54 protein-coding genes (2 of these 54 only partly in view) are annotated in these 56176 nt (G+C 63.2%); 29 read left to right on the forward strand and 25 right to left on the reverse strand.

The window, feature by feature from the left end; translation table 11 throughout:
* The 4 genes from EOHIBHHM_RS24165 to EOHIBHHM_RS24180 form a co-directional block, all read right to left on the reverse strand.
* On the reverse strand, positions 1 to 1297 hold the 5' portion of the coding sequence (locus tag EOHIBHHM_RS24165) for an acetate--CoA ligase (RefSeq protein ID WP_497259388.1). The gene continues 350 nt to the left of window position 1, outside the view; 1297 of the gene's 1647 nt are visible here — the first part of the coding sequence; the start codon lies at positions 1295 to 1297; its stop codon lies beyond the left edge, outside the window.
* Between the two features lie 99 nt (positions 1298 to 1396).
* Positions 1397 to 2476: a branched-chain amino acid ABC transporter permease gene (locus tag EOHIBHHM_RS24170; RefSeq protein ID WP_497259390.1), complete on the reverse strand. Its 1080-nt coding sequence runs from the start codon at positions 2474 to 2476 to the stop codon at positions 1397 to 1399.
* A complete protein-coding gene (locus tag EOHIBHHM_RS24175) occupies positions 2476 to 3351 on the reverse strand; it encodes a branched-chain amino acid ABC transporter permease (RefSeq protein ID WP_497259392.1) in 876 nt (291 codons plus the stop codon). Before EOHIBHHM_RS24175 ends, EOHIBHHM_RS24170 begins: the two co-directional genes overlap by 1 nt.
* 1 nt (position 3352) lies before the next feature.
* On the reverse strand, positions 3353 to 4606 hold the full coding sequence (locus tag EOHIBHHM_RS24180) for an ABC transporter substrate-binding protein (RefSeq protein ID WP_497259394.1): 1254 nt from the start codon (positions 4604 to 4606) through the stop codon (positions 3353 to 3355).
* Positions 4607 to 4730: 124 nt separating this feature from the next.
* Between EOHIBHHM_RS24180 and EOHIBHHM_RS24185 the strand changes: the two genes are divergently transcribed.
* From EOHIBHHM_RS24185 to EOHIBHHM_RS24200, 4 genes are all read left to right on the forward strand, one after another.
* Complete coding sequence (locus EOHIBHHM_RS24185; protein ID WP_497259396.1) at positions 4731 to 5489, forward strand: ABC transporter ATP-binding protein; 759 nt, start codon at positions 4731 to 4733, stop codon at positions 5487 to 5489.
* Positions 5486 to 6193 (forward strand): ABC transporter ATP-binding protein, encoded by a 708-nt coding sequence (locus EOHIBHHM_RS24190; protein ID WP_497259398.1) that lies wholly within the window; start codon positions 5486 to 5488, stop codon positions 6191 to 6193. Before EOHIBHHM_RS24185 ends, EOHIBHHM_RS24190 begins: the two co-directional genes overlap by 4 nt.
* Before the next feature lie 52 nt (positions 6194 to 6245).
* Complete coding sequence (locus EOHIBHHM_RS24195; RefSeq protein ID WP_497259400.1) at positions 6246 to 7061, forward strand: enoyl-CoA hydratase/isomerase family protein; 816 nt, start codon at positions 6246 to 6248, stop codon at positions 7059 to 7061.
* Between the two features lie 78 nt (positions 7062 to 7139).
* Positions 7140 to 7916, forward strand: coding sequence for an enoyl-CoA hydratase/isomerase family protein (locus EOHIBHHM_RS24200; protein ID WP_497259402.1), 777 nt, complete (start codon positions 7140 to 7142; stop codon positions 7914 to 7916).
* Positions 7917 to 8279: 363 nt separating this feature from the next.
* Here EOHIBHHM_RS24200 and EOHIBHHM_RS24205 read toward each other — a convergent pair whose 3' ends face one another.
* Positions 8280 to 8786, reverse strand: a complete 507-nt coding sequence (locus EOHIBHHM_RS24205) for a gamma carbonic anhydrase family protein (RefSeq protein ID WP_497259404.1) — start codon at positions 8784 to 8786, stop codon at positions 8280 to 8282.
* Positions 8787 to 8918: 132 nt separating this feature from the next.
* Between EOHIBHHM_RS24205 and EOHIBHHM_RS24210 the strand changes: the two genes are divergently transcribed.
* Together EOHIBHHM_RS24210 and EOHIBHHM_RS24215 are read left to right on the forward strand one after the other, a co-directional pair.
* The gene (locus EOHIBHHM_RS24210; RefSeq protein ID WP_497259406.1) at positions 8919 to 9803 is read left to right on the forward strand and encodes a 3-hydroxyacyl-CoA dehydrogenase family protein; all 885 of its coding nucleotides are present in this window, start codon (positions 8919 to 8921) and stop codon (positions 9801 to 9803) included.
* Positions 9800 to 10609: an enoyl-CoA hydratase/isomerase family protein gene (locus EOHIBHHM_RS24215; protein WP_497259408.1), complete on the forward strand. Its 810-nt coding sequence runs from the start codon at positions 9800 to 9802 to the stop codon at positions 10607 to 10609. The genes EOHIBHHM_RS24210 and EOHIBHHM_RS24215 overlap by 4 nt, the downstream gene beginning before the upstream one ends.
* Before the next feature lie 227 nt (positions 10610 to 10836).
* Here the strand turns inward: EOHIBHHM_RS24215 and EOHIBHHM_RS24220 are convergent, their stop codons facing one another.
* Positions 10837 to 11604, reverse strand: a complete 768-nt coding sequence (locus EOHIBHHM_RS24220) for an IclR family transcriptional regulator (protein WP_497259410.1) — start codon at positions 11602 to 11604, stop codon at positions 10837 to 10839.
* A gap of 678 nt (positions 11605 to 12282) precedes the next feature.
* On the opposite strand from EOHIBHHM_RS24220, the gene EOHIBHHM_RS24225 reads away from it, so the two are divergent.
* Positions 12283 to 13122 carry a VOC family protein gene (locus tag EOHIBHHM_RS24225; protein ID WP_497259412.1) on the forward strand — a complete coding sequence of 280 codons (840 nt, stop codon included), beginning with the start codon at positions 12283 to 12285 and terminating at the stop codon, positions 13120 to 13122.
* 453 nt (positions 13123 to 13575) lie between these two features.
* On the opposite strand, the gene EOHIBHHM_RS24230 is transcribed toward EOHIBHHM_RS24225, so the two are convergent.
* The 3 genes from EOHIBHHM_RS24230 to EOHIBHHM_RS24240 all read right to left on the reverse strand — a co-directional run bounded on the left by EOHIBHHM_RS24230 (position 13576) and on the right by EOHIBHHM_RS24240 (position 16607).
* Complete coding sequence (locus tag EOHIBHHM_RS24230; RefSeq protein ID WP_497259414.1) at positions 13576 to 14178, reverse strand: TetR/AcrR family transcriptional regulator; 603 nt, start codon at positions 14176 to 14178, stop codon at positions 13576 to 13578.
* Positions 14179 to 14393: 215 nt separating this feature from the next.
* Positions 14394 to 14555: a DUF7535 family protein gene (locus EOHIBHHM_RS24235; RefSeq protein ID WP_497259416.1), complete on the reverse strand. Its 162-nt coding sequence runs from the start codon at positions 14553 to 14555 to the stop codon at positions 14394 to 14396.
* Positions 14556 to 15131: 576 nt separating this feature from the next.
* Positions 15132 to 16607, reverse strand: coding sequence for a right-handed parallel beta-helix repeat-containing protein (locus EOHIBHHM_RS24240; RefSeq protein WP_497259418.1), 1476 nt, complete (start codon positions 16605 to 16607; stop codon positions 15132 to 15134).
* A 252-nt stretch (positions 16608 to 16859) separates the two neighbouring features.
* Between EOHIBHHM_RS24240 and EOHIBHHM_RS24245 the strand changes: the two genes are divergently transcribed.
* The 4 genes from EOHIBHHM_RS24245 to EOHIBHHM_RS24260 all read left to right on the forward strand — a co-directional run bounded on the left by EOHIBHHM_RS24245 (position 16860) and on the right by EOHIBHHM_RS24260 (position 25088).
* Complete coding sequence (locus EOHIBHHM_RS24245; RefSeq protein ID WP_497259420.1) at positions 16860 to 17633, forward strand: SDR family oxidoreductase; 774 nt, start codon at positions 16860 to 16862, stop codon at positions 17631 to 17633.
* 1153 nt (positions 17634 to 18786) lie between these two features.
* Positions 18787 to 20325 carry a Cdc6/Cdc18 family protein gene (locus EOHIBHHM_RS24250; RefSeq protein ID WP_497259422.1) on the forward strand — a complete coding sequence of 513 codons (1539 nt, stop codon included), beginning with the start codon at positions 18787 to 18789 and terminating at the stop codon, positions 20323 to 20325.
* An 895-nt stretch (positions 20326 to 21220) separates the two neighbouring features.
* Complete coding sequence (locus tag EOHIBHHM_RS24255; protein ID WP_497259424.1) at positions 21221 to 23929, forward strand: glucosidase family protein; 2709 nt, start codon at positions 21221 to 21223, stop codon at positions 23927 to 23929.
* A 130-nt stretch (positions 23930 to 24059) separates the two neighbouring features.
* Positions 24060 to 25088 (forward strand): LLM class flavin-dependent oxidoreductase, encoded by a 1029-nt coding sequence (locus tag EOHIBHHM_RS24260; RefSeq protein WP_497259426.1) that lies wholly within the window; start codon positions 24060 to 24062, stop codon positions 25086 to 25088.
* Between the two features lie 168 nt (positions 25089 to 25256).
* Here the strand turns inward: EOHIBHHM_RS24260 and EOHIBHHM_RS24265 are convergent, their stop codons facing one another.
* On the reverse strand, positions 25257 to 26933 hold the full coding sequence (locus EOHIBHHM_RS24265; RefSeq protein ID WP_497259428.1) for a hypothetical protein: 1677 nt from the start codon (positions 26931 to 26933) through the stop codon (positions 25257 to 25259).
* A 553-nt stretch (positions 26934 to 27486) separates the two neighbouring features.
* The gene (locus tag EOHIBHHM_RS24270; protein ID WP_497259430.1) at positions 27487 to 27651 is read right to left on the reverse strand and encodes a hypothetical protein; all 165 of its coding nucleotides are present in this window, start codon (positions 27649 to 27651) and stop codon (positions 27487 to 27489) included.
* Positions 27652 to 28695: 1044 nt separating this feature from the next.
* Between EOHIBHHM_RS24270 and EOHIBHHM_RS24275 the strand changes: the two genes are divergently transcribed.
* From EOHIBHHM_RS24275 to EOHIBHHM_RS24305, 7 genes are all read left to right on the forward strand, one after another.
* Complete coding sequence (locus tag EOHIBHHM_RS24275; RefSeq protein ID WP_497259432.1) at positions 28696 to 29484, forward strand: class I fructose-bisphosphate aldolase; 789 nt, start codon at positions 28696 to 28698, stop codon at positions 29482 to 29484.
* Between the two features lie 68 nt (positions 29485 to 29552).
* On the forward strand, positions 29553 to 30461 hold the full coding sequence (pfkB, locus tag EOHIBHHM_RS24280) for a 1-phosphofructokinase (protein WP_497259434.1): 909 nt from the start codon (positions 29553 to 29555) through the stop codon (positions 30459 to 30461).
* 154 nt (positions 30462 to 30615) lie between these two features.
* A complete protein-coding gene (locus tag EOHIBHHM_RS24285) occupies positions 30616 to 31791 on the forward strand; it encodes a PTS fructose transporter subunit IIC (protein ID WP_497259436.1) in 1176 nt (391 codons plus the stop codon).
* A 34-nt stretch (positions 31792 to 31825) separates the two neighbouring features.
* Positions 31826 to 32302, forward strand: a complete 477-nt coding sequence (locus EOHIBHHM_RS24290; RefSeq protein WP_497259438.1) for a PTS sugar transporter subunit IIA — start codon at positions 31826 to 31828, stop codon at positions 32300 to 32302.
* Positions 32299 to 32580, forward strand: coding sequence for an HPr family phosphocarrier protein (locus EOHIBHHM_RS24295; RefSeq protein ID WP_497259440.1), 282 nt, complete (start codon positions 32299 to 32301; stop codon positions 32578 to 32580). The genes EOHIBHHM_RS24290 and EOHIBHHM_RS24295 overlap by 4 nt, the downstream gene beginning before the upstream one ends.
* On the forward strand, positions 32577 to 34280 hold the full coding sequence (gene ptsP / locus EOHIBHHM_RS24300) for a phosphoenolpyruvate--protein phosphotransferase (RefSeq protein ID WP_497259442.1): 1704 nt from the start codon (positions 32577 to 32579) through the stop codon (positions 34278 to 34280). Before EOHIBHHM_RS24295 ends, ptsP begins: the two co-directional genes overlap by 4 nt.
* Positions 34277 to 34723, forward strand: coding sequence for a PTS fructose transporter subunit IIB (locus EOHIBHHM_RS24305; RefSeq protein WP_497259444.1), 447 nt, complete (start codon positions 34277 to 34279; stop codon positions 34721 to 34723). The genes ptsP and EOHIBHHM_RS24305 overlap by 4 nt, the downstream gene beginning before the upstream one ends.
* 70 nt (positions 34724 to 34793) lie before the next feature.
* Here EOHIBHHM_RS24305 and EOHIBHHM_RS24310 read toward each other — a convergent pair whose 3' ends face one another.
* From EOHIBHHM_RS24310 to EOHIBHHM_RS24320, 3 genes are all read right to left on the reverse strand, one after another.
* Entirely contained in the window at positions 34794 to 35627 is an 834-nt protein-coding gene (locus EOHIBHHM_RS24310) for a class 1 fructose-bisphosphatase (protein ID WP_497259446.1), read from the reverse strand.
* 318 nt (positions 35628 to 35945) lie between these two features.
* On the reverse strand, positions 35946 to 36713 hold the full coding sequence (gene glpR, locus EOHIBHHM_RS24315; RefSeq protein WP_497259448.1) for an HTH-type transcriptional regulator GlpR: 768 nt from the start codon (positions 36711 to 36713) through the stop codon (positions 35946 to 35948).
* An 826-nt stretch (positions 36714 to 37539) separates the two neighbouring features.
* A complete protein-coding gene (locus EOHIBHHM_RS24320) occupies positions 37540 to 37818 on the reverse strand; it encodes a DUF7127 family protein (protein WP_497259450.1) in 279 nt (92 codons plus the stop codon).
* A gap of 169 nt (positions 37819 to 37987) precedes the next feature.
* Between EOHIBHHM_RS24320 and EOHIBHHM_RS24325 the strand changes: the two genes are divergently transcribed.
* On the forward strand, positions 37988 to 38752 hold the full coding sequence (locus EOHIBHHM_RS24325) for a helix-turn-helix domain-containing protein (protein ID WP_497259452.1): 765 nt from the start codon (positions 37988 to 37990) through the stop codon (positions 38750 to 38752).
* A 129-nt stretch (positions 38753 to 38881) separates the two neighbouring features.
* A complete protein-coding gene (locus EOHIBHHM_RS24330) occupies positions 38882 to 39907 on the forward strand; it encodes a transcription initiation factor IIB (protein ID WP_497259454.1) in 1026 nt (341 codons plus the stop codon).
* Positions 39908 to 39980: 73 nt separating this feature from the next.
* Here the strand turns inward: EOHIBHHM_RS24330 and EOHIBHHM_RS24335 are convergent, their stop codons facing one another.
* Positions 39981 to 40250, reverse strand: coding sequence for a hypothetical protein (locus tag EOHIBHHM_RS24335; RefSeq protein WP_497259456.1), 270 nt, complete (start codon positions 40248 to 40250; stop codon positions 39981 to 39983).
* A 129-nt stretch (positions 40251 to 40379) separates the two neighbouring features.
* Here EOHIBHHM_RS24335 and EOHIBHHM_RS24340 point away from each other — a divergent pair, with 129 nt between their 5' ends.
* Complete coding sequence (locus EOHIBHHM_RS24340; protein ID WP_497259458.1) at positions 40380 to 40937, forward strand: type 1 glutamine amidotransferase domain-containing protein; 558 nt, start codon at positions 40380 to 40382, stop codon at positions 40935 to 40937.
* A gap of 55 nt (positions 40938 to 40992) precedes the next feature.
* On the opposite strand, the gene EOHIBHHM_RS24345 is transcribed toward EOHIBHHM_RS24340, so the two are convergent.
* Entirely contained in the window at positions 40993 to 41307 is a 315-nt protein-coding gene (locus tag EOHIBHHM_RS24345) for a DUF5789 family protein (RefSeq protein ID WP_497259459.1), read from the reverse strand.
* A 212-nt stretch (positions 41308 to 41519) separates the two neighbouring features.
* Positions 41520 to 42221 (reverse strand): DUF8593 domain-containing protein, encoded by a 702-nt coding sequence (locus EOHIBHHM_RS24350; protein ID WP_497259460.1) that lies wholly within the window; start codon positions 42219 to 42221, stop codon positions 41520 to 41522.
* 154 nt (positions 42222 to 42375) lie between these two features.
* Between EOHIBHHM_RS24350 and EOHIBHHM_RS24355 the strand changes: the two genes are divergently transcribed.
* Both EOHIBHHM_RS24355 and EOHIBHHM_RS24360 read left to right on the forward strand, forming a co-directional pair.
* Positions 42376 to 43116 carry a helix-turn-helix domain-containing protein gene (locus tag EOHIBHHM_RS24355; RefSeq protein ID WP_497259462.1) on the forward strand — a complete coding sequence of 247 codons (741 nt, stop codon included), beginning with the start codon at positions 42376 to 42378 and terminating at the stop codon, positions 43114 to 43116.
* Positions 43117 to 43221: 105 nt separating this feature from the next.
* Positions 43222 to 43719 (forward strand): hypothetical protein, encoded by a 498-nt coding sequence (locus EOHIBHHM_RS24360; RefSeq protein ID WP_497259464.1) that lies wholly within the window; start codon positions 43222 to 43224, stop codon positions 43717 to 43719.
* Between the two features lie 50 nt (positions 43720 to 43769).
* Here the strand turns inward: EOHIBHHM_RS24360 and EOHIBHHM_RS24365 are convergent, their stop codons facing one another.
* From EOHIBHHM_RS24365 to EOHIBHHM_RS24380, 4 genes are all read right to left on the reverse strand, one after another.
* Positions 43770 to 44579 carry a hypothetical protein gene (locus EOHIBHHM_RS24365; protein WP_497259466.1) on the reverse strand — a complete coding sequence of 270 codons (810 nt, stop codon included), beginning with the start codon at positions 44577 to 44579 and terminating at the stop codon, positions 43770 to 43772.
* Between the two features lie 120 nt (positions 44580 to 44699).
* Positions 44700 to 45392, reverse strand: a complete 693-nt coding sequence (locus tag EOHIBHHM_RS24370) for a hypothetical protein (protein WP_497259468.1) — start codon at positions 45390 to 45392, stop codon at positions 44700 to 44702.
* Between the two features lie 58 nt (positions 45393 to 45450).
* The gene (locus EOHIBHHM_RS24375) at positions 45451 to 45807 is read right to left on the reverse strand and encodes a hypothetical protein (protein WP_497259470.1); all 357 of its coding nucleotides are present in this window, start codon (positions 45805 to 45807) and stop codon (positions 45451 to 45453) included.
* Positions 45807 to 46520, reverse strand: coding sequence for a hypothetical protein (locus EOHIBHHM_RS24380; protein WP_497259472.1), 714 nt, complete (start codon positions 46518 to 46520; stop codon positions 45807 to 45809). The genes EOHIBHHM_RS24375 and EOHIBHHM_RS24380 overlap by 1 nt, the downstream gene beginning before the upstream one ends.
* A 198-nt stretch (positions 46521 to 46718) precedes the next feature.
* Between EOHIBHHM_RS24380 and EOHIBHHM_RS24385 the strand changes: the two genes are divergently transcribed.
* Positions 46719 to 46895, forward strand: coding sequence for a XapX domain-containing protein (locus EOHIBHHM_RS24385; RefSeq protein WP_497259474.1), 177 nt, complete (start codon positions 46719 to 46721; stop codon positions 46893 to 46895).
* A 109-nt stretch (positions 46896 to 47004) separates the two neighbouring features.
* Here the strand turns inward: EOHIBHHM_RS24385 and EOHIBHHM_RS24390 are convergent, their stop codons facing one another.
* Positions 47005 to 47844, reverse strand: a complete 840-nt coding sequence (locus EOHIBHHM_RS24390; protein WP_497259476.1) for a hypothetical protein — start codon at positions 47842 to 47844, stop codon at positions 47005 to 47007.
* A gap of 141 nt (positions 47845 to 47985) precedes the next feature.
* Between EOHIBHHM_RS24390 and EOHIBHHM_RS24395 the strand changes: the two genes are divergently transcribed.
* Entirely contained in the window at positions 47986 to 49554 is a 1569-nt protein-coding gene (locus EOHIBHHM_RS24395) for an FAD-dependent oxidoreductase (protein WP_497259478.1), read from the forward strand.
* A 105-nt stretch (positions 49555 to 49659) separates the two neighbouring features.
* Positions 49660 to 50820 (forward strand): glutathione-independent formaldehyde dehydrogenase, encoded by a 1161-nt coding sequence (locus tag EOHIBHHM_RS24400; RefSeq protein WP_497259480.1) that lies wholly within the window; start codon positions 49660 to 49662, stop codon positions 50818 to 50820.
* A gap of 655 nt (positions 50821 to 51475) precedes the next feature.
* Here EOHIBHHM_RS24400 and EOHIBHHM_RS24405 read toward each other — a convergent pair.
* Positions 51476 to 51883 carry a PPC domain-containing DNA-binding protein gene (locus EOHIBHHM_RS24405; RefSeq protein ID WP_497259482.1) on the reverse strand — a complete coding sequence of 136 codons (408 nt, stop codon included), beginning with the start codon at positions 51881 to 51883 and terminating at the stop codon, positions 51476 to 51478.
* 153 nt (positions 51884 to 52036) lie between these two features.
* Here EOHIBHHM_RS24405 and EOHIBHHM_RS24410 point away from each other — a divergent pair, with 153 nt between their 5' ends.
* On the forward strand, positions 52037 to 52174 hold the full coding sequence (locus EOHIBHHM_RS24410; protein ID WP_497259484.1) for a DUF8556 family small protein: 138 nt from the start codon (positions 52037 to 52039) through the stop codon (positions 52172 to 52174).
* 443 nt (positions 52175 to 52617) lie between these two features.
* The gene (gene dpsA / locus EOHIBHHM_RS24415; protein WP_497259486.1) at positions 52618 to 53811 is read left to right on the forward strand and encodes a DNA starvation/stationary phase protection protein DpsA; all 1194 of its coding nucleotides are present in this window, start codon (positions 52618 to 52620) and stop codon (positions 53809 to 53811) included.
* Positions 53812 to 53912: 101 nt separating this feature from the next.
* Here dpsA and EOHIBHHM_RS24420 read toward each other — a convergent pair whose 3' ends face one another.
* Entirely contained in the window at positions 53913 to 55466 is a 1554-nt protein-coding gene (locus EOHIBHHM_RS24420; protein ID WP_497259488.1) for a DUF7282 domain-containing protein, read from the reverse strand.
* A gap of 203 nt (positions 55467 to 55669) precedes the next feature.
* Here EOHIBHHM_RS24420 and EOHIBHHM_RS24425 point away from each other — a divergent pair, with 203 nt between their 5' ends.
* Entirely contained in the window at positions 55670 to 56071 is a 402-nt protein-coding gene (locus EOHIBHHM_RS24425) for a PPOX class F420-dependent oxidoreductase (RefSeq protein WP_497259490.1), read from the forward strand.
* A gap of 2 nt (positions 56072 to 56073) precedes the next feature.
* Here the strand turns inward: EOHIBHHM_RS24425 and EOHIBHHM_RS24430 are convergent, their stop codons facing one another.
* A protein-coding gene (locus EOHIBHHM_RS24430) for a hypothetical protein (RefSeq protein WP_497259492.1) crosses the window boundary here: on the reverse strand, positions 56074 to 56176 show its 3' end. The gene runs 113 nt beyond the window's last position; the window shows 103 of its 216 coding nt (coding positions 114-216); the start codon falls outside the window, past its right edge — the gene reads right to left on this strand; its stop codon occupies positions 56074 to 56076.

A 56176-nucleotide genomic window follows, 5' to 3' on the forward strand; every position in this document is an offset into this window, starting at 1 on the left:
CGTCCTCGCGCTGGACGAAGATGTCGCCCGGGAGCGACCAGCCGTCGAGGACGACCTCTTCCTGCTTGTCCGGGCGGTTCCAGTAGGTCATCCCGGTCGGTCCGCGGACGGCGAGGAGACCCGGCGTGCCGCGGGGAACCTCTTCCTGGGTGTCCGGGTCGACGATCTTCGCCTCGTAGCCGGGCACCGGGAACCCGGTCGCACTCGGGTCGATCTGACCGTCGTGTCGGTGGCTGACGAAGATGTGGAGCATCTCCGTCGTCCCGATACCGTCGAGTAGCGGGATACCGTACTCCTCTTCGAACTCGTCGAACGTCGTCGGCGTGAGCGGTTCACCCGCGCTCATCCCCACTCGGAGCGACGAGACGTCGTACTGGTCGGGACCGTCGGGATGCTTCGCGAGGATCTGATTGTACCCCGTGGGAATCGAACAGAAGACGGTGATGCCGTGGGAGTCGACGGCCTCGAGCAGCGACTCGGGCGTCGCATCCTCGACGAGAGCCGTGCTCGCTCCGAACCGGAGCGGGAACGTGACCAGACCGCCGTAACCGTACGCAAAGGGGAGCGGTGGGTTTCCGCCGAAGACGTCGTCCTCGGTCGGTTCGAGACAGTATCGCGCGTAGCTGTCGGCGGTCGCGAGCAGTTGGCGGTGCGTGTGGAACGTCCCCTTCGGACGGCCGGTCGTCCCGCTCGTGTACAGCATCAACGCGAGGTCGTCCCGCTCCGTCCCGTGTGGTTCGAGCTCCGGAGAGGCTGCTTCGAGGAGCTCGTCGAAGTCGCGGTGGTCGTGGTCGCGATCGGTCCCGTCCCGGTCGACGACGATCACCTCTTCGAGCGTCTCCAGATCGTCGAGCGCGGCGTCGAGTTCGTCGAACAGTTTGTCGTAGACGATGGCGGCCGTCGCCTCGGCGTCGTTGATGATGTACGTCAGCTCCTTCGCTCGGAGCAGTTTCATCGACGGGAGCGCGACGCCGCCGATCTTCTGTACCGCCAGACACGAGACGATGGCTTCGGGCCGGTTCGAGAACCGGACGAGTACGCGGTCGCCCGACTCGACACCCAGTTCGCGAAGCGCGTTGCCGAGCCGGTTCACCCGCTCCTCCAACTCGGCGTACGTCAGTTCCGTCTCTTCGAACTTGATGGCGACGTTCTCGCCACGACCTTCGGCGACGTGGCTGTCGACGAGCTCTGCGGCGACGTTGATCTGGTTTGGGTAGTGTAGCTCGGGGAGTGGATGAACGAAATCCGGAGTGGTATCCTGGTCGGGGAGGTACCCCTGTGGGATATTCTCTTGCATATCCGGCTAGACCATACCGGTTTACCATGAAATAACTTGCGGTGAAAACAGCGAGCGGACAGCGAAAGCGAGAACGACGAGAAGGGGGCCGCGACCAACCTACCCTCGAACCTTCTCGACGTAGTCGCGGAGGACCGACGGGACGTTCGTGATCGCCGCGTGCGGGTCCCGTTTGAGCGACTTGATCGCACCGGCGATACCGGTCGGCGCGAAGATGACCACGAGCGCGTAGATGGAGCCGAGGATGATCTCCCAGTTGCCGACGCTGGAGAGGACGTCCTCCAGAAAGATGACCGTGGCCGCACCGACCATCGGCCCCCAGAGCGTGCCCATCCCGCCGAGCAGCGTCATGACGATGAGCTCCCCGCTCGTCATCCAGTGGAGTATCTCGGGGTGAGCGGTGCTCTGGAAGGGGACGAACAGCCCGCCTGCGAGACCGGCGAATCCGCCGCTGATGGCGAACGCGGCGATTTTGTAGCGACGGACGTCGTAGCCGACGAACGCCATCCGTTCTTCGTTCTCACGGACGCCTTCGAGTGCCCGCCCGAACGGGGAGTTGGCGAGACGGAGGATCGCGACGAACGAGAGCGCGACGACGACGAGCGCTAGATAGTAATACGTCATCAGCGAGTCGACGGTGAACGCCGCGAGTTCGTACGACGGGATGCCGACGAGTCCGTCGTCGCCGGCGGTCACCTCGCTCACGCCGAACACGGTCGCGAGGATGTCGTTGAACGCCGTCGTGTAGAGTAGCTGGGCGAACGCGAGCGTCAGCATCGCGAAGTAGATACCCTTCGCACGGACGCTCAGCCACCCGATCAACGCCGCGACGACGACGCCGGTCACCACGGCGAGCGGGAGGACGATCAGCGCGTTCTGGGTCACGTGTTCGAGGAGGAGCGCGACTGTGTACCCGCCGGCTCCGAACATCGCCGCGTGCCCGAACGAGAGCAACCCGGCGTAACCGAAGACGAAATCGAGGCTGAGCGCGAAGAGCGCGAAGATGAGCGCCGTCGTCATGAGGTTCATCCAGAACGGCTGGATCATCTGTGCGACCGGTGCGAAGAGCGCGAGGACGACACCCACGACGACGAGCGCGACCCGGCCGGTGCGGCCGACGATCTTGACCTCCTCGCTTTCCACCGCGGAGTGCCGGTCGACGACGTCTTTCGTCGCCATCAGGCACCCTCCGGTTGGCCGTAGAGACCGGTCGGTTTGACCAGAAGCACCACCGCCATCAGGACGAAGACGAGCGTGTCCGTCAGCGACGGGGCGAACAACGGTCCGTACGCGTTGAGCAGTCCGACGACAAGGGCACCCGCGACCGCACCCCGGAAGCTCCCGAGACCGCCGATGACGACGATGGCGAATGCTTGGATGATGATCCCGACACCCATCGAGGGGTCTACCGCACGGGCGGCTCCGAGCAGGACGCCGGCGAGTCCCGCGAGCGCCGACCCGAGGACGAACACCGCGGTGAAGACCCTCGCGACGTCGATGCCGAGTGCGTCGACCATCTCGGAGTCGTGGGCGCTGGCCCGCATGAGCACGCCGAAGTTCGAACGAGTGATCGCGACCCACAATGCGAACACGACGAGCGTACTCGTGACGAGCAGGAACACGCGGTAGGTGGGGTAGGTGAGGAAGCCGAGGTCGAGTGCCCCGCTCAGGAGCTCCGGCGTCTGGATGTTTCGGACCTGCCCGCCCCACACCTCGGTCACCAACCCCTGGACGACGATGGCGAGTCCGAAGGTGAGGAGGATGTGGTACAGTGGGTTGCGCCCGTAGAGCGGGCGAATCGTGAAGACCTCGACGAGCGCGCCGACGAGAGCGACGGCGACGGGAGCGACGAGTAACGCGAGCCAGAAGCTCCCGAGTTCGGTCGCCACCGCGAACCCGAGGTACGCGCCGAGCATGTACAGCGATCCGTGTGCGAAGTTGATGACGTCCATCATCCCGAAGATGAGAGTCAGTCCGACGGTGATGAGCATGAGCGTCATCCCCATCTCGACCCCGAGGAGCGTCGCCTTCGCGAATGCGTCGAGTCCGATCATCTCAGAGGCTGCAACCCCACGTCGGTCCTTCGACGCCTTCGATCGTCTCGACGACCTCGTTCGTGACGCCGTCGTCGCCCTCGACCACCTGCCGTACGTCGAGGTCGTGGATGGGGTCGTGCGTCTGCTGGTTGAACGTGAAGCTCCCCCGCGGGCTGTCAATGCTGGCCCCCGAGAGCGAACCCACGAGCGAGTCGACGTCGGTGCCCTCGGCCTCCGTCACGGATTTCTCGGCGGCCAGCGCGGAGTCGTACCCCTGACAGGCGTACACGTTCGGTGCCGTGTCGTGAGTTCCGCGGTACGCTTTCACGAACGCCGTGTTCCGTTCGGTCTGCTTCGTCGGCGTGTAGTGCAGGAGCGAGTACATGCCCAGTGCGTCCGTACCCTGTGCGCTGAGGGTGTCCGCAGACAGGAGGAAGCCGCTGCCCGTCTGGGTCATCTTCTCTCGGAGCCCGAACTCGGAGAACTGTTTGACGTAGTTGACGGCGTCACCGCCGGCGAAGAACGAGTAGACGGCGTCGGCGCCGCTGTTGTCGATCTTCTGCAGGAACGACGAGTAATCGGACGTCCCGAGCGGTGCACCCACCTCGCCGACGACGGTGCCGCCGGCCTCCTCGAACGCCTCCTTGAAGAACGTCTTCGACTGCTGGCCGAACGCGTAGTCGGCGTACGCGAGGAACACGTTGTCCGCGACGTTGTCGTTCACGTACTGGGCGAGCGGTGCGCTCGTCTGCCAGGAGTTGAACCCGGTCCTGAAGTGGTACTTGCTGCACCCCTCCGAGACGAGTTTGTAGTTCCCCGAGTTGGCGTTCAGCCAGACCGCAGTCCCCTGTTTCTCGACCTCGGGGAGCATCGCCGCGGCGACGGCGCTGGAGACGGGGCCAACGAGGAAGTCGACCTGCTCTTTCTGCATGAACTCCCGCGTGATGGAGACGCCAGTCCCGGTGTCCGCGCTCGTGTCCTTCTGGACGTACTCGACCTCGGAGCCGCCAATCTCGCCGTCGAGTTGGTCGACTCGCAGTTTGAACCCGTTTCTGATGCTCTCTCCCAAGAGCGAGTATGTCCCCGAGAACGGGAGTACGAACCCCACCTTCACCGTCTCCAAACCGGACCCGGGACCACCACCGGTGCAACCGGCGAGAGAGACCGAGGCGGCCGAACCGACACCGGCGACGAACTGTCGCCGGGAGATCGGAGCGGTCCGTCGGTCGGCCGTTGCACTTGACTCACTGGCTGGTATACTTTCGCGAACCATAGTCTCTCATTCAGACAACCCTACTTATAAATTGTGATGTTTCAGCCCCCAGTTGGGTTAATTAAACAGCTCACGAAGAGGCTTCGGGAAAAGGATATATGTATGGGAACGTCAAACAAGGCCCATGGTTGAGCCGCTCCTCGAGCTCGATAGCGTCGACAAGGACTTCGGGTCCATCAGAGCGATCCACGATCTCTCACTCCGGATCCCGCCAGGGGAGGTGACAGCGGTCATCGGTCCGAACGGGGCCGGAAAGACGACGCTGTTCAATCTCCTCACCGGGAAGTTCGGTCCCTCGGCGGGACGGATCTCCTTCCGCGGAGAACGAATCGACGGTCGTCCACCCCACGAGATCGTCGAGATGGGGTTGGCCCGGTCGTACCAGATCACCAACTTCTTTCCCGAACTGACCGCGCTCGAGAACGTTCGGTTGGCCGCACAGGCGCGCTACTCGGGGTTCGCACCGCGGAACTTCGTCTCACACTACACCGACCTGGACGAACCGCTCGAGATCGCTTACGACGTGCTCCAGCGACTGGAACTCGAGAGCATCGCGAACGAGGTCGCCAGTACGCTGTCGCACGGTCAGCAACGACATCTCGAGATCGGCATCGCGCTCGCGGTCGCTCCCGACGTGCTGCTCATGGACGAACCGACTGCCGGGATGAGTCCCGAGGAGACGGGGGAGACGAAGGAGTTGATCCAGACGTTGGCCGACGACCTCACGCTCGTCGTCGTCGAACACGACATGGAGGTCGTCATGGAGGTCGCCGACAACGTCGCCGTCATAAACCGCGGGTCGCTCCTCGCGACCGGTCCTCCCCAGGAGATCCAGACGAACGAAGCGGTGCAGAAGGCCTACCTCGGTGGTGGAGCACGATGAGTAGGCCGATCCTCGAGGTCGACGGGGTCGACGCGCACTACGGACCGAGCCACGTGCTGTACGACGTCTCACTCGAGGTCGACGAGGGCGACGTCGTCGCACTCGTCGGTCGCAACGGCGCCGGGAAGACGACGACGATTCGGAGTGTGATGGGTCTCACGCCGCCAACATCGGGGTCGGTGCGGTTTCGCGACAGCGAGATACAGGAGCTCACTCCGCACGAAGTCAGACGCAAAGGGGTCTCGTGGGTTCCCGAGGACCGACGCGTCTTTCCGAACCTCACCGTCGAGGAGAACGTCGCACTCGCGGCCAACGTCGAGGAGACGAAGTTCCACGACGACGTCTTCGATCGCTTCCCGCGACTCGACGAACGGCGCGCCCAACTCGCGGGGACGATGAGCGGCGGTGAACAACAAATGCTCGCGATCGCGCGAGCGATGGTCGGGCCGACGCCCGACCTCCTCATGCTCGACGAACCGTCCGAGGGACTCGCTCCCCAGATCGTCGACGACGTGATGGAGACGGTGCGTGAGCTCAACGAAGACGGGACCACCATCCTGCTCGTCGAACAGAACGCCGAGATGGCACTCGAGATCGCGGACTACGCGTACGTCCTGGAGACGGGTCGCGTCGTCCACGAGGCACCGGCGGCCGAGCTCCTGGCGGAGCGTGAAGTCATGGAGTCGTACCTCGGAGTCCACTGATGTTCGGATTGACTGGAAGACACGGACGGAGTCGACGACGGAGGGTGCTCGAATGACCGTGGAGACGGAACGGTATCACGAACGGGTCGTCAGACACGTCGAATCGGTCGACGGGACGCACGTCGGGAGAATCGTGATGGAGGGAAGAGACGAGGTAGCCAACTCGTTCACGCCGTCGATGGTCGACGCGCTGACGGAGGCGCTCGAGGAGACGGTCGACGATGTACAGTCGGTCGTGGTGACCGGGGAGGGGGAGTTCTCCGTCGGTGCCGACCTCCGCGGGTTCAAAGAGACCCCACACGAGGTGCGACCGTCGCTGATCGACCAGACGGCGGCGGCGTCGAACCGGTTCATCCGGGCGCTCCGAACCGCCGACACGCCGGTCGTCGCCGCCGTCTGGGGAGCGGCCGCGGGTGGCGGACTCGGGTTCGCGCTCGCCTGCGACCTCGTCGTCATGCACGAGGAGGCGATACTGGACACGGCGTACGCCCGAATCGGTCTCACGCCGGACAACGCGACGCCGTTCTTCCTGACGCAGACGGTCGGCCCGTACCGAGCGAGAGAACTCCTGTTCGCACCGCGTTCGATCGAGGCGACCGAGGCGAAGGAGCTCGGCCTCGCGAACGTCGTGTACGAGGGGTCCGTGGCAGAGTTCCAGACGCGAGCGACGGAGTACGCGGCGACGATGACCGCTCCGCCACGGAGCGTCCAGGCGGAGACGAAGACGCTCGTCGACACGGCACTGTTCGGTGACCTGGACAGACATCTCGAACGCGAGCGGGACACGATAAAGCGTATCAGCGACTCCGAGTCGTTCGAGGAGGGACTGACCGCGTTCTTCGAGAAACGGTCACCCGACTGGGAGTGAACGCGGGACGAGCGCCTCACGGCGTCTCGAACCGATTCACCGAAAAAACCATTGTAGTAGCCGCGGTTGATGAGAGCGATGAGCTACGAGACACTCGACGTGACGATCGACGACGGAATCGCGACTGTCAGACTCGCGAACGAACCAGTCAACGCGATCAGTCAGGAGGTGCGCTACGAACTCGCCGACGTACTCGACGAACTCCGAGACGACCGAGTCCGCGTCGGCGTCTTCGCGGGCGCAGACGACGTGTTCTCGGTCGGAGCCGACATCAGTCTGTTTGAGGAGGCCCAGCAGTGGACGACACAGGAGTTTCGGTCGAACTCGCGAGTGCTGGGACGGGTGTTTAGCGGGATCGAGGAGTTGGAGAAACCAGTGATCGCCGCCGTCGACGGCACCTGCGTCGGCGGCGGTCTCGAACTCGCACTCGCCTGCGACGTCCGCATCGCGAACTCCGACGCGACGTTCGGATTCCCCGAGCACAACATCGGTCTCATCCCCGGTCTCGGCGGTTGTTCGCGGTTCGTCCAGACGGTCGGTGCGGGGACGGCGAAGGACCTCATCTTCACGGGCGAACTGTTCGACGGGGAGCGGGCCCACGAGTTGGGCGTCGTCGAGCGACTCGCGGACGACCCGTCGACCGCGGCGCAGGAGTACGCCGCGGACCTGCTCGAGCAGCCGCCACAGGCGCTCGGTCTCGCCAAGCGAGTTATCAACACCGCTCGGGACACCGACCTCCGGACTGCGGGCGTCGTCGAGTCACTCGCGCAGAGTACGCTCATCAAGACAGAAGACCACGCGAAGGGGCTCCGCGCGTTTCGCGAGAAGCGAGATCCCGAGTTCGAAGGGAAGTAGCGCTCGGACGCTCAGACACTCTTCGTCGGCAGACGACGTAGCCTCGGAGCGACGGCGACGTCCGATGGCCGAGTCGGTGGACCCCGGACGGCGACCCTGCCCAGTCCGTGTGGACTGTTTACACGCTCCGAAATCAGAGCTGTGTACGGTTCTTTGCGGTTCGCTACGTGACGATCGCAGCCAGCCCGGTCGGTCGCGCGTGTCATACGGAAGCGAAGAGACGTCGACGAGTCGACGAGACGTTTACGCATGTGGAAAACGCTCGGAGAGAGCGAGTCGTCCGAGCGAACGGGTAAATCGAAGTCGACGCCGCACAGTCGTGTCGCGTGAGGTGCCGAGAAGTTCGGTCGGTCAGCTGTGGCGTCACTCGAACCGCCCCGTCCGCTTGTACTCCTGTCCGACCTGGAGGTAGTGTTCGTACACCAGATCGATCTCGTCGCGCTGGGCGTCGCTCAGCGGCCGCGTCTCCGCCGGGACGCCGTAAGCGAGATGCCCCTCCGGGACGGTCTGACCCTGTCGGACGAGACTCCCCGCCGCGACGAGGCAGTTCGCTTCGACCGTTGCCCCCTGGAGTACCGCGCTGTTGATGCCGACCAACGAGTGTTCGCCGACGGTGGCGTAGTCGACGACGGCGCTGTGACCGATCGACACCTTGTCTCTGAGGGTCGCACCGTGGAGCATTGTGAACTCCTGGACGTTACATTCGTCGCCGACGGTCGTCGGGACGCCCTCCTCGTCACCCCGCAGACAGACGAACGGCCAGAGGCTAGATCGCTCGCCGACCGTGACGTCGCCGATGAGATAGGCCATCTTGGAGACGAACGCCGAGTCGGCCACTGTCGGTGTCGCTCCGTAGATCGACTCTTGCATGTACGGTCTCTTGTCGACTACCCACATGATTCTTCCGCCGGTCGTGACGCGAGGCGTACTCGAGGTGTCGAGCGAGCAGGAGTCGATATCACGACACAAAAAGTTAAGTCCGCCCCTGTACCGTGTAGAGGTATGCGAGTCACTGTGTTAGGCGCAGGTACCATGGGTCACGGCATCGCGCAGGTCAGCGCGATGGCCGGCCACGAGGTAGTGCTTCGTGACCTCGAGTCGGAGTTGGTGGCGGACGGCATCGACGCCATCCGAGCGAACCTGGAAGGCGGCGTCGAACGAGAGAAGCTCTCCCGAGCGGAGATGTCCGCGACGCTCGATCGGATCGCCGGCGAGACCGATCTCCAGACGGCAGTCGACGGGGCCGACCTCGTGGTCGAGGCGGTGCCGGAGAAACTCGACCTGAAGCGGAGCGTCCTGTCGGAGGCTGAAGAGTGTCTCGACGAGCACGCCGTGCTCGCGACGAACACCTCGTCGCTCTCCGTGACGGAACTGGCGAGCGCACTCGATCGGCCCGACCGGTTCGTCGGCCTCCACTTCTTCAATCCGGTTCACATCATGTCTCTCGTCGAGGTCATCGTCGCCGAGCGGACGGACGACGAGACGCGCGAGTTCGCCACCGACTACGTCGACAGCATCGAGAAGACGCCAGTTGTCGTCCGCGACGCACCGGGGTTCGCCTCGTCGAGACTCGGCGTTACGCTCGGCGTCGAGGCGATCCGGATGGTCGAAGAAGGTGTCGCTTCGCCGCAGGACATCGACAACGCGATGGAACTCGGCTACAACCACCCGATGGGGCCGCTCGAACTGACGGACGTCGTCGGGCTGGACGTCCGTCTCGACATCCTCGAATACCTCCGCGAGGAGCTCGGCGAGCGATTCAAGCCGCCGCAGTTGCTTAAGCGCAAGGTACGGGCCGGCAAGAACGGAAAGAAGTCCGGCGAGGGGTTCTACGTCTGGGAGGACGGCGAACCGGTCGCGACGAGCGGCGAGTGGAGTGACCGATGACAGACGACCCGGAAACCGTGTTGGCGGCCGACTACGAGACGATCCGCGTCGATCGCGACGGCGGCATCGCCACGGTCACGATCGACCGGCCGGACGCTCGCAACGCGTTGAACGCGACAGTTCGTGAGGAGCTGACCACCGTCATGCGGGCCATCGAAGAGTCCGACAGTCGCGTCGCCGTCATCACCGGCTCCGATGAGTGCAACGCGTTCGTCGCTGGTGCAGACGTGAGCGAACTTCGCGAACGAGGGATACTCGAACAGCGGCGCGCAAGCGAGCGGCCCCGGGTGTACGAGGTCGTCGCAGAACTCAAGACGCCGGTCGTCGCTCACGTCAACGGTCACGCACTCGGCGGCGGTCTCGAGTTGGCGACCGCCTGTGACGTCCGCATCGCACAGACCGGCGCGAAACTCGGCCAACCGGAGATCAATCTGGGGCTCATCCCCGGCGGCGGCGGGACGCAGCGTCTGCCCCGACTCGTCGGCGAGGGACAGGCGATGAGACTCGTCCTCTCCGGCGAACTCGTCGACGCCGAGGAGGCCGCAGACATCGGTCTCGTCGACGAGATCTGTCCAGCCGACGAGATCGGAGAGCGAATGGACGCGCTGACCGAGTCGATCGCCGCGAAGAGTCCGGTCGCACTCGAGTTCGCGAAGGAGAGCGTCCGCGCGGCCTCGCGGATGGGGCTCGACGAGGGGATCGACTACGAGGCGGAGCTGTTCGTCCAGCTGTTCGCCACCAACGACAAGGACGAGGGGATCGACGCCTTCTTCGAGGGACGCGACCCCGAGTGGAGCGGCCGGTGAACGCCGCTGTCGGCTCCGAACGGTCGTCGACCGGATGTTGATCCGACGGTCGACCTTCTAGTAACGGGTGCAAAGCACACACCCGACCGGCCGCTGTCGTACGGTGGGTATGGAGACAGTTACACGAGCGACTCTAGTCTCGTCCGAGGCGCTTATCCGAACAGAGCAGTGTAAACGCAGCTGTTTACAGTCGTACGTTCGCTCTCCCGCCGTTCGTGAGCCGGGTGCTACTCGTACATCAACTTCAACTCGACCTCGTTGGATGCGGTGGTGACGAGTTCGACGACGTGTTCTCGGTACGACTCCTGCTGCATTCGAGCGCTGGGGGAAGCGATCGCGATCGCTCCGTGCACCCGGTCGCCGGTGACGACGGGTGCTGCCACCGCAGCGACCCCCTCTGCCATCTCGTGTTCGTTGATCGCGTATCCTCGTTCGCGTATCTCGGCGAGTTCGTCGGCGAGTTCCTCAACCGTCGAGATCGTCTCCGGGGTCTGCTGTGGAAGCCCGTGTCGGTCGACGATCTCCTGGACGTGATCCTCTGACGAGAAGGCCAACATTGCCTTACCCGAGGCTAGACAGTGCATGTACTCGTGTTTCCCGACTCGTTCGTGGCTCTTGATAGACTGCCCACCGCGCTCCTCCGCGAGGTACACCGCTTTCCCGCCCTGTTCTATGGTCAACCACACAGCTGCACCGCTCTCGTCTGCCAACTGTCGGAGCGTCTCCGACGACTTCGAGAATATCGAAAACTGTCGACGAGCGAAGGTGCCGTGGTCCAAGAATCGAGGGGTGAGCGTGTAGCTCCCATCGTCGTTGGCGACATATTCGAGGTGGACGAGCGTCGAAAGGTAGTCGTACAACGTGCTCTCTGCCATCTCAACCTCGTCCGAGAGTTCAGTGAACGTTGGGGAGTCTAACGCCTGGATAGTGTTGATTAGTTCGAACACCCTCACTGCCGTCTTGATGCTTCGGGCCGGGGGGTCGGTCTCTCCCATACACGTACCATGAGAATTGATGTCATAAGGGTTTCTCATCGATGCCACCCCTAGAGCGAGACATATTCATTACAGTTTTAGAGTTGTAACGGTTGAATTCAGGCGTCGAGGAGATAGCGCGAGGTCTCCGAATCTCGAGGTGTCGAGAAGATTCTAAAACGAATAGATAGTTTGAACTATTGGAAACTAAAAGTGTGTACAATCGACTTAGAACGATTCTTACCCGCTTTTATCGAGTTTGAAGACTTCGAACGGAAAGGGGGAGAAGAGATTCAACTCTCTATGTGTTGTTTCTTTTTCGAGGGTGACCCTGGGAGACGATACCGCCTGGTTTCTGATATACCGAAACCACTCGGTCCGGAGGTTGGACAGCGGAGCGAAACGGAGACGGGTGGTGTCCGTACGCAGGCCGTAGTACGTTCCTGTCTTGCGCTCTCACCTCGCGTGAGCGGGAAGCGTCGGCCGGACACGTGAGCGATGCCGCCTGCGGCGACGAGGGGAGCAGCGGTACTGAGAACGGTTCGTCGGTGCGGCGGAAGGTCGGCTACCACTCTCGTGACCTCCAGTCGAAAAGCCGATTTCGGGTCGAACTCGCAATCGCCCTCAGTTCTCTTCGCTTTTTGACGTTACCGGCAAGCCGATTACGGACGGTCGCGTAGGTGAACATCTGGAGAAGACATGACACAGACGCCCCTCGTTCCAGCAACCGCTCGAATCGGACGTACCGCGCTCGTCGTCGGGGATCTCGACGAGATGATCGAATTCTATCGAGAGGTAGTCGGTCTGGCGGTTCACGAACGAGACGGATCGACAGCGACGCTGGGCGTCGACGGGACACCGTTGCTCGTCCTGCAGCGAGACGAAGACGCACCGCCCAGAAGTTCGGAACAAGCAGGACTGTTCCACAACGCGTTCGCAGTCCCGTCGCGGGCCGCGTTGGGCGCCGCTCTCGAACGGATCCGCGATCGGTGGGAGCTAGACGGGGCGTCCGACCACTACGTGAGCGAGGCCCTGTATCTCACCGATCCCGAGGGCAACGGCGTCGAGATTTACACCGATCGGCCATCGGAGGAGTGGCCGCGTGCAGACGACGGGCGAGTCCGGATCGGGACGGTGCCGCTCGACCTCGATAACGTCGCTGCGGCGTCGGACGGGGCCGAAGCAGCACCAGCGGGAACCACGATCGGCCACGTCCACCTCGACGTGTCGTCGCTCGAGGTCGCACGTGAGTTCTACGTCGAGACGCTGGGACTACGCGTGCAGACGGAGACACAGTCGGCACTGTTCGTCGCCGCCGGAGACTACCACCATCACCTCGGGCTGAACACGTGGGGTGATCGATCACAACCGGCCGGAGGCCGTGGACTAGCGTGGTTCGAACTCGTCGTCCCAGACGAAGACAGTCTCGGGACGGTTCGCCGCCGCCTCGCCGACGCCGACGTCTCTGTCGACGACGTCGAGGGGGACGTCGAGATAACCGACCCGGACGGTGTCACCATCCGCGTACGCGCGGAGTGAGTTGGACGAATCGCCGCCGGACGGTCGGGCTGGCGAGGAGCTGTTACCTACTAACTAGTTAGTCAACTGTGGACTGGTCCGTCTCACCGAAACGACCCTGGCTCGCAGCGGTTGCCACGGGGGCGGTCACTTCTCCCTTCGACGGTGGCGTCGTGCCCTCGGGTGGCTGGCAGCGCTGGTAGTAGCCAGCCTCCTCTTCGCCGGTCCGGCGACAGTCGACGCACTCACCGCTGGAGAGACAGTGAGTTCGATCGCGATCACACGGACGACAGTCACCACGGATGGCCAGCCGACCACCTGTCTGAACTGCAGCAAGGAGCTCGCCTCGGAGCTCGAGTTCTGTCACTAGTGTGCGTCGGACGTTCGGGACCCGACCGCGACGGCCGGAGAAGCGAACGTCGAGCGAACGCGGAGAGAGTAGCGGCGACTCACGGGCCGAGTCGCGGCTGGGGCTCAGTCGGGCGGTTCGGACAGCAACATCGCGTCGACGTACTCGGAGGCAGTCCGTCTCGCCGTCGCGAGCGCCTCGTCGTCCAAGACGACCGAACGGGTCCGAGCGCCGTCGACAATGGTCATCAGCGCTCGTGTCACGTGGTCGGCGTCGACGTCGTTGAACACACCCTCGTCGATACCGTGGTTGATCACCGCCTTGAGCATGTATCTGATGTAGTCGTCGTTCTGTCGGAACCGATTCCGGAACGTCTCCTTGTACGGCGCCTGACTCCGCATCTCGAGCATCGCGACGAGGAGGTCCAGATTTTCTTCGGGCATGACGAGAAGTTTGTCGAGGAGGAGATTCAGCCGCTGTTCGGGGTCAGTCGTCTCGACGTTACGGATCGAGTCGACGAACCGTTCGAGGAGGTAGTCGAGGAACGCGACGAGGAGGTCGTCCTTCGTGTCGTAGTGGTAGTGGACTGCGGCGGTCGATTTGCCGTACTCGTCGGCGATCCGTTTGATTGTCAGATCGGCGTAACCGTAGTTCCGAAGCGCCCGATAGGTAGCTTGCATAATCGCTTCGGTCGGTTCCGAGCGACCCCGTTCCGTTGGATCGGCCATCGTACAGTGAGATTACCGAGAGAGGGATAACAGTTGTGACCAGGTAGTTGAACGCTGCCGCGAACCCCTCGGACTGTTCGAGAGGATCGTCGCTGAAACGGTTCAGTGTCGACTCGTAGCGGTTCTCTTCCCCCTCAAAACTCGCTAACTGAATAGTTAGGGTCTTAAGTATACGGGCGGTCACCGCAGAGCGAGCTGAGTGCCGAACAGCGCCGTTACCACAGGCTCTTCGAGAGTCTGTCGCCGATCCAGAAGAGCACCAAGAACGGCAGGAGCGGGACGAGAAGTACGAGTAAGGGAGCGGCGATCAGGTAACCGATCAGACTCATCTCGCGGTTCGAGAAGTCGCTTCGGGGTGGGTTCACTGCTCTTGCCATACGTGGTAATAAACAAATCACTGTTAAAAACTAACTGGTTAGTAAGTTACCCGTCGTCGGGTCGGACAGTGACTAGAGCCAGGTCGTTAATTAGCCAGATTTCAGGACGGTACTCTACGTGGTTCGACCAGCCCAGGGACCGCCTTCACGCGACCGTGAACGGCCTCAGGGTCAAGTGGTCCGAGACGGCTCTGCCGTCTCGTCATCACTAGAAGTCGAAAGCTTCTGGTTAGCAGCCAGAATCCAGAGGATTCTGGCCACATCACGAGAGAGCTTTGCCCTCTCGAATGGCCCTGAGGCATTCGCCTTGACTCCTCTGTAGACACTTCACGTGACCGTAGACACTGGTCGGGTATCTCGACCTGTTCGGATCTCTCGATTCGTCTCCCGGGGTCGCATCGGTCTGTGAGCCGATTCCTTTCGGCTTCGCTTGGGTCTTTGATCGAGCGTTTGGCGTCCTCCGGCGACGGTTCGGCCGTTAGAGCGACATTCGGCAGCGGATCGACGAATGGAGATAGCTAGTCAGTAAGGGGGCCGGCGAGTGGACCGAAAGAACAGAACGAAACCGGGCGACGTCTACTGAGGGTTAGGTGCCGGACACGAACCAGAGTTAGACACGTTCTCCGTCGAGACGTTCGAATCGCCGAGGATCGTCTCTTGGCCGGCGACGTTGACGGTGGTGTCGGCGATGGTCGCGTCGTCGGAGTTCTCGAGCGCGATGCCGTCGCGGTCACCCGTCAGTTGAAGACAGCAGTTTCGGACGACGGAGCCGTCACGGTTAGTGATCTGGACGGCCGGATCGGAACCGGTTGAGGAGCCAGTGACGCTGACGCCGTCGAGTTCGACGTTCCACGGTTTCGCGGCGGTGTCGCCGAGGCGGGGGTCGGTGGGGTCGTCGATGCGGACAGCGGCGACGTCGTCGGCCTCCAGCTCGAAGCGACTGTTTCTGATAGCCATCTCGCCGGCAGAGCCGTCGACCCAGACGGCCGCGGTGGTCTTCGAGGGAGCAGCCCGATAGACGAAGTTGCAGTCTTCGATGGAGCCACCCTTCTCGCCGCGTGAACCCGTCTCCCACATGATACCGTGGGGGTTGATGAGTTCGCCACCGTTGGCGTCGGGCGTCGCTTCGGTGTCGACGACGAAGTCACAGCCCTTGACGTGGCAACCCTCACCGCCGATGCGCAGCGACGTCTGGTTGTTGTTCTTGAACGTGCAGTTCTCGACTTTTACGTCCCCTGGGCATCGCCGCGCGTAGATCGCGTTCGTCCCCGTGTTCTCGATGTGCGAGTTCCGAACGACGAGTTCGCCGACGTGTTTCTTGCCCAGCCAGATACAGCCCTCGTTGGAGTCGTTCCCGAGATGACCGTGAGAAGTGATGTCCGTCGGCCCCTTCCGAACGAGACCATCGACGACGGCCGTCCCGTCTTCGTCGAGCACCTGCGGGCTGAGATTGTCGACCGCGCCGTTGCCTGCCGTCGGGTTGAATCCGACGAACTCGACGTCCTGCACGCGGAGTTTGTCGTTCGCCTTCAACAGGAGTCCCAGACTCCCTTCCTTCTCATCGCCGTAGTCGAACGCGACGTTCTCGACGAGGAGGCCCGTTCCGCCACCGACGCGGAGGACGAACTGTGAGGCCCCCGAGTCGGAGACGAACCGGACGTCCGAGGGGTTCTCGCCGAGTCCTCTAATCCCCCAGTTGTTCAGTTCTCCCTCGGCGTGCTCGTCTTCGACGTAGTAGGTGCCCGGTGGGAACTCCACGAGCGTGTTCTCGTCGTCGAGCGTCCCCTGAAGCGCACTGTCGATGGGTTCGTTCCCCTCGGGGTCCATTCCGAGGTCGTCGACGGCGTTTACGACCGTCTCGAACTGGATGCCGTGGCGCTCTGTCGCGGCCGCGGCGGTCCCGCTGGTAGCTGCCGTTCCGAGGCCAGCGACTGCGGCTGCTGCCCCCATCTTCAGAACGTCACGTCGCTCTAGCAGCGACCCGTCAGTATTGCCTTGCTGTTCCGTCTGCGAATCTGTACGTTTGCCATCACGTTCTGCCTCGTCAAACATTCTGTGAGGACGATTGAAGAAGATAATTATAGCTCTTATGATTTAGAGTGTATTTACTAGACATTTGTGCGCCTAAGATACCAGAAGTTGACAGAATGATAAATAAATCCGAGATAAAAGATTTGCAGAATGACTGACGAGGCCGGAGGACAGTTCCAGTAGCGACACTTCAGAGTCGGAGTGTCCCGAGAGTACGTGAGGACGAAGCCCGGGGACAGAGAGTTATGTTGGTGGAGGTGAAAGATAAACTGTATGTCACTCCTCGAAGATAGAACAGCGGTGATTACGGGAGCGGCGAGTGGTAACGGGCGGGCCATCGCGGAACTGTTTGCCGAACACGGTGCGTCGGTGGTCGTCGCCGACATCCGCGAGGAGCCACGTGAAGGTGGCGAGCCGACGCACACCCACATCGAGGCCCAGGGCGGTGAGGCGACGTTCGTCGAGTGTGACGTCACCGACTACGACGACTGCGTCGCGGCCGTCGAGGCGGCCGAACAGTTCGGTGGAGTCGACGTGATGGTGAACAACGCGGGGATCGTCGGACCACAGGTTCCACTCGTCGACCTAGATATGGCCGAGTACCGCACGCTCGTGCGAGTGAACCTCGACGGCGTCTTCCACGGGTCGAAGGCAGCGGCGCTGGCGATGGTGGAGCAGGGTGACGGCGGAAGTATCGTCAACATGTCGAGCGTCGCTGGGATGGCGGGGTACGGAGGTATCACGGCGTACTCGGCGTCGAAAGGCGGTGTCCGCCTGTTTTCGTACGCCTTGGCGAGCGAGTTGGGACCGGACGGCATCCGCGTCAACGTCGTCCATCCAGGGGTCATCGAGACGGCGATGACGACCGAGGACTCGCCGATCGTCGGGACCGACGAGGGAGAGCAGCTGAAGTCGACACTGCCGCTGCGCCGCTTCGGTACACCCGAAGACGTCGCCGGGGTGTGTCTCTTCCTCGCGAGCGATCTCTCGTCGTACGTGACGGCGGAGTCGATCGTCGTCGACGGCGGCGACCTGAACAGCGCGTAACCGATCGACGATACGTCGCCTGAAGACGGCGGTGTTCTTTCGTTGTTCAGTACTCCCCTCACCCCCCACGTTTCCGACGTTCTCGAGCGTAGTGACGCCCTGTGTTACCGCACCAACCTCCACCCCTCACCCCCCACGTTTCCGACGTTCTCGAGCGTAGTGACGCCCTGTGTTACCGCACCAACCTCCACCCCCCACACCCCACGTTTCCGACGTTCTCGAGCGTAGTGACGCCCTGTGTTACCGCACCAACCTCCACCCCCCACACCCCACGTTTCCGACGTTCTCGAGACGGACTCCCGAGATCGATCTCGTCCTTCGCTCGATTTCTCCCCCCCCCCCACCCCCCACGTTTCCGACGTTAATCGTGAGAGGGAGCATCGGAAAATGTGAGAGAAGCTTCGGAATCGATGAAACAGGCCGAAAACACGAGAGAGATCTTGGAACAAGGGGAAGGATTGGAGAATAGCCAGAAAACAGTTAGAGCGCAGTTAGAGCACAGTTAGAGAGCGATTTCTGGAACCTGCGGTAAAACTGTCAAAAACTGCATAGGACAAGACTATCAAAGGAGACACATCATAACGAAAGAAGATGATGAAACGGAAGCAGTAAAGGAAAACGATGGAGGAAAATGTCGACTCGATAGGTAACCCCCACCCCACGTTTCCGACGTTCTGGCACTCGAATGAGATCCGTCCTCTTTCGAGCGGCGGTTTAGACCTCTTCGAGACGACGCGATTCTATCCCCACTCCACTTCTACTACTTTTCACTCACTTCTCTCACTAAGTTGGCGGACTGTTTCATCCCAGTTGTAATAATAGTTTCCCCGGCAATAGTTCTCCACAACGACTCTCGTGCAGTAGAAACGTCGGAAACGTGGGGTGGGGGTGTCGGGATAAAACGTCGGAAGCCTGGTTCGTTTACTGTCCGACGGTACAAGCACAAAACAGCCCCTACGAGAGCTCTACTCTCGAGTTACGTCGGAAACGTGGGGGGTTCTCTCCGAGAACGACGGAAACGAGCCACTCTCTACGATATAACCCTATTCCTGCGATCACCTGGCGTACAGCGACTGTCACCGCCGATAAACGACGGAAACACGGGTTGGCGAGAACCTATAGTTTTAAGATTGTCGTCTGTAACCACCTGAGCATGGAAGATGGCTCGTCCGAGGATGAAGAGAACTCGTCCGCGGATCAGTCCGAGTCCGCAGACGACGCGATCACTGGACCCGCAGACACTACTGGACCCGCAGACAAGTCAGCGTCCGAATCCGCGGGTAACCCGACTCCCAAGTCCGAAGACCGGCCGACGTCTAAATCTGCGGATGATCGGACGCCCGCAGACCAGCCCGCGTCCGAACTGCCGGACCGATCCGAAGATCAGTCCACGTCAGAACACCAGTCCGCGTCAGAACATCAGTCCGCATCCGAACATCAGCGTACCTCTCGAGACGACGAGCAGATCAACATCGCACAGGAGATCTTCTCCCAGCAGGAGGATCCGATCTTCGCAAACAAGAGTTTGCTCGAGATCAGCCACATCCCGAGTTTCGATCGTATCGTCGGCCGAGACGAAGAGATCCGGAAGTTGTCGGAGGAACTCCGCGGTGCGGTGCAAGGGTACTCGCCCGAGAACGTGATCATCTACGGGAAAACGGGGACCGGAAAGTCGCTCGTCTCGAAGTACGTCTCGTCTCAGGCGGTCAACAACGCTCACGAGGACGTCAAGATCGGGTTCCAGTACCTCGACTGTTCGACCGACAACACCGAGACACAGGCGGCGTCGACGCTCGCACGCTCGTTCAACGACTCGATGAAGACAGGGTTCGAGATTCCGGAACGGGGTCTCTCGACGGCAGCCTACTACAAGCGTCTCTGGCGGACACTCGAGTCACTCTACGACGTCGTCATTATCATCCTCGACGAGGCCGACATGATGGCCGACGACGACCTCCTGATGAAACTCTCCCGTGCGGGCGAGTCGGGGAACACCGACTGCCGAATCGGTGTAATCGCAATCTCGAACAAGATCGAGTGGGCCGACGACCTCAACGAACGCGTCAAGAGCAGCCTGCAGCCAAAGGAACTCTCGTTTCATCCCTACGACGCAGACCAACTCGAGGAGATCCTCCAGCATCGACGTGACGCGTTCAAACCCAACGTTCTCGAAGAGGGGGTGATTCCGCTGTGTGCAGCGTACGCAGCGTCGGACTTCGGTGATGCGCGCAAAGCGATCGACATTCTCAGACACGCAGGAAACATCGCCTACGAGCGCAACGCCAACCACGTTACCGAGCAACACGTCAAAGACGCGCGGACTAAGGCCGAGAAAGATCGATTCAAAGAACTCATCGAAGGTATCCCACAGCAGGCGAAAGCATCGTTGCTCGCGCTCGCGATCTTATCGCTGAACTCCGAACAAGAGGAGTTCCCGACACAGTTGGTCTATCGACAGTACCAGAACATCTGTGACAACATCGGACAGGACGTCCGTTCCGAGCGACGCTTCCGGGACATCCTCAAAGAGTTGGCCTTCCTCGGGATCGTCGACAACCGAAAGGAGAACCTCGGTCGGTCGGGCGGGATCACCCTGCTGAACCGCCTCGTCGAGGAACCGGAGATCGTCTACGAGATCATTCGCGACGATACTCGCTTCGAATCGCTCACGGACCACCTCTCGAGCTCGTAACCCTGCTTGGAGTCGAGCCCCGAGTCACTCACCTCGATTCTCGATAAACGAGGTAGTCACAACCTTCGAGGTAGTTACAACCCTTGATGTGCTCTCGTAACCGGTTCTCGTCGTCCACCGACCGGCCTCAACCCCCACGACCAGACGCCTCCCGGACCCCTCGTTTCCGACGTTCTTGTCGGGTCGACCATGGATGGGTGAAGTACCTCGGGGACAAGCCCCGAGGCTTCACCGCTTTGGGTCTGCACCACACCCGCAGGCGAATTTAATTCCCCTCGACCTTCCCTGATGGGTCGGCTGAAATTAACACCCGAACGCCCGATGCGTCCGTGAGGGTCGGCGGCTCCACCCCGCCCGACAGCACCCGTCTCACCTGCCGTAGCAGGGTTTTGAGAGGCGCCGCATTCCTCCGCAACTGTGCGCACAGTTGCGACGAATTAAGGTCTTTAACTCGCCCAACTGAAGCGTGAGAGACGGTGGCATGAGTAATAGACGTGTTGGCATTCACCCTCGGGGTCAAGCCCCGAGGCACTCTGCCTTGTTTCCTGTAGACTGTACCTTCTCACCTGTTCTCGAACTGATGGCAGAGTGCAGACCGACAGCAGGGACCAGACCGATGACAGGAGATAGACCGACGGCAAGGAACAGACCGACAGCAGGGTGCAGACCGACGAAAAGGGACGAACCGGCGTTGCGGTGACCACCGAGACTGTAACCTCGTAGTCGACTGTCAGGCACTGTCTCGACGCTCGTCGAGCGAGAACACGAGGACCGCTCGTCGAGTCAGCCAGACCATTCGTCGAGTGTCTCGATCGGCCGAATTTTCACTGTCGTACGCAGTTAGGGTATCTGTTCTGCCACAATAGTTTAATCAGACTCCTCTGTACGTCGTTTCATGGGAGACAACGACAATCACTCACCGACACGGACGACACGTCGACGCCTCCTCCGGGGTACTGCCGTCGGAGCAATGCTGTCGCAAGTTCCACTTGCTGGCTCTGCCGTCGCAGCGACTCGCTCGGAGTCGTCTCCGGACGCAGACGTCGAACCGGAATCGGCCGCAACGGAGACGACGAGCGTCGGAGCGCCAGCCCTCTCGGTGACCGACCGGCTGGCCGACCGCCGATACGTCGCCACCGGAACACGTGGGTACGTCGTCGGTACCGAATCCGGCGGATTCCCACCGATGGGGTGGCACATCCAAGGCGAGATGGGCGGTGTGTGGACGCCGCCGCTGAAACTCCTCGACGGCATCTGGTTCGGTGTCGACGGGGAGTGGCTCGACGACGCGACCAGCTTCACCTCCGGGTACGGCCACGTCACGATGACGTTCGAACACGACGATCTGACGATCGAACGGGTCGACTTCGTTCCCGACGGACGTCGTGGTGCGCTGTTCGGTCTCCGGTTCGACAGCGACGAGGATCGGACGGTGACGCTGACCGTCGACGCGCAGTCGGAGCTGATGAGCGCCTATCCGTGGGGGTGGACGACGCCGAGTCAGGAGACGTTCAACCTCGACGACGAGGTGTCTTTCGACGGCCGACGGTTGGTGTTCCGCGAGACGGGGACACCACCCGTAGAGCACGCGACCGAGCACGACTGGGCAGCAGTCGTCGGAGCGTCTGCCCGTCCGGAGAGTTACGAAACCGGCAGTGACGGAGCGAGCGGAGACGGGGCGAAAACGGCGTTCCGTGGCCCCGAACAGTCCCACGACTCGGCGTTCGATTCGGGCGTCGGTGGGCGCCTCACGTACGAAGTCGACGTCTCGAGTGACGAGCCGACGACCGTCTGGATCGGCGTCGCCGGTTCCGAGACTGGCCCCGAGACTGCACACGACGAACTCGCGGCGCTCTTGGACGAGCCGGAGCGGGCGCTCGAAGAGAAGGTCGAATCGCGACTAACACGACAGGAACGGACACGACTCGACCTCCCGGACACCCGTCTTCAGCGGTCGATCGACTGGAGCAAGCAGAACCTCGCGGATTCACGGCAGGTCGCAACAGATCTGATGCTGCGGGACACGGACGAGGGAGGCGCGTACCCCGAACCCGCAGGCCGCCTCGACCGGGTTCGGTTCCTCGGCGCCGGATTCCCCGACTACCAGTGGCTGTTCGGGACCGACGGCGAGTACACGGCCTACGCGAGCGTGGCCGTCGGACAGTTCGAACCCATCAAGGACCACCTCCGAGCGCTCAAGGAGGCCAGCGAGATACTCAACGACGGCTCCGGAAAGGTCGTCCACGAGATCGTCACCGACGGGTCGATGTACTTCGGTGCCAACGACGACCCCGGCAACACCGACGAGACGGTGAAGTTCCCGAGCGCCGTCGCCCTCCTCTGGCGGTGGACGGGGGACGACGAGTTCCGCGACGAGATGTACGATTTCACGAGGCGGAACATGGAGTACGTCCTCGAGCAACTCGACGAAGACGAAGACGGCTGGCCGGAAGGCCACGGCAACGTCGAGCGCGAGGGGATGGGTGACGAGAAACTTGACGTCGCAGTCTACACCATCCGCGGTCTCTACGACCTCGCGGAGATGGCTCGAAGCAAGGGAGACGGTCGGACGCTCTCGTGGGCCCAGCGAGAGGCGGACCGACTCCGTCGGACGTTCGAGGACGCGTGGTGGATTCCGGAGATTCCCCAGCACGCCGGGTCGCTCACGAACCCCGACGAGAGTCGAGTGTACCAGCGTCACTGGATCGGTGTCACGCCGATGGAGGTCGAACTCCGCCGAAACGGCCAGCCACACTTCGGTCTAACCACGCCCGACAACGCCGACGCAGCGCTCGATCTGAGGGAGACGGCGTGTTACAGCGGCGTCGGTGACGACGAGGAGGTCGACCACCGGACCAACGAGGGGTTGTATCATACGGGCGCGCCGGGCTGCGACCGAGCGGAGTTCGCGGGGACGAAAGACAGCACGGAGAAACAGATATTCACGCTCAATACGGCGATCATGGCCGTTGGCGAGGGGAACTACGGTCGCCTCGGCCGAGACCAGCAGGGTCGGTATCTCGACGCGAACGCGACGCTCCAACTCCCGGTTCCGGACGAGCAGCCCGGTGCGATGCCGGAGATCGCTCCCTCGCCGGCGTACGGGCGGTCGCTCGACTTACCGATGACCGAACGGGCGATGGTGCTGCAGGCGTGGGGCGCGTACGGCACCGTCTGGCCCGTCGTCCACCAGCATCTCGGCGTCCGACCGGACATGGGCCGTCGTCGCCTCGAAGTCGTCTCTCACCTCCCCGACCGCTGGCCGGAGGCGAGCGTCGAGAACCTCCGCGTCGGTGACGGAAGCGTCGCGGTCTCGGCCGAGTCACCCAGCAAGACTGACGGGCAGGATGGCCCAACCGACGAACAGACTGCCCAAACCGATCAGATCGATCACACCTACGAGACGACCGTGACGCCGGCCGTCTCGCTCCGAGAACTCGTCCTCGGTCACGTCGTTCCTGCCGACGAGTCGGTCTCGTCGGTCACGCTAAACGGCGAGGAGACGGAGTACGACTGTCGTCGGACGAATCGGGGTCGAGAACTCCGCGTCGAGGCCGACACAACCGGCACACAACGACTCGTCGTGAAGACGCTCGACTGCTGAGACGGTCCGGTGCTGTCGCCGTCTCGCATCGCCCATCGTTGCTCCTGTCTCGTCCACCGACATACCAGCAAGAATATCGACGGACTGCTGCTAGCCAAACCGTTATCCTTCGCAGTCCCCGAACTCCGACATGGAACTCTCTGTCGTCGACCTCTCTCCCGTTCCGGACGACGGTACTGCGACCGACGCCTACGCGAACACCGTCGAAGCGGCGCGACAGGCGGAACGACTCGGCTACTCTCGGTTCTGGGTCGCCGAACACCACGGGATGGCAGACACGCTCGCGGGGACGACGCCCGAAGTGCTGCTCGGCCATCTCGCCGCCGAGACCGACTCGATCCGACTCGGTTCCGGTGCGGTGCTTCTCAACCACTACAGCCCGTTCAAGGTCGCAGAGCAGTTCGGGGCGCTGGACGCCCTCGCGCCCGGTCGCATCGACGCGGGTCTCGGCCGGGCGAACGGGTCGCCCGCAGCGGACCAGGCACTCGGAACGAAGCGGCACGTCCAGAACCCAGACGAGGACCACGAAGAGAAGATCGAGAGCGTCGTCAACCATCTCTACGACGACTACCCCGACGAGCACGCCTACAGCGACCTCCAGATCCCGCGTTCGGGCGCGGCGGAACCGGTCCCGTGGGCGCTCGGGTCGAGCCCGTCCAGCGCGACCATCGCAGCGAAGCTCGGCCTGCGGTACTGCTTTGCGGCGTTCATCCGACCGCAGTTCGCCGCACACTCCTTCCAGGAGTACCGCGATCAGTTCTCTCCCTCGCAGTTGGCCGGTAGCGTCGACGAACCGCAGGGGATCGTCGCGGTGAACGCCGTCTGTGCCGAAACTGACGAGAAAGCAGCACGGCTCCGAGCGGTCGCCGAGGCCTCGTACAAGCGGATGCGACGCGGCGTCGTCGGCACGACGCCCTCCGTCGAGGAGGCGATCGACGAACTCGGCGGCGTCCCCGATCCCACACCTGCGACGCTCGACGCCGACGAGTGGCCGCGCGCCATCTCCGGGAGCCCGGAGACGCTGGCCGGACTACTGGAGCAACTCGCCGACCGCGTCGGCGTCGACGAGGTCATGATCCAACACGTCGTCGGGGATCACGACGACGCGCTTCGCTCTCACGAACTGCTCGCCGAGGGCGTCGGACTCACGCCGCGCTGACGCTCGTTCTCTAGCGCCCCCCATCCGAGCTTTCACCCCGACGACTTTCGGTTCTCGCCTCTGCGACCTTTGGTTCTCGCCCCGACGACCTTCGGTGGTGCTGTCGCTCTCGACTCCGACGAGTTCCGCAAAAAAACCGCGTTACCGAGTGTTGCCGTGCCGTCAGCTCTAGGAGAGACTGACCTGCACCTGGCTCGACGAGGCCGACTGACTCTGGCTCTGGTCGTTGTCCTCGCCGTCCTGGGACTGCTCGGCGGACTGCTCGCTGTCCTGCTCTTGGCTCTGCTCGACGTCGTCACCCTGAGCGGTCTGGCTGGCCTCGGCCGATGCCTCCTGCTCCTGGTTCTGCTCGTTGTCTTCGCCATCCTGGGACTGCGTCGCGTCCTGGTCGACGTCCTGCTCTTGGTCCTGCTCGACGTCGTCACCCTGGGCCGCCTGGCTGGCGTCAGCCGAAGCGTCCTGGTCCTGCGTCTGCTCGTTGTCTTCGCCGTCCTGGTCCTGTTCTGCGTCCTGCGTCACGCCCTGTGACTGTTCCTGTTCGGTGTCGTCACCGGTGGCGATCTGCTCGGCAGACTCGGAGGCGTCCTGGCTCTGCTCTTGGTCGTGGCGGTCGCCGTCCTGCTCTTGATCTTCGTTCTGCTTGATGCTCTGTCGCTGTTCCTGCTCGCTGTCCTCGCCGTCCTGACTCTGGAACGCGTCCTGTTCGGAATCGGCGTCCTGCGACTGGTCGTTGTCCTCACCGTTCTGCTTCTGGTTCTGGTCCTGGACGGACTGCGAGCGCTGCTTCTGGTCGTTGTCTTCGCCGAACTGCTGTTGGGTCTGCGACTGGTCAGCGTCGGCGTTCTGTTCTTGGTCGCTCTTCTTGGCGTCCTGCTTCTGGTTCTGCTTCTGTCGTGCGGACTCGGTCTGGACCTGGTCGTTGTCCTCACCCTCGACGTAGGCGGACTGCGCCTGCTCGGAGTCGGCGTTCTGGCGCTGGTCGACGTAGGCACCCTTCTGTCGCTGGGTCTGGTCCTTGTCGGCGGCCTGCTTCTGTCGCTGGGTGTGGTCTTCACCGGTCTGACCGGCGAGCTGGTCCTGCGCGGAGCTCTCAGTCTGCTGCTGGACGCCGCGGTAGCTCTTCTGGGACTGCCGCTGTTCGGAGTCGATCTCCTGGGTCTGGCTCTGCTTGCCGTCCTTCGAGTAGAGCTGGCCGCCGGACTGACTCTGGGTCGCGTCCTGTGCCTGGCTCTGGAGGCTGCGCTTGGAGTGCTGCTTCTGGGTCGCCTCCTGGTGGACGTCCTGGTCCTGCGTCTGGTCGTTGTTGTAGCCGACCTGGTAGCCCTCGCTGAACTGCTCGGCGTTCTGGAACTGCCCCTGGGCGCTCTTGTAGCTGTCCTGTTGGGAGGCAGCGCGCTGCCGGAGGTCCTGCTCGGAGGCCTGGTCGTTACGCTTGCCGTCCTGGCCCGCGAGACGCTCCTGCATCGCATCCTGGATCTGCTCCTGGGCGTTGTGAACGCCCGCCTGGACGTTGGTACCGTACTGGAAGACGTCCTCCGCGACGTCCTGCCAGTTGTGCATACCGAACTGGTCAGCTTTCCCCGTCTGCGAGGAGCGCTGTTTCTGCTCCTGGCTGCTGTGGCGGGTCTCGAACTGGCCCTGGCCCTGACGCTGGTCGAGCTGTTGGTCGGTGTTCTTGTCGTTGTGCTTCCCGTCTTGATTCTCCGTGAGGTGTTGGATGAACTCTTGGACTTGCGATTGGGAGTTATCCAACGAGACAGACGTCGCGCCGGCGGCGCCGACGATACTGCCGGAGACGACGATCATCGTGATCGCGACGACGAACAGTCGCGAGACGACGCGCATCCGTCGGCTTCCGGAGGTACTCTGTCCACGTTGTGTTTTACTTTTGTCTGACATTGTTGGGGACGTTGACTTTCACGTAACGTCGGTAACCCTGTTGGGTGACACGCCACTTGGGTATGTCATCGGTGTCACTCCGGTAGAAAGCCGTTAACGTGGCGTAGACTCCGGTTGGCGGTGCTTACCGGTCTGGTAGCTTCACCCAGTCACGTGGCTGTTTCTGTCTCGTGTCACACCGCCCGACGCGCTCGAGTGACACGTCTCGGTCGCCCGACGGCCGTCTGCGTCGCCGGACTCTCCTCCGAGACCGAGGTGGTGCCGGCGTTCGGAGTGCTGGGACCGAACGAGGCGGTGAGCGAGTGAGCGAGTCGGTGCGTTCGTCCGTTGCCGACCACGAGCCGGAACGCACCCTCGTTGTACCTACATTGCGATCCCCGTGACCTCGCCGGCGACGAGTCGGTGCACGAAGCCACCTCGAGATGACGTGCGACGATCCGAACCGTCCGACGACCAGCTTCCAACCGGTCGACGGCCGACGGGCCGAGCCGTTCCTCTGTCACTCCCGCTTTCGCGGAGTACTCGCTGCTGTGACGAGCGCGTCGCGCTCCCGTCGAGCGCGGAGTCGGTCGACACGAGGAGATCGTCCACACGCGGGTTCGCCGTCTACGGTCTCCTCGCCCTCTGCTGTGGTCGTCTCCTCTCCCGTCGCATCCGTTGTCACACCGGTCGCAGCCGTCGTCGCACTGAGAGCCCCCTCTAGGAGACTTCATCCGATTCAGATGTGTTTGGACCACAGAGAACCAGACCCGAACGAACCCACGGACTCGTCGAGTACGTCTCGACCGACCGTTCGATCGGTCGCGATCGATTCTCTGGCACCGGTATTGGGACCTTACTCGACGGATAGATCCTCGAAACCCGCCGGATCTGACGTCTGAACTGCCGGACGTGGTTTCGAACGTCCGTGATCACCTCGCTCTCGAGTCGGACGTCGCTTCGAGACCCGTCTATTCGACTACTTCTGTATGCTTTCCCAACGCCTCGGCCTGTCCGTTTCTCCACCCACCCTTCACTAACGGTCTTCTCACTTCGGCTGTCGCGGCGACCGTCTCGTGATTGGCGCAGTCGACAGCGGCTCCCACTCGACGGTATCCGGAGACGAGCACAACGGATCGTACTACGATGCTCGGAAAACGGTCCGTGATGCGGTCTCCGTGCCGCTCACCGTCTGTCGTTACGCGGCTACGTTTGTAATCGCCCGACAGAGTCGACGTTCGCCTCTCGTCGTCTCTCTTCGACTGGTGGCGACAGCAACAGTCAACTGTCGACGACTGGTTCTGCCGGTCTGAGATGATCCGACGCGGTGGCCGGATCGAACCACGCACTCACGCTCTGTATCGTCCGTGCCATCGTCGCGTAGTCCGCAGTCACTGCTCTATACTCCCCGTACGTGTCTTTCCAGCGACCGCTGCGACCATCGACCGTACCGTCGGACTCCTTCATAGTCTGGAGACTGTCTACCTGTTAGACTCTCTCCAAGATGAAACGACTGGTTGTATAAACAAGTGTAGCGCCGTACGACGTACGACTCGCGTCCGCGTCGGTACACATCCCGCTTTTTCGACCACAGAGCCGCTGGTGTCGGTCCACTCCGTAGACGGAAGTCGGCTATCAAGTTTCGTTACATACTTAAATTCCACCAAATCAATAGAAAACAATCGTGTTCGGTAGCGTTTAGTCGTCATTTCTGCAAAAGTGTGAGTGGATGTTGTCAACGAGCGACAGTCGACTCACACGTAACGGCAAGACGATCATCCTCGCACACGACCACGGACTCGAACACGGGCCAACCAAGTTCGAAGGGGTTCGCGAGCGTCTCGACCCGGAGACGGTCTTCGAGATGGCGACGCACGACGCCGTGACGGGGTTCGCGGTCGGGAAAGGGCTCGCTGAGACCTACTACCCGTCCTACGAGGACGACGTGAACCTGCTCGCGAAGCTGAACGGTGGGTCGTCGCTCTGGATGGGTGAACCCGATACCGCCGTCAACTGGTCGGTCGACTACGCCGCGGAACTGGGCGCCGACGCCGTCGGGTTCACCGTCTACCCCGGTTCGAACCACGAACTGGAGATGACAGAGGAGTTCCGCGACGTCCAGGAGACCGCCCGCGAGTTCGACCTCCCGGTCGCGATGTGGTCCTACCCGCGCGGACAGGGGATCAAAGACCACCGCAAACCGGCGGTCATCGCGTACGCGACCCGCATCGCGCTCGAACTCGGCGCCGACATCGCGAAGGTGAAGTACCCGAGAAGCCCCGAGGCGATGCAGTGGGCCGTCGAGGCTGCCGGCGACTGTAAGGTCGTCCTCAGCGGCGGCGCGAAGACCGGCGACTACGACTTCCTCTCGACGGTCGAAGCGGCGATGGACGCCGGTGCGGCGGGTCTCGCGGTCGGACGTAACGTCTGGCAGCACGAGGACCCCACGTACATCCTCGATGCGCTCGAACAGGTCGTGTTCGAAGGAGCTACGGCCGACGAGGCACTCGACTCATAGACGATGATGGACGTACTGACCACGAGCCACTCGCTCACACCCACGACGGACGACTCCGGTGAGAACGGATGATACTGACAGTCACACTCAACCCCGCTGTCGACCACACGCTCCAGCTCGACGACGAACTCACCCCCGACACCGTCGCACGGACCGACGATGCGCAGTTCGACCCGGGCGGGAAAGGGATCAACGTCTCGAAGTATCTCGTCGAACTCGACGTCGAGACGACCGCGACGGGGTACGTCGGTGACTTCTTGGGTCGGTTCCTCCGCGAGGAGCTGACGACACAGGGAATCCCGAACGACTTCGTCGAGATATCGGGCTGTACCCGTCTGAACACCACGATCCTCACTCCCCAGTCGGAGTTCAAGATCAACCAGAACGGGCCGACGGTCGACGAAACGGCGCTGGAGCTGATCGTCGAGACGATCGAGCGACACAGTCCGGAGATGGTCGTCGTCGCCGGGAGCCTCCCTCGCGGTGTCGGTCCAGCGGCGATCGATCACATCGCCGACGCTGGTCCGTGGGAGACGGTCGTCGACGTCGGCGGCGACGTCCTCGCCGACCTCGAGGCGGAGTACGCGCTCTGTAAACCTAACCGGGAGGAGCTAGCGGCCACCGTCGGCGGCGAGATCGACTCGCTCAGCGATGCGTTCACGGCGGCCAGAGAGCTCCAGAGACAGGGGTTCGAGCGCGTCGTCGCCTCGCTCGGCGGCGACGGTGCGATCATGGCGACGCCGGACACCGTCCTCTACACGCCGGCGCTCGACGTCGACGTCGTCGACACCGTCGGTGCCGGCGACGCGCTCCTCGCGGGCGTGCTCGCCGAACGGCAACGCGGTGGGACGGACGAACAGGCGCTTCGGGCCGGTGTCGCCGTCGCCTCGCGCGTCGTCGGCGTCTCCGGAACGAGCGTTCCCTCGCTCGACGACGCGCTCTCGAACATCGAGGAGATGACCGTCACGGCACATTGAGAGGAGTTCGTCACGTGTCACTTCGACTCTCACTGCCCGTCGCTCAGCAGGAAAATGTTCAACCCAAGGAATATTTCGGACAAATCAGTATGAAACAATCACTAACGAAAACACTTTTGAACAGTACGATGAACGATGGTGATGGAAGAGGACTATGACAGACAACACCAAACTCGAGGGGGCGATGCGTTCGCATCTCACCTCTGTCAAAGAGCATCTGATGACTGGCGTGTCGTTCATGATTCCGTTCGTGACGATCGGCGGAATCTTCCTCGCACTGGGGTACGCACTCTCGTCGTTCCTCGGTGGAGCCGAAGCAACGAAGACGATCTTCGAGGCGACCGGTCGCCCCGACTGGTTCCTCGCGCAGATCGGCGTCGCCGGGCTGACGTTCATGGTACCGATCTTGGGTGCGTACATCGCGTACGCCATCGCCGACCGTCCGGGGCTGGCCCCCGGTTTCCTGCTGTCGTACATCATCCAGCAGGGGAACGTCCTCCAGGCCGCCGGTGAGGTCATCGGCCTGCAAGGTGGTGCCGCCGGTGCCGGCTACCTCGGCGCACTCGTCGCCGGGCTGGCTGCGGGCTACGTCGCCCGGTGGCTCAAACGGCGCAGCGTACCGGAGTTCATCCAGCCGATGATGCCCGTCCTCATCATCCCGGTGTTGACGATGATGATCCTCTCGCCGGTCGTCATCTTCGTCCTCGGCGTCCCGGTCGCCATCGCGAACGCGGGGCTGACGTCGTTCCTCAGCGGGATGCAGGGGAGCCAGGCGCTGCTCGTCGGTGCCATCCTCGGCGGTATGATGGCGTTCGACATGGGCGGACCGATCAACAAGGTCGCGTACGTGTTCTCGGTCGGTCTCATCACCGAGCAGATCTACCAGCCGATGGCGGCGGTGATGATCGCAGGCATGATCCCGCCGCTCGGGATGGCGCTGTCGAACTTCATCGCACCGCAGAAGTACACCGCTGAGATGTACGAGAACGCGAAGAGCGCGGTTCCGCTCGGACTCGCCTTCATCACCGAGGGCGCGATCCCCTACGGCGCTGCCGACCCACTTCGGGTCATCCCGAGCATCGTCGCCGGGAGCGCGGTCGGCGGAGCGCTGTCGATGGCGCTGGGCGTCACAATGCCCGCACCCCACGGCGGCATCTTCGTCTTCCTGCTGTCCGATCAGCCGCTCGCGTTCCTCGGCTGTATCGCCCTCGGGACTGTCGTCACCGCCGCGGTGGCGACGCTCCTGAAGAGCGACTTCGAGAAGACCGCTGGGTCGACCGAGACGACGCCCGGATCGACCGAGGCGACTGCGACCCAGGCGAACGATTAACTGTCACACGACACTGACCACCACACACTAACCTATGAGCACGAACATCGCAGCAGACGACATCGACGACCTCGTCCCCGAATCACACATCTCGCTTCAGGAACCGCCGAGCGAGAAGAACGACTGTATCGAGTATCTGCTGGACCTCGTCGTGGAGTCCGGCCGCGTAGACGACCGTGAGCAGGCACTGGAGGCGCTGCTCGCCCGCGAGGAGGAGACGACGACGGGCGTCGGGATGGGGATCGGGATCCCCCACGCGAAGACCGACGCCGTCTCGCGTCCGTCCGTCGCGTTCACCCGTTCGGACGAGGGGGTCGACTTCGGTTCGATGGACGACGAACCGGCGAAACTGCTGTTCATGATCCTCGTCCCCGAGTCGGGTGCGGAGGACCACCTCGAGATCCTCAGTTCGCTCTCGCGGGCGCTCATGCACGAGGAGGTCCGCGACGACCTGTACGCCGCAACGACGCCCGCCGACGTCCAAGCGGCGCTCAAGGAGGCGGTCGCGTGAGCGAGCGCGTCGTCGAGGTCGTCCCCGAGGCGGGGCTGCACGCACGGCCCGCCTCGACGTTCGTCGAGACGGTCAACGAGTACGACGCGACGGTCGAGATCGCCCGCGCCGGCGACGACGACCTCGTCCCCGCGGGGAGCATGATCGCCATCACGAGCATCGGTGCGAAGTGTGGCGACGAGGTCCGTCTCGTCGCCGAGGGTGAGGACGCCGAGGCGGCGCTCGACGCACTCGAAGGAGTGTTAACGACGCCGGAGGAAGAACTGACCGAGACATGAGCGAACGAACACTCACGGGAACGGGTGCGACCCCCCGAGCGGGGGCGGGAACCGTCGTCTGGTACCGACCGGACGCGGCGCTCGACGAGGAGGACGCGTCCGAGACCGTCGCGTCCGAGGATCGGCCGGCGGAGCACGAGCGCTTCGAGACCGCTCGCGAGCAGGCACGCGACGAACTCGAAGCCGAGCGCGACCGGACGGCCGAGCGGGTCGGCGAGGAGGAAGCCGCCGTCTTCGACGCCCACATCCAGTTTCTGGACGACCCCCAGATCGACGACGGCGTCACCGCCGCCATCGACGAGGGGACGCCGGCCGAGTACGCCGTCCGCGAGGCGTTCGCGGGCCCCATCGAACAGTTCGAGGGGATGGACGGACGGATGGCCGAACGGGCGGACGACCTCCGGGACGTCCGCGACCGACTCGTCCGCCTGCTCACGGGCGGCGAGCGAGTGAACCTCGCGGAGCTACCGGCGGGGTCGGTCGTCCTCGCCGAGCGACTGACGCCGAGCGACACGGCCCAGTTGGACCCCGAACGCGTCGCCGGCTTCGCCACGGTCACCGGCGGACGCACCTCGCACGCGGCGATCTTCGCCCGATCGCTCGCGCTCCCGGCGGTCGTCGGCGTCGGGTCGGACCTCGACTCCGTCGAGGAAGGGGCCCACGTCGTCGTCGACGGCGAGACCGGCGAGCTCGTCGTCGACCCGTCCGACGAGCGACTCGAGGCCGTCGAGAGCGACTCCGGCGCGGACGTGACGCACGACCGCGTCGAGACGACCGACGGCACCGAGATCGAGGTCGCGGCGAACGTCGGCCGGTCGGCGGAGCTCCAGGGAGCGGTCGACCAGGGGGCCGACGGGATCGGCCTCTACCGGACCGAGTTCCTGTTTCTCGACCGGGAGTCGCCGCCGACGGAGCGCGAACAGTACGAGACGTACGTCGAGGCGCTGGAGGCGTTCTCGGACGGCCGGGTCGTCGTCCGCACGCTCGACATCGGCGGCGACAAGCAGATCCCGTACCTCGATCTGCCGGAGGAGGAGAACCCGTTCCTCGGCGAGCGCGGCATCCGCCGGTCGCTCGGGCCCGACGCGGAACTGTTCGAGACGCAGTTGCGGGCACTCCTGCGGGCGGCCGCGGACGCCGAGGGCGGGACGCTGAGCGTGATGTTCCCGCTCGTCTCGACGGTCGAGGAACTCGACGCCGCACTCGACCGCGTCGACGAGGTCGTCGAGACGCTGGAGAGCGAGGACGTGACGTACGCAGTCCCCGAACTCGGTGTGATGGTCGAGACGCCCGGTGCGGTGTTCATGGCCGACGAGTTCGCCGCCCGTGTCGACTTCCTCAGCATCGGGACGAACGACCTCGCACAGTACGTGATGGCCGCTGCGCGGGAGAACGAGCACGTCGCTCACCTCCACGATCCGCTCCACCCGCCGGTGCTGCGAGCGATCGAGCGGAGCGTCGAGGCCGCCCACGACAACGACGCGTGGATCGGCATGTGTGGAGAGATGGCTGGCGACCCCGAGCTGACCGAGCTGCTCGTAGGGCTCGGACTCGACGAACTGAGCATGAGCGCCGTCACCATCCCCGAGGTCAAGGCGAACGTATCGGCGACCGACCGGACGCACGCTCGTGACGTCGCAGCGCGCGTCCTGGGCGTAGATACAAGAGGCGACGTCACCAACATCATCAGAGACCAATGAAGCTAGTCGCAGTCACATCCTGTCCGACCGGGATCGCACACAGTCAGATGGCCGCGGAGAACCTGCGGACGAAGGCCGAGGAGATGGGTCACGACATCTCCGTCGAGGTCCAGGGTGCGATGGGTGCCCAGGACGAACTCACGGCCGCCGAGATCGAAGACGCCGACGCGGTCATCATCGCCGCCGACACGGCCGTGAACCGCGATCGGTTCGAGGGGAAACCCCTCGTGAAGGGAACCGTCAAGGACGCCGTCAACGACGTCGAGAGCCTGATTCGGGAGGCGGTCGACCGCGCCGAGTCGGGCGAGACGGGGACGACCGAACTGCAGTCCGACGCGCCGGAGGACACGACCACCGACGAGTCGGCCGAGCAGGAACAACAGCAGGTGGGTGGCGACCCCTCGAAGGGGCTGTTCGCCCGCCTCAAACGGCTCTTCAGCTGACGTCGCGAGAGTTCTTCGTCACTTTTCTGTCGACGGGAGAGAAGAGAGTGTACTGAGAGATCGCCGGGCGCTACAGCCTCGTCTCCAGTTCGTCCACCAGCGACGGCGTCCCGAAGTACGTCGGGACGGACTGGTGCAGCGACTCGGGTTCGCAGTCGAGGATCGACCCCGTCCCGTCGGAGGACCGGCCACCGGCCGTCTCGACGATGTGCGCGATGGGGTTCGACTCGAACTGCAGGCGAAGGACGCCCTCGGGCTTCGACGTCAGTGTCGGGTACGCGAGGAGCCCCCCGTGGGCCAACAGCTGTTCGACGTCGGCGACCATCGCACCGCTGTACCGGAGCTTGTACCGTCGCCTGAGTTCGTCGACGTACGTCTGCAACCACCCCTCCCACTCGGTCGTCTGTCCAGCGACTCCACAGATCTCCGGCTCGTTCGACAGGGAGACCTGTTCGGTGTCGATCACGGTCCCTTCTCGGACGATGTGGGTCTCGACAGTTCCGTCTCGGGCGACGGTGATGGTCGTGTACGGGCCGTACAGGACGTACGCGCTCGCGACGAGGTCACGTCCGGTCGCCGGGAGCGGGGCGTCGTAGACGCCGACGATCGTCCCGGTCATGTTGTTCGACGCGAGGTTCGACGACCCGTCGAGCGGGTCGATCGCGACGCTGTACCCCTCGCCGACGTCGTCGACGCCCGTCCGTTCCTCGCTCACGAACGCGCCGACGGCGTCGAGTTCGCGGAACCGCTCCAACAGCAGGCCGTCGATCCATCGGTCGGCGGCGACCTGCGTGTCACCGGTCGGATTTTCGGTCTCGACCTTCCCTCGATGGTCGGGTAGTCCGTCTCGAATCTCGGGGGTCGCCTCGACGACCGCCGTCAGTATCGACTCGACGCCGGTCATACCCCGTCTCCGCTCTTGCAGTCGACTTCGTTCGGTTGGTAGCTAACTACGTGCACAGTGTTTTCCTCGCCAGTGTCTGCCCTGGTCACCTACAACAAGCAGAGATGTGCACTAATCTGTTCTGAATACGTTTGTTCCTGATCGTTAGTTCTGATATAATAGATCTTTACACACCGCATCGAGTTCACGGTGTCGAGTTTCGCCGCTCCGAGCGGCTCAGAGGGGCTATCGTAGCCACCCGGAGGAGCAGAGACCCCCAGCGAACCACCGGGTTCGAATCGCACGGAGAAAATCGATGACGTTCTGCGATGACCTCTCTCAGTCTGCTACCTCGTCGACGACGCGGACGTTCGCGTCCTCGAACCACTGGCGGTGCTCGGTCGAGAGTCTCTCGTCGGTGATGAACACGTTCACGTCGCGGAGCGTCCCGAACCGTTTGAAGCTCTGCTCGCCGAGTTTGCCGGCGACGGAGACGAGGACGACCCGCTTGGAGTTCTCGATCATCAGCTCCTTCATCCGTGCCTCCTCGGCCTTCGGCGTCGTCAGTCGGCCCTCCTCGTCGATCCCGTTCGTCCCGACGAACGCGACGTCGAAGTTCGAGATATCCATGAACTGTTCGGCCGTCGGCCCGACCAGCGCCTGCGTTCGCTGACGGAGCGATCCTCCCGTGAGCTGCACTTCCCCCTCCTGTTTTCGCAACTCGAGTGCGATGAGCGGCGAGTTGGTGACGGCCACGAACGAGTCGTCTCCCGGCGCCTTCTTGGCGACTTCCATCGTCGTCGTCCCCGAATCGAAGAAGACGACTTCCCCGTGTCGGATCTCCTCGACTGCGACGGCGGCGATCGCCTGCTTCTCCTCGAGATGTTGTATCTCCTTCTGGCCGTACGACCGTTCGTTCCCGACGCTCTTGACGGGAAGGGCACCGCCGTGTGACCGTTCGACGAGCCCCTCCTCGGCGAGTTGCTGGAGGTCACGACGGATCGTCGCCGCCGAGACGTCGAGCTCTTCGGCCAACGCGTCGACGGACTCCCCGTTCCGTTCGGTGACGAGTTCGATGATCCTCCGCTTCCGCTGTCGAGGCAGCATACGATAGCTCGGGGTTGGTCCGTGTTATCCATTCGGATTTCGGCTCTCGAATCGCCCCGACCGCCCGCGAACTTCCCTGTCACGGACGTCGAACGTAGCGTGGCGAGCCACACCCCCACGATAGTTTGTACTCTTTTGATAGTTTGGACGGCAATACTCGAACAACTAATTTGGACGTTTTGTATTACTTGTCCACGTTATTCGCCGAACGACCTCTTTAGCAATCAGAACTTCTTGTACCTCCTGACCGATACGACGCTAAAACCCGGTGCATCCGTGATCCGGTCCCTCCTGTCACCCCTCGGCAGAGACGGTCGTCACGGTCACGTACCAGAGGTCAAACGACAGGACGAGGTCGGTCGAAGTGATGACTCGCAACCGAACGCACATTTGATACGAGGTATCGACCGAGAGACGACCCTGAACGCTTCCTCTCGACCCGACTGCGCCGCGCTCTCGCTCGTGACGACGTACTCTCGCTCACAGTTCCAGAGCGACGGTTCGAACGGTTGGTCCCACGAGTCAAAGACCGAGCGCTCCCGATCGACCGTCTGGAACGGGGTGAGCTGTTCACTATGGTATGTCTAAGCAGATACGTTTGGGTCGGTCGTAGTCGCCCCGTCTGACTGGTCCGGCTTTCGTTCGACTTCTCTTCTTCGGCTCACTTCGCCGACCGACAGACGACGGTTTCGCTGGCTGCCTCTCCGGGTTGGTGGTTCGGAGGTCTCTAAGGCGACGGGCGTCGATGGACGGTAGCACCGACGCGGTCTGCCTCGGACACGAGGATTTCGCTGCCCGAGCGTGACGACCACACCGTCGACGACGATCACTCGTCTTGCGTCCGCCGAGTCTCCTCTTCGGCCTCTTCGACGACGAGGACGCCGTTTCGCACCCGAGTGCGGTACTCGGTTCCGGGAAGGTCGAGGTCGAACTCCGTCGTCAGGGTAGCCGTCTCGAGACTGACGACTGCCGTCTCTCCGACGCGGTCGACGGTGACGTCGGTGTCGTCGACGGCCAACGTGCCGAGGTCGACCGCGACGGTCCAGCTGTCGTCGTACTCGTATCTGGTCGTGTGGAAGTCGGTGGTCGACTGTGGTTCGCTCATCTCGTCTCGAAGTTCGTCCTCGACGCCATTAACTGCCAGTTCGGCGGACGCCGAACGCGCCGGCGGAGCGATCGGCGAGCGGGAGACGGGCGGACGTTCGAGACGCAAGTCGAGGGAGGCGGTCTCCGAGCACCGAGCATATTTGTCCGTTACCCACCAAGAGGCGTCCATGCGAGAGTTCGTCTTCCGCATCTCGTACGACTACGGGGTGAATCCGGTGATGGACGTGTTCATGCAGTATCCGAGTGCGCACGCTCGGACGGTCACCTGTCACGTCTCGGGGAACGGCGTCTGGCGTATCGACCGCATCGCCGGTCCGACCGAAGCGCTCGATCGGATCGACGACGTGTACGACTCGTACGACGGCTGTGTCGAGTGTCTGGCCGCCGACCACGACCATTCCGACTGGGAGTACGAACCGCTCGCCGCCGACCGCCACACGCGGACGGTCTACATGTACCGCACGACGAACGACTGTCACTCCGTGCCCTGTCTCGCCGCCGAGTATCTCGCCGACGGTGTCCTCATAGCGGCCGAACGGCGGAACGACGTCTACGAGTGGCACCTGCTCATGCGTAACGAGGAGGGAGTCAGTGATCTGTACGACCGACTGGAGACCGGGCTCCGAGACGGACTCGAACTCCAGTTCGAGCAGCTCGGTGACCCCGCCTACTGGGTCGACCGCACTGTCTCGGTCGCCGAACTCCCCTACGAACAACGAGTCGCCGTCGAGGCCGCGGTCGCAAACGGGTACTACGAGACGCCGCGGGAGCTCTCGCTCTCGGAGCTGGCAGAGGCGATCGACGTCCCTCGGTCGACGCTACAGTACCGGCTCCAGCAAGCCGAGTCGTGGATCGTCGCCCGCTTCGTCGAGGACTCGGCGTTGGGCGACGTCGCACTCGCCGATCGGCGACGCGAAGTAACCGACATATGAACGAACCCGCTCCACGATCGCCTCGGAAAGTGCGCCCCGAACGCGTTTCGGTTCGGCATACGCCGACCGAGGACTCATTGTCTACACTCCCCAACTACGAGTCGAAGCGTTGACTCCGCTTCCGAGCGAGTGGCTCACGCCCTCGTCCACTCAGTCACCTCCACCAACGACCCCTCACCGCGCGACAGCGCGCCGGTCACGACGTACCGAGCGACAGAGACCGAGCGGACGAGCGAGGAGACCGCGGAACCCGACGAGCAGTTCGTCTGTCCGGAGTGTGGCGGTCAGTTGAGCACCGACGGCGCACACGGCGAGACGGTCTGTCAGGACTGTGGCCTCGTCGTCGACGAGGACGAGATCGATCACGGCCCCGAGTGGCGGGCGTTCGACTCCACAGAGAGAGATCAGAAGTCACGCGTCGGCGCGCCGACGACGAAGATGATGCACGACGAGGGACTGTCGACGAACATCGGCTGGCAGGACAGAGACGCCTACGGCAACTCCCTATCGAGCCGCCAGCGCGAGAAGATGCAGCGACTGCGGACGTGGAACGAGCGCTTCCGCACCCGCGACTCCAAGGAACGCAACCTCAAGCAGGCGCTCGGCGAGATCGAGCGGATGGGGTCGGCGCTCGGGCTCCCGAAGAACGTCCGCGAGACGGCCTCGGTGATCTACCGTCGCGCGCTGAGCGACGACCTGCTGCCCGGCCGCTCGATCGAGGCCGTGGCGACGAGTGCCATCTACGCGGCCGCGCGACAAGCGAATCTGCCGCGCACGATCGACGACGTCGCGGCCGTCAGCCGTGTCGACGCGATGGAGTTCAAACGCGCCTATCGGTACATCGTCCGCGAACTCTCCTTGGAGGTCGCCCCGCCCGACCCCGAGAACTACGTCGCCAAGTACGCCTCCGACCTCGACGCGAGCGACGAACTCGTGGAACGCACGCACGTCCTGCTTCGACAGGCGAAAGACGAGGGACTCCACAGCGGGAAGAACCCGGTCGGACTCGCCGCTGCGGCACTCTACGCGGCCGGCCTCCTCACCGGCGAGAGATACACTCAAGGCGAGATCTCGGACACCACGAACATCAGTGAGGTCACGATCCGCAACCGGTATCCGGAGTTACTCGAAGCCGAAGGGACGCGCCGACCGTAGCGACGACTCGCTGTGAGCGTCCCGTCTCGGCACTTCCTCCAACGGTCGAAAGCCGCTTTCGTGAGTAGACGTGTCAGGACTCGATCTTCTCTACGATCTGTCTCGCCTGCTCTCGCGCTTTCTCTTCTCCGGCGCTCTTCTTGACGAGAACGCTCGCGATCTTCCAGTCGTCGCCGTCTTCGAGCTTTCCAGTCCGAACTTCGGCACCGTCCGAAACCGACTGTGCCGCCTCTTCTGCCCAGTCGGGTGTCCGAATGGTGTCGAACTCGTCTTCGTCTCTGAACTCCAGGTGGTAGTAGTCGTCTCCCTCTCCGACGGTGTTGATGTCAGGGATGTCTCCCATACGAGAGAGAACTGACGCATCGGCAAAGTTCGTTCTCCTTGCACAGCAAGGCCGCACCGAGCTCGCACCTCCGAGACGCTTCTGGTCGCCCGGACACTTATCCCACCGCCGTTCGTAGCGGACGTCACGATGAGTGACTCCGAGCAGCCGCTCGACGGGACCCGCATCGCCATCCTCCTCGCGCCGCGAGGAACCGAAGAGATCGAGTTCACCGAACCGCAACAGGCCGTCTCCGAAGCGGGAGCCGACGTCGACGTCGTCGGAAGCGAGACCGGCGAAGTCCAGACGCGGAACGACGACCTCGAACCCGGCGAGTCGTTCGAAGTCGAACGGGCGTTCTCGGACGTCGCTGCCGACGACTACGACGGCGTCGTCGTTCCGGGCGGGACCGTGGGAGCGGACACCCTCCGAGCCGACGAGGAGGCCGTCGAGTTCGTCGAGAACCACGTCGGAGACGGGAAACCGCTCGCGGCGATCTGTCACGGTCCGTGGGTACTCGTGGAGGCCGGCGTGACCGACGGCCGGACGTTGACCTCCTATCACAGCCTCCAGACCGACGTCCGGAACGCGGGCGGCGAGTGGGTCGACGAGGAAGTGGTGACGGACGACGGCGTGGTGACGAGTCGGAACCCCGACGATCTGTCGGCGTTCTGTGAGACGCTCGTCGACGAGTTCGCCGCTCGATAACAGCCGAACGCCGGGGAGACTCGACTCCCTACCTCCGACCGCGGTCGCCGTCCTCTCAGCTCTCGTCCTCGTCTAGCGCCTCGCTCGCGCTCCGGTTGCCGTACTGTTCGCTCCCGACGATCTCCGCTCTGACCGTCGCGACGACCGCCTGTCGGACGCCCGCCGCCGACTCGAACTGCTCCTCCTCCTCGAAACTCTCTAGTACCTGTCGGAAAGTGAGCTCCCCCCGCGAGTGTTCGACGACGCGTTCGCCGTATTCCGCTCTGAGGTCGCTTCGGGTCGCCGGGTAGTCGTGCGACTCGAGCTCTCGTTCGAGCCGGTCGAACTCGACGTCCGGACCCGCGTCGACGTCGCTGTCTGTGTCGGTCATGCGCGTACCCCATCGTGCGTCGTCCCCAAATCAGTTCTGTCCGTTCGGTCGATCGGTCGTCCCGACGGACTGCGACCGTTCGGATCACTCGACCCTACCTGTGCTATCAGTTAAGACGGCCCTTGTTATACAGCCACAGCGTACATGTACTGTTACAGAGTTACGCTTGTAAACACCGCGGATGGGGGAGTCGTAACTGGTCACCGAGAGCGCTATCGTAGCTCGTGCACCTGTCTCCACAGCCGACCGCACGACAGCGGCCGGTTGGGTGTGTGATGACTTGCACTCTCTACGATAGTCGTCGACCGCGTCAGCGTCCGCTCGGATTGCGTGTTGGAGAGGCCGACCGTTCCGTCAGAAAAAGTAGGGTGTGCGGGAGGCGACGTGACCTGCTCACCGCGACTGTCGCAGTCGGACCGTTCGAGTCGTCGTCGTCCCAGCCGAGCTTGATGTCTCCGTTCGAGCTTCGTGTTGAACTCGGTGAGACTCTCGTCCGCGTCAGCGTCCTGCTCGTCGATCGTGCGGTTGGAGAGGCCGACCGTTCCGTCGCTGGTCGACCGGAGGCGACGTCTGCTCACCGCGGCTGGCCTGTCGCAGTCGACCGCGTCAGCGTCCGCTCGGATTGCGTGTTGGAGAGGCCGACCGTTCCGTCGTGCGGGAGGCGACGTCTGCTCACCGCGACTGTCGAGTCGGACCTGGTCGTCGTCGTAGGAGTCGACGTGTTCGCTCTTGAGTTCGTTCGAGTCGTCGTCGTCCCAGCCGAGCATGTCTTTCACCTTGTCGGTGAGACTCTCGTTCTCCTCGCGGTCGACGGTCGCACGGTCGTCGTGCACGTCGCTGATAGTGCCGATGCGGTCGCCGTCTGCGGTTACGACGGATTTGTTCCGGTCGTCGTCGGTGAAGTTTCGAGCCATTGCGATCCGTAGTTCGTCCGGCCGGAGGAGAGTCTAATTGCCTGCACTTCCCGGGTGTTTATACGTCGGCAGGACGGCCGAGCGTTCAGTGTGCGTTTGCGGAACTGCCTTCGTGGCCCCCAGAGCTATATCGCTCCCACTCGACCAACCAGTCGTGACGACGAACGAGAGCGGCTCTGTTCCCGATACGGTCGTGGCCGTCTTCCGGCTCCCCATGGCTGGGGTAGCGCTGTCCGACGCCGCTCGACAGGCGCCCGAGATGTACTTCCGCTTCGAGCAAGTCGCCCTCTGCGACACCGCAAACGGCGTCCCCGTCTGGATCGGTGGACACGACCGAGAGCGGCTCGAAGCGGCGCTCGAATCGGACTCCTCGCTCGATGCGTTTACCTACCTCTATCGGAACGACGACGAGTTGCTCTACGAGTTGGCGTTCGAGTCGGAGCAGCAGCGTCTCCAGCAGTTCATCTTCGAATGCGGTGGCTCGATTCTGAACGCTCACGGCGACGACGGCACGTGGAGACTGACGGTACGGTTCCCGTCGCGGGACGATCTCTCGGACGCGTACGAGTCGATGACCGAGTTCGACACCGACGTCGACATCGACAAGATCAAGACGAACCCGAGTGCCGCCCACCGACCCGAACTCTCGGACGCCCAGTACGAGGCACTCGTGTCGGCACTCGAGCTCGGCTACTTCGAGGTTCCGCGACGCGTCACACTCGAAGAACTCGCGGCCGAACTCGACATCTCGCATCAGGCCGCCTCCGAACGACTCCGGCGCGCACAGAAACGGGTGTGTTCCTCGATCTTCCGTCGTTCCTCACCCGACGTCGACGAACGCGACGACGTGCAGAACGAACGCGACGACGTGCAGAACGAACGCGAACCGGCGTGAACGGCGCTCCCGACAGAGAGTCCGTCGTCTCACGTTCGTTGCACCCGCGGAACGAACGTACCACGGCCACCACGGTTATTGACCTCACTAGTGAACGGCCGCTAGATGCCCATGTTTCCCGAAACACCTTCCGACGACCCCGGTTCGGATTCACGGCTGTCGACGCTGCTGACCGAGGGTTTCGTCAACGGGCTGAAAGCCGGACTCGTCGCGACGCTCGTGATGTCCGCCTACCGGATCCCGGCCGCTAGGTCGCCACCGCCGACCGCCCACTTCTGGGCAAAGTTCGTCGGCGGCGGCGACCCCGAGCAGTATCCGGTGGTCGGACTCGTCCTCCATCTCGCGTACGGGGCCGGCGGCGGCGGTGGCTTCGGTTCGCTGCTGGCGCTGTCGTTCGCGACGCCGGCCGACAGTCGGGAGCACGAGCGGTTGAGTACCTTCTGTGGCGTGTTGTTCGCTCTCGTGCTCGCGAAGTTCGGCGCGGCGGTGATCCTCGCTCGCGTCCTCGACCTCGAATTGGACGCGGACGAACGGTTCGTCTTCGACGTGAGCCACGTCGTCTACGGGTTGACGCTGGGGACGTGGTACGGCGCTCACGCGTAGGCGTACTTCCTCGTCGTTCTATCTCAACCGATCGCCCCGACGAACGGCAGTCACGGTCGATATCGGAACGAGCGTCGCGAGAGCGCCGACATATCTGCGCGGTTCTGCGACGGAACGGTAGAGAAACGGTGACGAGCACTGCCTGTGTCGGGTTGGTGGTCCGGAGGGGTTTCGTCCGCCGAGGCTTCACGTGCCGGCTCTTCGGGTTCGTCTGCTGACTCGTCGTTCGCTCTCTCGGTCGTGTCGACGTCGATGAACCGGGCCCGGACCTCGTCTACGAGATCGCTGAACGCTTTGTCCGAGGCTTGGTCGTCCTGCTTCGTCTCTTCGTTCTGCTCTCCAGCGTCGGCCGGTTCGGTGGTCGCGTCGGACGTGTCGTCCGCACGTTCACCTTCGTCGTCCGCACGTTCACCTTCGTCGTCCCCTCCGTTCTCGACGTCCTCCGGTTCGGTCGAATCCTCTCCAGTCTCGGCTTCTTCCTGTGAGGCGAATTCGCTCACGTCCGCTAGCTGTCGCCACTGCTGTTCGTCGCTCAACTCCGCCCAGTTCTCGTCAATGCGCTTCAGTTCGAGGAGTTGATGCAGGCGAAGAACTGACTCGGTCGACGCATCGTCGACCAGTTCGGGGACGTCGGTGGGGTCGACGGTGTCGGGCACGTCGTCGACGTCGACAGAGTCAAACAAGTCAGAGAAAGTGGACTCCTCGGCGATGGTTCGAGCCTCCTCGAGCAGTTCGTGAAGCTCCTCTCTCTCACTGTCCGTGAACGTTTCCGGTTCGTCGGCGTTGCCGTCGCCGATGGATTCGAGTCGCTCTCTGATCTCGGCGAGCAACGTCTCGACGTCGGAGTTGGTTTCGGTCATGGTTGTTGGAACCGCTCAGCCCTGGTTCGTCTGGTCCAGCCGCGTCGGGTTTGATTCGAGCGAGCCGTTCGAGAGGGACAGAGTTTCTCCTCGTAGGGAACCCCCTCTCCCGGGTCGCTCTCAACTCTCGCTCTCTCCGAACTGCTCGACCAGCTTGTCCTCCATCTCGTCACGGCTCAGGTTCGCCTTGACGCCGACGTCTTTCGCGATCGACTGGAGGTCTTGATACGACATCTTCGACAAGAGGTCTCGATACGCTTCTGCTTTCAGGTCGCTACTTAGCTCCGACGGAAGGTCAGCGGCATCGCTGACGTCGAGGGAGTCGGTGTCGGCTTCGTCTGTTTCGGAGTCAGTGTCGGCTTCGTCTGTTTCGGAGTCAGTGTCGGTTTCGTCTGTCTCGGCGTCAGTGTCGGCTTCGTCTGTCTCGGCGTCCGGCTCGTCGGTCTGGCGTTCCTCCCACTCGAGGAGTTTCTCTTCTACCACCGACCGAAAGCCACTCGTCTCTGACGCCTCTCGGGCGGCCGTCGTGACGGCGGTTCGGAGCCTCTCTCCCCGTTGAGTCGCCGACTTCGAGCTTTCAGCGGTGCTGGAACTGCCGCCCGTCATCTTCTCGCTGACCAGACGTCCCGCTAGCCGGCCAAGCCGCCGACCGAGGAGTGCTCCGAGCTTCCGTCCGACTTGCTGACCGAACTGTTTGCCGTCGACCTGTTCGGCGAGCGATTCGTCTGAGAGGAGGTCGCCGACGGAGAGTTGGTCGTCTAGTTCGTCTCGGACTACCTGCTTCAACTCCGTCTTGTCGGACTCGTCGGTCATACGTTCCTCCTCCGCGTCTGGTGGTCGTACTCGTGGTCGTCGTCTCTTGATCCGATCCTCATGTCTCGTTCCCCTCCTCCGAGTCGTCCGTCACCTCCGACTCCGCCTCCGTTTCTCCTTCTTGGGTAGTGGCGTCCTCGTCCGCTGACGAACTCTCGTTCTCGGCTTCGTCGGATTCGCTTTCGGAGCTGTCACCGAGGACGTCTCCGAAGAGCGCCTTCCCGACGAGTACCCCACACTGCTCGCCCACTCGACGACCGACGACTTCGCCGACTCTTCCCCCGAGGACCTCGCCGAGCGAATCGTCGTCGTCGAGCTTCCCTTCGAACTCCGTGTCCGCGAGCAGTTCGTCTCTGTCGATTCCGTCGACGACGTTCGAGAGACCGTCGGTCACACCTTTCGAGTCGTCACTCATCATTCGTCTCCGCTTTCGCTACTCTCTGTCCCACCCATGAGTTGCTCGAAGAGCTCCTTGACGAAGGCCGTGAGCAGTTCCTCGAGTGGGAGCTCATCGACGATCTCGTCGAACGTATCGCGAAGTCCGTCGGCGAACTTGTCGATGCCGGTCTCGGAGTCCTCCGACCCGTCACCGCCGAACCCGAGCAGCCCTCCCAGAAGACTGCCGCCACCGAGCAGATCCCCGAGCGACCCACCGTCGAGGAGACCGGCGACGGCCGACAGGAGGTTCCCCAGCAAGCGATCGTCGCCAGGGACGGCGCTCACGTCGAGGACGACCTCGTTCAGGTCGACCTCCAGCCCGAGAAGGTCGAGAAACAGCCCTTCGAGATCGAGGAATAGGACTGTCGAACCCTCTTCTTCCGCCTCTCCGGTGTCTTCGCTCTCCGACGATTCGCCGTCACCCGTCTCTTCCGACTCTTCGGTGTCTTCGCTCTCCGACGATTCGTCGTCACCGGTTTCTTCCGTCTCTTCGGTGTTCTCTCCTTCCTCCTCTGTCGCCTCCGACTCCTCGGACTCGTCGTCGGCAGACTCTTCGTCACTCTCCTCCCCACCGTCGGTCATCAGACGCACAGCCGTCGGCCCTGCAGATTCCATCGCGTCTCCGTTCTCGGCCAACTCACGAAAGCGATACTGGGGGTCGTCACCACTACGGCTCTGTTCGGGAGACATGCACTAACTACTGCCAGAGGTAGATGTTTATTATTGATGGCCATGCCGACGCTGTTTCCGAACAAGCGGCCGACTGCACGAGGGTCGTCACTCCCGAGATCTCACGTGGTAACTGCGAGCTCGACCACGAGACAACTGATGGACGGAGATAAGACGTCTGCGGCGCAATTTATTCCAACCCTCATAGAAAAAGATGACATGGAGTGGCTCAAAGCTGCACTCATCGCACTCCTCGCTGGCGCATCGATCGGAGCAATCCTCTCTGTCGCCGATCTTCCCAGTCCGGCACCGAAAGAGTCGCTCGGCGTCGTCGCCGGTGCCTTCACGCTCTGTGGGATGTCTCTCGGTCACGCCGCGGTGAACAGCTACTTCTAGAGGGAGACCAGTCCCGCGACACCGTCGTCGGGTACGGATGGATCTTCTCGACCACGTCTCCGAAGTGTCGACTGCCGCTGCACTGAGGGTTTGAGACGCCGTTCGACAGTCAGTTCGAGTACGTCCACGTATCGTCTCCGGTTCGCTGGACGGCAGGTAACTCGTCGAGCAGTCGCTCGGCGAGTCTCCGCGCCGCGGCCCCACATCCTTCTTCGATCTCTCGAGCCGTGACGCTCCCCTGGTCGGAGACGACCCTGAAGGCACACGAGAGCTGTTCTGCCTCCGTGTCGTTTGCCGTCACCCGTTCGATCGCGTGCTTCCCGCTTCCGAACGCCGCGACGTCGTCGGAGAGTCTCGTCCGACCGTCGTCCGGGTCGTCTGCGTCGGAAGCGTTAGACCGGTACCGCCACGTGCCGTCTCTCTCCGTCGTGGTGACACCTGGTACGGCGGCGAGTCGGTCGGCGACGAGGCCGTCCCACCACTCCCGACGGTCAGTTCGTCCTGCCGGTCGCTCGCTGTACACCGCGTCGACGATCTCTGCGGCCGTCACCTCTCCCCAGTAGCGGAGGAACGTGAACGACCGTCGAACAGCATCCTTCGAAGCGGGGTCGGCGTCGAACTCGTCGATCGTGCGCTCGACATCGGGCGGGAGGTCGCCTGCGTGGCCGCTCGGGTCGTCGGTCCGCGACTCGAGCACTCGCCGACCGCTCTCGGTGAGTCGATACTCGTCGTTCTCCGTCTGTTCTACGAGGCCGTTGTCCGCCAACGCCTCGAAGCGCGCCGTCGTCGACGGAGCCTCGCCGTCTATCGTGTCGGTCGAGGGGTCGTCTGTCGCTACAGCGGTCGAGTGCTCACCGTCCACCACCTCGGACGAGGCGTCGACTCGTCTCTCTGCCGCGAGCCGTTCGAGCAGCGCGTACTCCCGCTGGGTGAGTGTGAGGTCGACCATCGTGTCCGTCGCTACTTTCTGAACGCACAAATGTCTACTTGCAACGGCCTTTCGTTCGCCGACGTCCGTTCGTGGCCTGCTGTGGGTTTATGCGTGTGGGTCGTCTGGGTCGAACTAGACGCGAACTCGGTGACACTCCAGATGGACGAGAACACACAGCGGACAGCGGCGCTCGACGGGACGCAACGATCGCTCTGGCTCGAGACGACCCCATCGACCGCGTACGACGCGCTCGCCGACGGCGAACGGATCTCCGTCGACACGGTCGTCGTCGGCGGCGGAATCGCGGGGATCACCACGGCGACGAAACTCTCCGAGGCCGGGCAGTCGGTCGCGCTCGTCGAACGAGACCGGATCGCGTCGGGCGTGACCGGTCGGACGACGGCAAAGATCACGTCGCTCCACGGGCTCAGATACGACTATCTGGCCGACCGGTTCGGACTCGACGTCGCTCGCCTGTACGCCGAGGCGAACGAGGCAGCGATCGACGACATCGAGTCGACCGTCGACGAGTACGACGTCGACTGCGGGTTCGAACGGATGCCGGCGTACACGTACGTCGACTCGGCGGACGGGGTGGACGACGTCCGGACGGAGGCGCAGACGGCCAGCCACCTCGATTTGCCCGCCTCGGTCGTCGACGCCTCGTCTCTCCCGTTCGAAGGCGAGTCGGGAGTTCGCTTCGACGACCAGGCGGTGTTCCACCCGCGCGCGTACCTCCTCGAACTCGCAGACCGGTTCGCGAGCGGACCGGAGAGCTATCTGTTCGAACGGACGACGGTGACGGACGTCGACGCGGGGACCCCGTGTACCGTCTCGACCGACCGCGGGTCGATACAGGCGGACGACGTCGTCGTGGCGACGCACTTCCCCGTGGTCGACAAGGGGGTCTACTTCGCCCGGATGGAGCCGAAACGGTCCTACATCCTCGCCGTGCGCGTCGCCGAGCACCCACCTGATGGGATGTACTACCGCCACGGCGACCCGACTTTCTCGGTCCGGCCGGTTCCCGATGCGGACCGACTGGTGTTGGTCGGCGGCCAGGGACACCGCACCGGCGACGGCGGTAGTACGACCGAACGGTACCGACGGCTGGAGCGACAGGCGCGAAGCGCATTCGACGTCGAATCCGTCGAGTATCGGTGGTCGACACAGGACTTCGCGTCGGTCGATCGGATCCCGTTCGTCGGTCGCCAGTCGCCGGTCACGGACCATCTGTACGTCGCCACCGGATTCGGAGGCTGGGGGATGACCGGTGGGACCGCTGCCGGGATGTTGCTGGCGGACCTCGTCCGTGGCCGAGAGCACGAGTGGCAGCGACTCTACCACCCGAGTCGACTCTCGCTTAGAGCGTCGGCGGACACGTTCGTCTCCCACAACTGCCACACGATGGAACACTACATCGAGGACTACGTCACCGATCGCCCGACGGCGGGTCCGGTCGACCTCGAACCCGGAGAGGGGACGGTCGTCGAGACGGACGACGGGCCGGTCGGCGTCTCCCGCGACGAGAGTGGAGAGTATCGAACCGTCTCCGCCATCTGTCCGCACATGGGGTGTCTCGTCGAGTGGAACGACGGCGAACGGAGTTGGGACTGTCCGTGTCACGGCTCTCGGTTCGACGCCGACGGCGAGGTGCTCAACACCCCCGCCGTCGAGGAACTCCCACAGCGGAACTATCCGAGTCGACCCGACGACCGGAACGGCTGACACCGTTCGCGGGAGTTCGTCGTCCCGTCGCCGCGAGCCGATTCGTGCAGGGCCAGAAGACCTAATCGTCGCCCTCGAGTAGCCGTCGTCCGTGAGGATTCTTCGATGCCAATAGATGCAACCGTCTATCACGGACCACACGAGATGGAAGTCGAGGAGATCGAGGAACCGGAGATAGAGAGCCCCAACGACGCGATCGTCGACATCACGACGACCGCCATCTGCGGGTCGGACCTCCACATGTACGAGGGACGGACGACCATCGACGAGGGACGGTCGTTCGGCCACGAGATCATGGGCGTCATCGAGGAGGTTGGCGACGGGGTCGAGAGCTTCGAACCCGGCGACCGCGTCGTCCTGCCGTTCAACATCGCCTGCGGCTACTGTCGGAACTGCGTCGACAACTACACCGCCTTCTGTCTGAACGCCGATTCGGACACGCCCGGCGGCGTCTACGGCTACGCGATGATGGGGCCGTATCAGGGCGGACAGGCGGAGAAAGTGCGCGTCCCGCACGCCGACTTCAACGCGCTCTCGCTCCCCGACGACGGACACGAGGAGGACTTCATCATGCTGGCGGACGTCTTCCCGACGGGATGGCACGGCTGTGAACTCGCCGACCTTCAGTCCGGCGAGTCGGTCGTCGTCTACGGTGCGGGGCCGGTCGGGCTGATGGCCGCCTACAGCGCCAAACTCAAGGGTGCGTCCGAGATCTACGTCGTCGACCGCGTCGAGAGTCGCCTCGAGTTGGCCGAAGAACACTGCGACGCGACGACCATCAACTTCGAGGAGGAAGACCCCGTCGAACGTGTCACCGAGGAACACGGGGGGATGGTCGACAAGGGGGTCGACGCAGTCGGGTATCAGGCTATCGACGGCGGCCGACACGGTCACGGCGCCTACGACCCACAGCGTGAGAACCCCTCGGAAGTGATCAACGACCTCATCGGGACCGTTCGCCCGACCGGGAAGGTCGGCATCGTCGGGGTATACTTCTCCTCGGACCCCAACCCGCCGGACCACATCGACGAACCCGGCGAACTCAGCGTGAACTTCGGCAAACTGTTCGAGAGCGGTCTCCGCGTCGGAACCGGCCAGTGCGACGTCAAGCGCTACGACCGGCAACTTCGCGAGATGATCGTCGAGGGTCGCGCGGAACCGGGGTTCATCGTCTCGCACGTCGAACCGCTGGAGAAGGCACCCGAGATGTACGAACGATTCGACGAACGCGAAGAGGGCGTCACGAAGGTGCTGTTGAAACCCTGACGGCGACGGCCCCTCGCTTGGTTCGTAGAGAGCGGCGGTGAGACGACGGTGTCGCGCTCGCTCCGCCCGGCGTGACGTCCACTCACCAAGCCGTGCCTATCCCGGAAGCGAATCCTCTAATCGATCAGAAATAAGACAGTATAGAAGTCGCCGTCGAACGCGACCGATGACGGGATAATGTTCGAACAAATTGCAATACTGTGAACGAGACAATCTTGCCACGTCGTGAGGCGACCGATACTCGTCTTCAGTTATGGGCCCCGGTTCGAGTCCGCTCTCGATCCAGTAGTCGGTTCATACCGTCGCAAAAGCTCTGAAATGCCTTCAAACGGTTGTGTTATTGAGGAGGGCAGAAAGCATCCGACTGTAGTAGCCTTTCCATACCACTCTTCTCCACGTCACTCGCTGTCGTTTCTCGTTTGTACATTATTGGGAATGGAGAAAAATACTACTTCGAATATATGTTCGAAGGGTGTGGAAAAATACCCGAACTACATCACTTCCAGAAACGGTCACCGACTGCCTTTATTTCGCTTTCATTATTGGGAATACTATCCGAGGGTAATCGTATATCGAGCACCCGTAACTCGTGGCGTCTCTCGCCGGTCGCTTCGGCCGTTCCCGATGACCGACGTCGCACCGACCGCGAACGCTGCTAGAGGTCGAAGACGTCGAGGCCCGTCCGCTCGTCGAGTCGGTGAGTCAGCGGCGTCTCCCCGGTCGTGATCACGACCTCGAACGTCCCCGAGACGCGTGCGCCCGAACAGTGGCCACCGAGCGACTCGAACTCGCTGGTCGCGACTTGGATGTGCGTGTGTATCTTGTCCGGTCCGACGTTCCCCAGGAAGCTCGTCACCTCGAACTGACCCGTGAACTCCTCTTCGTTGTACTCCTGTTCGTCGACGTCGTAGTGACCGAGCGTGACGGTGTCGACGGCCCCGATCCCCGTCAAGAACCCGCTCTCGACGTCCAACTCGTCACGGACCGTTGCGAGTTCGTCTAACACCTGTTCGCCGGGGTCGAGTCTGACGACGATCCGATCGCCTTCGTCCACGTAGTCCATAGCCACGCGTCCCTTCCGACGGCACCACATACAGTCTTTCGCCCGTCAGATCGCTTGCCCGTCGATCACGGTTGTGCGATCCGACTGATCGACGAGGTTCGTCGCCCCCGTCGGCCTAAACCTACATTAGTGTGGGTAGTAGTAACACTAGACATGCCCGAGATCACCGTCTCGGAGGAGCTGTACAGACAGCTGGAGGCCGAATCGGAGGACGGAGATATCGAAGGACCGTTGTGGAAGATGGTAGCGTTGTACCGTCGGTCGCACCACCCCGAATCGGACACCGAGTGAACCGATAGACTGCGACCGGCGTCGACGTCTTCCGACTCGCAACTCGAGCGCTTTGTCGGTCCATGACGTACTGTCTCACGGTAGATCGATGTGTCACCACGAACGCTGATTCGTCGGAAGTGGAACGAGAGACAGCGGAACGCTCCCCGAAACCCGACGAGGACGCCGAGCAGCAGCGACCGGCCGAGGCGGAACCGCCCGCGGCAGACGATCGACTCGCCGGTGAAGTTCCGCTGCTCTGGCGTTCGTCTCCTCGGTTCTTCCGAACGACGACGTGCACAGAACGTGAGCAGCGTTGGCAATAATCAAGACGGTGGAACGCTTAGGGGGGAGCAAGATGTGCTCCAGCGAAGTACTCGTCCGTGACGACGGATTCAGCGAGGACGGAGAGCGGAGAGTTGCGCCGCGTGGATCCGAACGTATCGGGCGCGGGGGGAAGTAGGATGGCTACGACGAAGCGCGGTCGCCTGGTCCGCGAACCCGACACCGGCGAACGTCGCCAAGCGTGGGGGACCGTCGACGGAAACGAGCTCCGAGTGGACCCCGAGGACGCCGAGGCGCTCGTCGACGCGCTCAGCGTCGACCACGCCGGCTCGTTCAACCTGTTCTACCTGCTCCGCAAACACTACTGGACCGCCGAGGGTGCCGAACACGAGGAGGTCGCCGACTTCCTCGAGACGGCCTACAGACGCGTCCGCGCGATCAACGACGACATCGCCGTTCGCATCGTCGAACTCGGCGGGATCCCGCCGAACACGCCGCCGACCATCCAGGAGCACGCCGACGTTCACTTGGAGGCCGAAGACCTCTACGACCTCCGCGCCTCCCTGGAAGGCGATCTGGAGGGGTACGCGACGCTGATCGGCAGCGTCCGCGAACACGTCGAGCTCGCGGCACGACGGGGTGACCACGGTACGGCAGAGCGGCTGCAGACGCACCTCGTCGCGCTCGAACACGACGCCAGCGACCTCGAACAGCTCCTCGAAGCCGACACACTCGTCCGATCGGACGACGTCGAAGCCACTCGCGGACGACGTGATCCACCGAGTGAACCGCCCGAGGCGCCGCAGGCGGACGCCCCCCACCTCCGGCGACTCGATCCGACCCACGTCCGCCGGGAGTGGGACACCATCGCCGAGAACGCACTGCGACTCGATCAGGCCGCCGCCAGAGAGTTGGTGACGGCTCTCAACAGCGATCTCTCGGGGCTCTACATCCTGTTCAACCAGGTGCGTAAACACTTCTGGACGATCGAGGGTGCCGAACGGGGACAGATCGGTGCGTTCCTCGAAGACGCGGCCGACCGACTCTCCGACGCCACCGACGACCTCGCCATCAGGGTCCACGCACTCGGCGGCGTTCCGGTCTGTGGACCGATGGGGATCCGCAAGCACGCCTCGATGTCCATCGAGGCCGCCCACCGGTACGACGTTCGGTCGTCGCTCGGACGCGACCTCGAGGGGTACGCGACGCTCGTCGAACAGCTTCGGGAGCACGTCGAACTCTCGGACCGACTCGGTGACGAGGCGACGAGTGCGATCCTGCGTCTCCACCTCAAGACGCTCGAAGCGGACGCCAACACGCTCGAGCGGTATCTCGCCGACGACACGCTCGTCCGGCGTCGCTCGCTCGAGTAACCGTCTCTCCCCGCCCCCTGTTCCCTGTCTTCGGCGCTGACTGGCGACGAGCTCGTCCCGGCTCGACCACGAGTCGGACGACGACGCGATACGCGACTGACCTACCGCCTCTCGACGCGGGCGTCGTCTATCACCTGTATCTCGTCGGTCGTGTATCGCCACTCTTTGTCGTACTCCTCCGTCGTCACGAGATCGAACTCGCGGTTCCCGTTCGAGTCGTGGTAGACGGCCGCCCAGAGTCGCCGTGACTCCGCGATCGGTTCGTCGAGGCCGATCTCGATCCGTTCGTGGCTCCCGGCCTCGAGGAACGGCGAGACGCCGCGGACGGTCGGGAGCACCCCGTCGTCGCCGGTGAACGGTCGCCCGTCGTAGAGTACGACGAACCCACCTTCCGGAACGGTCGCCTCGTCGACGACGACACAGGCTCCGTCGGAGCGTTGGTCGGCGAACGTCACGCGCGCGCCCTCCGACGAGTCGCTGTCGTCCACTAGTATCATCAGCGCGTACCCCTCCTTCGCTAAGAAGGGCTTCGTCCCCATCTCGTCGCTCTGGGCGACGTGAAGTGAGTAGGTGCCCGCCGCTTCGGCCGTCGTCGTCGGCCCCTCGACCTCGACGACGTCGTGCTGCGGGTCGTACAGCGTCACCTCCCGGCTGAACAGGTCGACGGGCTCGGTGACCTCGTAGTCGATGGTGAGTTCGTCGCCCTCGGCGGCGTCGAACCGATACCAGTCGTGGTCGTAGCCGGCGAGGGTCGTCTCGACTGTCTCGCCCGGCGTCAGCGGCGTCGCGGTCGATCTGTGCTCGTTGGGCTCGTTCGGGCCGAGATCGACGGTCTCTACGACGAGCGTGTAGTCGGTGAACCCGCGGACCGATCCGTCTCTCCCTCGGACTCGGACGAAGTACGACCCGTCTCGCTCGGCGACGTCGGCACCGATCGCCGTCTCGATGGCGACGCAGTCGACGAAGTTGGCGACCGTCGAGTACGCGCCGAACGGACGATCCCGCGGCGTCTCCCCGATCTCGTCTCCGGCGGGGTCGAACAGCGCCATCTCGACGTCGCGGTTGTTCGCCAGGTCGTGAGCGGTCAGCTCGAGCTCGATCCCGTCTCCCGCTTCGGCGTCGAAGACGTACCAGTCGCTCTCGGCACCGACGACGACCCCGTCGACCGGTTCACCAGGAACGATCGCGGTCGCGCTCTCGCGGTCCCCGTTCGGTTCGTTGCAGTCGGCGGCGGCGACGTCGATCAGCACCGAGTAGGGGAGGTCACCCTCCAGCGACGCGATCCGCACCGTGTACGTCCCCGTCTCGGGGACCGTCTCCCCGATCGCGACCCGGGGGCAGTCGAACTCGGACACCCCGGTCGAGTCCAGTACGGTACCGTCGGGGGCACACAGGCTGATCGCTGCGCGTCGTTCGGTCCAGTCGTCACGGACGCGGAAGACGACGCTCACCGTCTCCGATCGCTCCAGGTCGATCGTGTACCAGACCGCCTCTCCGTCTTCGAGCGTTCCCTCGACTGTCGTTCCACCGTCGACCGTTCGAGCCGCTTCGGGTACGTCACCCGACTCCGCTCCGCCACCGGGTGGGGAACCGACCCAGTCGGTCCCGCCAGTTCCGAGGACGAACAGACCGCCGATGACGTCGCGTCGTCTCACGTGTCTCTCACCCCTAGTAGATAACCGTATCTCGTCCTAAGAGTCCTGTTGCCGAGAAATTATAATAGACGACCGTCGGAAACTCTGTCTCTTCCGTATATCGTCTGAACCCGTCGTCCGTGGCAGCCGTCTCACGTCGAGCACCTGGTCGCCGCTCGTTCGGCCCGGGATGCGTATTAGTATCTGTTCGACGTATTGACGCTATGGCACCGATCCCGACCGATTTCCAGGACCTGTTCGAGAAGCGGACGTTCGCCCATCTGGCGACGCTGTTGCCGGACGGGGGACCGCACGTCGCACCGGTGTGGATCGACTACGACGCTGCGTCGAACCGTCTGTTGGTGAACACCGAACGTGGCCGTCGCAAGGAGAAGAACGTCCGAAAGGACCCCCGAGTCGCGGTCAGTATGACCGATCCGGACGACCCCTACCGGATGCTGTCCGTCCGCGGCGAGGTCGACGACGTGACTACGGAGGGGGCACGCGACCACATCGACGAACTGACGAAGCGGTACATGGGACAGGAGGAGTACCCCAACCCGATCCAGACGGAACGCGTGCTCGTCTCGATCAGACCGGACCACGTCAGCCACTACGAACCGTAGCGCTACTCGCTCAGCTCGGCCAAGTAGGTGCGTCCCTCCGCCGTGATGTCGTACACGCCGGAGGACGTGTGACACGCGTAGCCGTCTGCTTGGAGGTCACAGCAG

This window comes from Halogranum roseipondis (genome assembly GCF_059695585.1).

Bases quoted from the DNA above. Each gene is read 5' to 3' on its own strand.
- dpsA (WP_497259486.1), top strand. From the start codon at position 52,618: ATGGCTACGACGAAGCGCGGTCGCCTGGTCCGCGAACCCGACACCGGC.
- EOHIBHHM_RS24385 (WP_497259474.1), top strand. From the start codon at position 46,719: ATGGAGTGGCTCAAAGCTGCACTCATCGCACTCCTCGCTGGCGCATCG.
- EOHIBHHM_RS24245 (WP_497259420.1), top strand. From the start codon at position 16,860: ATGTCACTCCTCGAAGATAGAACAGCGGTGATTACGGGAGCGGCGAGT.
- EOHIBHHM_RS24310 (WP_497259446.1), bottom strand. From the start codon at position 35,627: ATGACCGGCGTCGAGTCGATACTGACGGCGGTCGTCGAGGCGACCCCC.
- EOHIBHHM_RS24225 (WP_497259412.1), top strand. From the start codon at position 12,283: ATGACACAGACGCCCCTCGTTCCAGCAACCGCTCGAATCGGACGTACC.
- EOHIBHHM_RS24290 (WP_497259438.1), top strand. From the start codon at position 31,826: ATGAGCACGAACATCGCAGCAGACGACATCGACGACCTCGTCCCCGAA.
- EOHIBHHM_RS24170 (WP_497259390.1), bottom strand. From the start codon at position 2,476: ATGGCGACGAAAGACGTCGTCGACCGGCACTCCGCGGTGGAAAGCGAG.
- EOHIBHHM_RS24340 (WP_497259458.1), top strand. From the start codon at position 40,380: ATGAGTGACTCCGAGCAGCCGCTCGACGGGACCCGCATCGCCATCCTC.
- EOHIBHHM_RS24390 (WP_497259476.1), bottom strand. From the start codon at position 47,844: ATGGTCGACCTCACACTCACCCAGCGGGAGTACGCGCTGCTCGAACGG.
- EOHIBHHM_RS24215 (WP_497259408.1), top strand. From the start codon at position 9,800: ATGACAGACGACCCGGAAACCGTGTTGGCGGCCGACTACGAGACGATC.
- EOHIBHHM_RS24395 (WP_497259478.1), top strand. From the start codon at position 47,986: ATGGACGAGAACACACAGCGGACAGCGGCGCTCGACGGGACGCAACGA.
- EOHIBHHM_RS24235 (WP_497259416.1), bottom strand. From the start codon at position 14,555: ATGGCAAGAGCAGTGAACCCACCCCGAAGCGACTTCTCGAACCGCGAG.
- EOHIBHHM_RS24365 (WP_497259466.1), bottom strand. From the start codon at position 44,579: ATGACCGAAACCAACTCCGACGTCGAGACGTTGCTCGCCGAGATCAGA.
- EOHIBHHM_RS24425 (WP_497259490.1), top strand. From the start codon at position 55,670: ATGGCACCGATCCCGACCGATTTCCAGGACCTGTTCGAGAAGCGGACG.
- EOHIBHHM_RS24320 (WP_497259450.1), bottom strand. From the start codon at position 37,818: ATGAGCGAACCACAGTCGACCACCGACTTCCACACGACCAGATACGAG.
- EOHIBHHM_RS24190 (WP_497259398.1), top strand. From the start codon at position 5,486: ATGAGTAGGCCGATCCTCGAGGTCGACGGGGTCGACGCGCACTACGGA.
- EOHIBHHM_RS24250 (WP_497259422.1), top strand. From the start codon at position 18,787: ATGGAAGATGGCTCGTCCGAGGATGAAGAGAACTCGTCCGCGGATCAG.
- EOHIBHHM_RS24350 (WP_497259460.1), bottom strand. From the start codon at position 42,221: ATGGCTCGAAACTTCACCGACGACGACCGGAACAAATCCGTCGTAACC.
- EOHIBHHM_RS24410 (WP_497259484.1), top strand. From the start codon at position 52,037: ATGCCCGAGATCACCGTCTCGGAGGAGCTGTACAGACAGCTGGAGGCC.
- EOHIBHHM_RS24275 (WP_497259432.1), top strand. From the start codon at position 28,696: ATGTTGTCAACGAGCGACAGTCGACTCACACGTAACGGCAAGACGATC.
- EOHIBHHM_RS24220 (WP_497259410.1), bottom strand. From the start codon at position 11,604: ATGGGAGAGACCGACCCCCCGGCCCGAAGCATCAAGACGGCAGTGAGG.
- EOHIBHHM_RS24305 (WP_497259444.1), top strand. From the start codon at position 34,277: ATGAAGCTAGTCGCAGTCACATCCTGTCCGACCGGGATCGCACACAGT.
- EOHIBHHM_RS24345 (WP_497259459.1), bottom strand. From the start codon at position 41,307: ATGACCGACACAGACAGCGACGTCGACGCGGGTCCGGACGTCGAGTTC.
- glpR (WP_497259448.1), bottom strand. From the start codon at position 36,713: ATGCTGCCTCGACAGCGGAAGCGGAGGATCATCGAACTCGTCACCGAA.
- EOHIBHHM_RS24200 (WP_497259402.1), top strand. From the start codon at position 7,140: ATGAGCTACGAGACACTCGACGTGACGATCGACGACGGAATCGCGACT.
- EOHIBHHM_RS24370 (WP_497259468.1), bottom strand. From the start codon at position 45,392: ATGACCGACGAGTCCGACAAGACGGAGTTGAAGCAGGTAGTCCGAGAC.
- EOHIBHHM_RS24380 (WP_497259472.1), bottom strand. From the start codon at position 46,520: ATGTCTCCCGAACAGAGCCGTAGTGGTGACGACCCCCAGTATCGCTTT.
- EOHIBHHM_RS24285 (WP_497259436.1), top strand. From the start codon at position 30,616: ATGACAGACAACACCAAACTCGAGGGGGCGATGCGTTCGCATCTCACC.
- EOHIBHHM_RS24265 (WP_497259428.1), bottom strand. From the start codon at position 26,933: ATGCGCGTCGTCTCGCGACTGTTCGTCGTCGCGATCACGATGATCGTC.
- EOHIBHHM_RS24405 (WP_497259482.1), bottom strand. From the start codon at position 51,883: ATGGACTACGTGGACGAAGGCGATCGGATCGTCGTCAGACTCGACCCC.
- EOHIBHHM_RS24175 (WP_497259392.1), bottom strand. From the start codon at position 3,351: ATGATCGGACTCGACGCATTCGCGAAGGCGACGCTCCTCGGGGTCGAG.
- ptsP (WP_497259442.1), top strand. From the start codon at position 32,577: ATGAGCGAACGAACACTCACGGGAACGGGTGCGACCCCCCGAGCGGGG.
- EOHIBHHM_RS24255 (WP_497259424.1), top strand. From the start codon at position 21,221: ATGGGAGACAACGACAATCACTCACCGACACGGACGACACGTCGACGC.
- EOHIBHHM_RS24185 (WP_497259396.1), top strand. From the start codon at position 4,731: ATGGTTGAGCCGCTCCTCGAGCTCGATAGCGTCGACAAGGACTTCGGG.
- EOHIBHHM_RS24230 (WP_497259414.1), bottom strand. From the start codon at position 14,178: ATGGCCGATCCAACGGAACGGGGTCGCTCGGAACCGACCGAAGCGATT.
- EOHIBHHM_RS24240 (WP_497259418.1), bottom strand. From the start codon at position 16,607: ATGTTTGACGAGGCAGAACGTGATGGCAAACGTACAGATTCGCAGACG.
- EOHIBHHM_RS24205 (WP_497259404.1), bottom strand. From the start codon at position 8,786: ATGCAAGAGTCGATCTACGGAGCGACACCGACAGTGGCCGACTCGGCG.
- EOHIBHHM_RS24335 (WP_497259456.1), bottom strand. From the start codon at position 40,250: ATGGGAGACATCCCTGACATCAACACCGTCGGAGAGGGAGACGACTAC.
- EOHIBHHM_RS24375 (WP_497259470.1), bottom strand. From the start codon at position 45,807: ATGAGTGACGACTCGAAAGGTGTGACCGACGGTCTCTCGAACGTCGTC.
- EOHIBHHM_RS24360 (WP_497259464.1), top strand. From the start codon at position 43,222: ATGCCCATGTTTCCCGAAACACCTTCCGACGACCCCGGTTCGGATTCA.
- EOHIBHHM_RS24195 (WP_497259400.1), top strand. From the start codon at position 6,246: ATGACCGTGGAGACGGAACGGTATCACGAACGGGTCGTCAGACACGTC.
- EOHIBHHM_RS24210 (WP_497259406.1), top strand. From the start codon at position 8,919: ATGCGAGTCACTGTGTTAGGCGCAGGTACCATGGGTCACGGCATCGCG.
- EOHIBHHM_RS24180 (WP_497259394.1), bottom strand. From the start codon at position 4,606: ATGGTTCGCGAAAGTATACCAGCCAGTGAGTCAAGTGCAACGGCCGAC.
- EOHIBHHM_RS24400 (WP_497259480.1), top strand. From the start codon at position 49,660: ATGCCAATAGATGCAACCGTCTATCACGGACCACACGAGATGGAAGTC.
- EOHIBHHM_RS24325 (WP_497259452.1), top strand. From the start codon at position 37,988: ATGCGAGAGTTCGTCTTCCGCATCTCGTACGACTACGGGGTGAATCCG.
- pfkB (WP_497259434.1), top strand. From the start codon at position 29,553: ATGATACTGACAGTCACACTCAACCCCGCTGTCGACCACACGCTCCAG.
- EOHIBHHM_RS24260 (WP_497259426.1), top strand. From the start codon at position 24,060: ATGGAACTCTCTGTCGTCGACCTCTCTCCCGTTCCGGACGACGGTACT.